Below are 57671 nucleotides of genomic sequence, written 5' to 3'. Positions count from 1 at the left end.
TATGGAAGCCCATCAAATAATCGTGATAAGGCCCAATCCATTCTGTGGCATCAATCACCCCTCTTTCCAGATTGGTATATAATTCCCCTCCTGCAATGGATATAGGAGCTCCTCCAGCTTTGGCAAACACATCTCCTCCCATTCCCGGAATTCGCATTTTTAGTCCTTTTATATCCTCTATGGAATTAATTTCCTTATTGAACCACCCTCCCATTTGCACGCCTGTATTGCCACTGGGAAATGGCTCCAGGTCAAATTTATGATAAAGCTCCTGCCAAAGCTCCATTCCGCCTCCATGAAGTAACCAGGCATTTATTTGCTGGGCAGTCATTCCAAATGGAATAGTGGCAAAAAACACTGCTGAGGGTAATTTTCCGGCCCAATAATACGCTGCTCCATGAGCCATTTGTACAGCACCCTGAGTAACTGCATCAAAACACTCCATTGCAGGCACCAATTCTCCACCACCATAAACTTTAATTTTCAATCTCCCACTTGACATGACTTCAAGGTCCTTTGCCATATTCACCACAGCTTCTCCCAAAACAGGGAAATTGGGAGGCCAGGTGGTAACACATCGCCATTCAAATTTTTGATTTGAATTAATATTAAAGGCATCCCCAACACTAGCATTTTCTGTTTTTTCCTTACTGCAAGAGGCCAATCCTCCGGCAGCCACAGCTCCGCCAATTATTTTGGTACTTTTATTTAAAAAATTTCTTCGGCTAGTTTTCTGGTTCTCCATAAGGACTTGTGAAAAGAATTGAAATTAAAGGCTAAAACTAATAGGTTTAGCATTAATTTCATAAACATCCCCATTGCTTAATGCATAAGTAATCACAAATTCCTGATCAGGATAAGCAGGTGTTTGCTTGAGTAAAAGGGTAAACTCCTTAAGGGCTCCTGGCTTTACTAAAAGGAAATCCGACAAGTTTTCCTTGGATGCCAGATTATTTCGATTTTCAGGTTGGAAAGGATATATATCAAAAAATTCATTCAATAAAGCACCCTTGGTTTTGGAGTCGTCAAAATCATTTTTGCTGGTCACATTTATACTTACAATTTCCTGTTTTGTACCTTTCCAGCCAGGCCCTGACAAAGTACAGGCATTTGCGTTGGGGAAAAAACTGAGCCCTGAGCTCCCTGCTTTATTTTCCAGTGCTGCTACAAAATCGTATTCCATTTCCACATAAATCCCAAACCTGTCTGGTTTCACCGGATCCTTGGCGTTCTGGGTGGGTCGCCAGACATCATCACTATCAAAATATCCATTTAAAGTAGACCTTTGATCAGTTATTTCATAATAAGGTTTCTCATCTTCCAACTCTCCACATTCACAGGCCGCACTATTACAAGGATCATTTTCACAACTTTGCCATATAGTAGCAAAAAGGAAAGTAGCTAAATAGATGATTAGTACTTTTATTTTCATAGCATAAGAAATTTATTTTTTACAAATCCCGCCCAATTGGCTTTTCTGGACGGTTATGTTTCGGAAAAAGAAACAAAATTAATTCATTTATGGAATATTCTCCTCAAATAGAAATCCTTATTAAGCACCCGTGCTATTATTTTCGAGGAATAATAATCTCTCTATCAGTCTTTTATAGCAAAATAATACACAATTAATTTTGAATTACTTCTTAAAAGCAAAAGGTTTTGCCAGAAAATTTGACAAAACCCTTTAAATAATTGGTTCAAAATTAATTTACCACCTGATCAACGCACTGGCCCAGGTAAAACCACTACCAAAAGCTGCCAGACATACCAGATCACCATCCTTAATTTTCCCGGCCTCCAGGGCTTCGCTCAGGCCTATTGGAATAGAAGCGGCCGTAGTATTGCCATATTTCATGATTGTATTATGGATTTTCTCCTCCGGCAACCTGAATTTTTTCTGGATGAATTGTGATATTCTAAGATTCGCCTGATGAGGAATTAGCATATCCAGATCATCTACAGTATAATTATTTGTTTCTAATGCTTCCTTAATTACCTCCTCAAACCGAACAACGGCATTTTTAAATACAAATTGGCCATTCATTACCGGATAAAAACTGCCACCTGGTTTTACCATTTCCGGCTGAAATCGTGGAACTTTACTAAACCCCGGATCAATTACAGCCAATTGCTCGGCATGTTCCCCTTCACTATGCAAATGGGTAGAAAGCACTCCTTTTCCTTCTCCTTCAGCTGGCTGAATGACAGCCGCCCCGGCACCATCTCCAAAAATTACGGAAATATGCCGGCCATGATCAGAATAATCTAAACCTGAAGAATGAATTTCCGAGCCTACCAACAGAATATTTTTATATGTACCAGTTTTAATGTATTGCTCAGCAATAGACAATCCATATACGAACCCTGAACACTGGGCTCTTACATCAATCGCCCCTATATTTTTGCATCCTAATTCTCTTTGCAATAATACTCCGGAACCGGGGAAAATATAATCAGCACTTAAAGTCGCATATACAATTAAATCAATTTCTTCAGCGGTAGTATTAGCCATTTCCATTGCCTTTCGGCTGGCTTTTGCTCCCATTATATAATTTTTATCCACCTCCACATTGGCATATCGCCTTTCCTTTATTCCCGTTCTTTCTACAATCCACTCATCTGTGGTATTCATTTTTTTGGACAGATCGTCATTAGTAACCACGTTATCAGGCACATAAACCCCGATACCGGCAATTTTCGCATTTTTCATCATCATGTGTTAAATATTTATTTTTTAAAGAATAAGGTCACTTTTTTCATTTAAATTTTCGGTTTCCAAACATTTCGGTTACCGCAAAATATTTAATCAGGCAGTTGGGTTTATTTTTTATCCATTAACCTGGTTACCAACCTGGGTGACTCAGTTTTTTTGTTGGTGTCATAACCAATTTAGTCCCCTTGTTTATACCTGAAAAAGCCCAAATATACTATTATCTGAATTAAAGTAACAGACAGCTTCCAAGAAAGCGGGTAATCTTTTAATCTCCTGCTGTCCTTTCAATCAAGTGAATTTCAAGGGGCTGCCTGTCTCCAAAAAGAAAAGCTTCAATAATCCAATTAATTCATTTGAAAATACAATTAATATTTATATTTGTATTATCCTTGGATGTTGAAGATTTATCAATGGGCAGATTTCATTTTTTAATTTTAATTTTTTTCTTCTCAACTACAGCTGTTCTTGCCAATTTCGAACTTGATAGCTTAAAGGCTGAACTCGAAAGGGCAAAAGGTCTGGAAAGAATTGATATTCTCAACCAAATCTCCACCCTATATTTCAATACCAATAGTGAAAGGGCTCTGCATTTTGCCAATGAAGCCCTACGATATGCCAAAGAAGAAAATGATAAAAAACGCCTGGCACAATCCTACCTAAATGTTGGAATTGTGAGAAGAAATATTGGCCAGTCTGAAGAAGCATTAAAATTATTCAATGAAGTCCTTAAGCTTTCGGAGGAATTAAATGACCCTTCTTTAAAAGCAGATGTTTTGCACAAAACCGGAGTCACTTATTTACTGGTGAATGATTTCAACACAGCACTGGATTATGCAGAACAGGAACTGCTGATCTGGCGGGAAATAAAAAATAACGCAGGTCTTGGAGACGCCTTGAATCTGATTGGCCTGATTTATATCAACCTTGAAAAACTGGAAACCGCCCGTGAATACCTGGAAGAATCGTATAAAGTAGGAAGCCTTCTTGACAATAAATCTCAGGTCTATAAGCCTCTGGTTAATTTGGGTGATTTGTCTATCAAACTAAAAGAACCTGAAAAGGCCATAGCCTATATTGATGAAAGCCAGAAAATTTGCGAAGAAACCAATAACAAATTTGGACTGGCAGTGGGTTTCCTAAAATATGGTAGCGCATTCCACCTGAAAAAAGATTATAAAAATGCAATTACCCAAATAAGCAAAGGGCTTAAGCTTGCTGAGGAATTGAACTCACTTTCTCTGGTGAGAAATTGCTACAGAGAACTTGCAGAGGTATACGAAGATGAAAGTGACTTTAAAGCTGCTTTACTTTACAATCGCCTTTATATTGCTTCTGAAGATAGCATGATCAATGAAATCACTAAACGGAAAATTGCCGAAATAGAATTGCAGTATGAACTTGAGAAAAAAGAAATTGACCTGGCCCGATTAACCAGAGAAGCTGAATTCCAAAAATTTAAATTACTTTCAATTTCAGGGCTGGTTATTCTTGGATTGGTGTTGGTTTATCTGATTTTTAGAAGGAATCAGGTAAAAAAACTGAGTTTACAGAAACTGGATTTGGCTAATAAAGAGATAGAAGAAAAAAATCAGATTATCGATTATTCATTTGAATATGCCAAAAAAGTACAGGATGCCCTGCTAACTGGTTCTCCGGGGTTTTTAAATATTTTCTCTAATAAATTTCAGATGAACAAGCCGAAGGAACCTGTAGGAGGTGATTTTTGCTGGTTCGACCATAAAGGAGATAACATTGTAATTGTAGTAGCCGATTGCCTTGGAATTGGTGTGCCAGGGGCTTTTAATACCGTAATAGCCTCTTCATTACTTTCCCAGATTATAAATGAAAATCCATATCAGCCCCCAGCTGATATTCTCACCAAAGCCAACCGTGCTTTTATTGATTTAATGACTACCGGAGAAGAAAGTGTGGTAAATGATGGAGTGGAAATGGCGGTTTTAATGATTAACATCAACACTAAAAGACTGGTTTATGCAGGGGCCAGAATGCCTGTATATATCATTCAAAACCAAAGTTTACAAATTATCCCACCTGACAATGTACCTATTGGAGGTTCAAACTATGCCACTAACCGAATCTATGCCAATAAGACAGTGAGCCTTGGTAAACATGACCAGATTCTGGTTTTTACTGATGGCTACCAAAGCCAGCTTTCCGAAAAATCTCAGGAGCCCTTTGCTGAAAAAAATCTTCGGAATATTCTGAATGACATCAGCTCAGCACCTTTTTCCAAAAAGCCTCAGCTCCTTATGGAAGCTTTAGAAAAATGGAAAGGAGATCTGGAACAAACAGATGATATATTGGTTTTTGGACTGGAAATTTAAAATCCCATTTCTTCCTTTAAATTCATTCCTGCATTTCTCTGACACTTCTTGCAGAAAACCGATCCACTCCTCCAAAACTTTAAACATTTCAATTGCTCTCCAGAGTGGTTTGTCCTGAAAAAAACAGTTTGCTTTTATCCCATTCTAAAGTCCAGTATTTATCTCATTTTCACCATTTTTTTAGCAGCCTTGTCAAAATAAATTTTATTATGCATGCAGCATATTTATTTGTAATATTTTTATAGAAAATATCATTTTATTGCTACTTTACTAATAAAAAACTGGTTTTGTTGAACAAAATGATATTTTTCAAATTTAATTTAAATTAAAAAAAATCAGCAAAAAATTGAAATTTTACAGAAATTGAATAAATTGCTCTGCTAATAACACATAAACAAAGTAAATGGGAATATCACTTTAAAAAGTTCTCATTTGGAAATTTAGATTAATCAATAGGTAAATATGAAAATTATGAGAAAAACTACTATTTGCGCAATAGTTGTATTTATGGTCTCTCTATTGGCATTTGGGTTTACCAGCCTGGCCCAATCCACCATTTCGGGGACAGTAAAGGATGAAAATACAGGCGAACCGTTGATAGGGGCCAATATCGTTATAAAAGGAAAATTAGTGGGGACCACCACCAACCTGGATGGTCAATTTAATTTACAAAGTTCTGTAGCCCCCCCATTTACCCTCGTCTTTTCCGTAGTTGGCTATTCTCCAAAAGAAGTTGATGTAACCCAGGATGGTCAGAATCTTGAAGTAGCCCTGGAAGAAGCAGTAGTTTTCGGACAGGAAATAGTCGTTTCTGCCTCTCGTGTGGAAGAAAGCATACTGGAGTCTCCGGTATCAATTGAAAAATTAGATATAATTGCTATTCGTGAAGCCCCTACCGCTTCTTTTTACGATGCATTAGTAAATCTGAAGGGGGTGGATATGAGTACTCAAAGTATGACATTTAAATCTATTGCCACCAGAGGTTTTAATTCAAATGGTAATTTGAGGATGGTGCAATTGATTGATGGAATGGACAACCAGGCCCCAGGACTTAACTTTTCGGTAGGAAATATTGTAGGTATTTCAGAACTTGATTTGGAAAGTGTAGAACTACTTCCAGGGGCATCTTCTGCTCTCTATGGTCCGAATGCTATTAATGGTATATTATTAATGAACAGTAAAAACCCATTTCAATATCAGGGATTAAGTGCCAGTGTAAAGGCTGGAATCAATCAGCCCCAGGAAGGTTCCGGAGCAGAGTTTAAGCCCTTTTATGAAGCAGGTATCCGATACGCCAAAGCCTTTAACGACAAATGGGCATTTAAAGTAAATGCATCCTATTTCTCTGCGGAAGACTGGCACGCACAGGATTTCAGGGATAGGACTCAGGATGGAGGAACGAGAATAAATAATCCTGAATATGATGGCGTAAATACTTATGGAGATGAAGCCATTTCTTCATCTAACATGAAATCAACAGCCCAGGCAATGATTGATGCAGGTGTGCTACCTCCTGGTTCAGACGCACTTGTTCCAGACCAGGTGGTTACCAGAACTGGCTACGAAGAAGCAGATTTGGTAAACTACGATGCAGAAAGTGTTAAATTGACTGGTGCGCTGCACTATAGGTTCAATGATAACCTAGAAGGAATTTTACAAGCCAATTATGGAGCAGGGACAACAGTTTATACCGGACTTGACCGATATTCTATTGCCAACTTTAACCTAAGCCAAATAAAACTGGAACTAAAAGGCTCTAACTTTTTTGTGAGAGGATACACCACGCAGGAAAGAGCGGGTGATGCTTATGCTTCAGGAACCTTGGGAGTATTAATGAATGAAGCTTATAAACCAAGTCAACAGTGGCATCCTGAATATGTAGGTGCTTACCTCCAGGCAATTGGTGCAGGAGCATCGAACATGGCTGCCCATAACGCAGCAAGAGCATTTGCCGACCAGGGGCGTTATGAGCCGGGAACCCCAGAATTCGAAGCTGCAAAAAGCCGAATTATTTCTACGCCAATCCCTGCAGGAGCCCAATTTTTAGATAAAACCAATTTATATCATGCAGAAGGGATGTACAATTTCAGCAATCAGATTGATTTTATGGAAGTGATTGTAGGTGCCAATTTCAGAATGTATGACTTAAACTCTGAAAAAACACTATTTGAATTGGATGAAAACGGTGAGGAGTACAATATCAATGAATATGGCGGTTATGTACAGCTTTCCGATCGTTTCCTTAATGAGCAACTGAAAGTTTCTGCTTCCATTAGATACGATAAAAATGAAAATTTCAAAGGACAATTCACTCCCAGGGCTTCTGCAGTTTATACACTGGCACAAAATCACAATTTTAGAGCTTCCTATCAAACAGGCTTTAGGATCCCCACCAACCAGGACCAATACATCAACCTGGAAACTCCTCAGGCAAGGCTTGTAGGAGGACTTGATTTGTTTAAACAAAAATACAACATGTATAATAATCCTGTTTATACCCCAGCAAATCTTGAAGTATTTGGAGCAGCCTTTCAGGGAGCACTTCTTCCCTCAACTGTTAGAGCCACTAATGAGGTGACTCAGGAAGTAATGGATGGAACAATTGCCCCGGAAGATGCAGAGGCAGAAGTCCAAAGGAGGACTATCCAATATTCCCTGGAAGCTTCTGTTGGGGAATTAGATCCTGTTGATCATAAAGAATTTAAACCTGAAAAGGTCTATTCATTTGAATTTGGGTACAAGGGATTAATAGGACAAAAACTATTGATTGATGCATATTATTATTCCAATCAATATAAGGATTATATTGCCGCAAACCCAGTAGTCCAGTCAGCCCCGGTTGAGGGCCCTTCTAATCCATTAGCTTTAATCGGATTAGCTGGAGACCGTCAGGTTTATTCTTACCCGGTTAATGTAGATGAAGATATTTATACTTTTGGATGGGCTATTGGACTTGACTATTCACTTCCAAAAGGCTTTACAATTGGAGGAAATTTCTCCTACAACAAATTAAAAGATGCACAAAAATTTAAAGACCAGGGATTACTGGTGCAATTCAATACACCAGAAACGAAATATAATATCAGTTTTGGTAATAGAAATCTGGTCGAAAACTTAGGATTTAACCTTACTTACAGGTGGCAGGATGAGTTTCTTTGGGAGTCGTCATTTGCGAGTTTTGGAACCAATATTTCTACTACAGTTCCCTCCTATAGTACATTAGATGCTCAGCTTAACTATAAAATATCAAGTATTAAATCGATTGTAAAAATTGGAGCATCCAATTTGTTTAACAATCGATACCGACAGGCATTTGGTAACCCCACCGCAGGAGGTATGTATTATGTTTCATTAGTGTTTGATCAGTTTTTAAATTAAATTCCACAATCAATATTTCAAAAATTAGAGGGGAGCTTTTGCTCCCTTTTTTTATTGCCGGGGCTCGCCATATTAAATAAATTTGGCTTAATGAATCTTAATTTTATTATATTTTTCAGCTTATTTCTCTTAGTTTTGCAACTATTATATTCAAAATATTACATTTTAAGTTATGAACATTAAGCAAAAAAAGGAGATGTATCATTTCTTCGAAGAAATGGAGAAAAAGCAGGAAGCCAAAAGAAGAAAATTCAGGCATTTAAATAAGCAAAGACAGGAAAGAAATCAGTTGAAAATTGAAAGCTCATCCAACTAATTCCAATAGGATTAAAGAAGTTCCGACCTTCCTTTTTCCAGAAAATACCATAACTGAAAATTTTACAGCAGCATGATTTTTTCAGTGATCCAGTCAAGCCAGCCGAACATTTTAAATATAGACAGTAGAATCATAGCAATAAGAATTTTCCTAACCCAGGTGTTTGCGTTAGTCGATTTTACTGCAAATTTGCTGGCTCCATACGAACCAATTGCCTGCCCAACTGCCACCCACAAACCGTAAACCCATTCTACCTGTCCATTGTATAGAAAAATAAACAGGACGGGAAATGAAAACAACATCACGGCAAGTAATTTCGCCCCATTAGCCTGAACTAAATTGAAGTCAGCCGCAAGGTGAAGGGCTACCAGAAGAAAAATCCCAATTCCAGCCTGAATAAAACCTCCATAAAATCCAATAGCGAGGAAAACTAAAAAATTTAAAACCATTCCTCTCCTGCTCTTGGAATTTTCCTGAAGTAGTTTTTTTTGAGGTTTGAAAATGGTAATTACAAGTAGCACAACCATTATCCAGCCTATAACCAGCCTAAGCAATTCTTCATCCATATCTACAGCAACCATGGCCCCAATTAAGGCACCCAGAAATGTAGGAATCAGAAACTTTTTGCTTTCGGCAATATTTAGTTTGCCTCCTTTATAAAAAGTATAGGTGCTAATTAAACTTTGGATGGTCACCCCTACCCGATTGGTGCCATTGGCCATATTTGCAGGAAGCCCCAGAAAAATAAAAACTGAAAGGGTAAATACAGAACCACTACCCGCAAGGGTATTCACAATGCCTGCTAAAACTCCGGCCGACAACATTAAAATGTAATGATACCATTGAATTTCCATGTTGCGAATTTAACCACCAATGATTTATTGTGGAAAAAGATTGTACTTTCTGGTTGGGATTTATGCAAATAGATTAAAGATTTAAATTTTAAACAAGCCTCCAACTTTTAGGAATTACAAGCATAAATTTATAAAATGCTAAAAATAATAGACGAATAATGGACAGGACTTCATCTTATCAACAAGTATTCACCAGATTATCTGACATGCATATTGCCGTAATTGGTGATTTTGCCGTAGACATCTACTACAATTTAGCGAAGGAAACAGGAGAAATTTCAATTGAAACAGGAAAACCCGTACACCGAGGATCATCCATAAGAACTTCTTTGGGTGCTGCAGGAAATTTGGTCAATAATTTAAAAGCGCTTGGAGTAGGAAAAGTTTCAGTTTTTGGGATAGTAAAAAATGATATTTATGGAAGAGAATTAAAATATTTACTTCAAAAGTTAGGTACAGATACTACAAATTTATTACACCAGGAAGATTGGGACAGCTGTGCGTACATCAAACCTATGTTGGCGAATGAAGAGGATTTCAGGCTGGATTTTGGAGCGTTAAACAAACCATCCGATGAAATAATGGAAAAAATTCATTTTAGATTAAAGGAAAAAGCCAATAATCTAAATGTTGTTTTTATCAACCAACAATTCCCCAAACCCTTGCTTCATGCAGGAAATTCTACTTTTTTTAACCAACTAAAAAGAGATAATCCCCATTGTGAATTTATTGCTGACATGCGGCATTTTGGGGATAACCTGAGAGGAATCATATTAAAAGTAAATACAGATGAACTTGCAAGAAGACTAAATGTTGCACCATTTCCCAGTCACGATAAAGAAGCCTGCATCACACATGGAAATGCTTTAATGAAAAAGGTAGAAGCTCCCATTTTACTAACCAGAGGGGAGGATGGAATGATGTATTTCACCCACCGGGAAATATATGCTGTAGATGCCATTCCTCTTTCCAGTAAACTAGATACAGTAGGTGCTGGAGATACTGCAGGAAGTGTTTTTTCCGTATGTTATGCCGCTTCAAAAGACCCTCAACTCGCCCTTGAAATCGCCAATTTAGCTGCGGCTGTTTCGGTTCAAAAGTTATTTCAAACCGGTACGGCTTCTCCTAAAGAAATTATTGAATTATACCAAAGTACTATTCATTCAAAGGTCTCTGATTAATTGATTTTAATCCATAAAAAATCCTTCTGTAGCGTGGCTGTAAAAGGATTTTTGCCTTTTCTTGCGAAAATACGACTACTTCAAATATTCCCGTTTGTGATTAAGAAATTCCCATATAAGGCGTTTAGACCGGCCGGACATCTGGTGAAACTGGACTTATAAAGATTTTGAGCCTGGCCTTTCAACTAAACATGTAAGAGTAACAATAGAAAAAGATTTTCCTTATTTAATGTGATTTATTTCAAAGCATCCAAGATTTCTACCAGAAATTCATTAAAGTCCATATTGTTCGAAATTCCCAATCTCACCACTACCATTTCGTGCGAAGGAATAATAAAGACCCTTTGCCCCTGAAAACCATCACAGAAATAAACATCTTTGGGCACATCGGGTAATTTACTGCCTGCATTTAGCCAAAACTGGGCGCCATATTCCTTTCCTGAATTATTTACCGGAGATTTTGTGAATTCAACCCAACCCTCCGGTAAAATTCTTTCGTCCATCCAAACGCCATCATTTAGGTATAACATTCCAAATTTTGCCCAATCACGGGGGGTAGCATAGCAATAGGAAGAACCTATAAAAGTTCCTGATGGATCTGGCTCCATTACAGCACTATACATTCCAATTTTATGGAAAAGTGAATCGTAGTGGAAATGCCAATAAGCCTGAGTGTTTGGAAATTGGTTTTTGATTAAGCCGGAAATTATATTGGTGGTTCCCGAAGAATAATACCACTCTTCTCCGGGGTGGATTCCGCCAATTAATTTGTTTCCAATGGCATAATTATATTGATCTCCTTCTAAATACAACATTCTTGTGGCATTGGAAATATCATTGTAGTTTTCTTCCCAATCCAGTCCGCTACTCATTTGGAGGAGATTTTTTAAATTAATAAAGGATCGGTCGTCATTACTCCATTCTTTTATTGGAACAGATCCTTCAAGCGTTAACTTTCCATTTTTCACCATAATCCCGGTAAGGGCATTAATAATACTCTTGGTCATCGACCATCCTAATTGAGGAGTATTTTCATCAAACCCTTCGGCATATTTTTCTGCTACCAATTTATCTTTATATACCACTACCACTGCCCTTGTTTTTTTATCAGGAGAGTCAAACGCTTTCTGAACAGCTCTATTTAATTTATCAGAATCAATTGATTTTGGCAGGGAAGAATTTAACAAATTTCCAACAGGCCAGGAAATCGTATCTAAATGGCTTTTAGTCGGTTTACTCAACAAAAGGCTTGATTTTCTGAGTTCCTCTTCATTGGTATCATCCGTAATTAATGTACAACCCAGCCCCTCTCTGAAAACTGCAGTTTCTTTCGCCAAACCCAATACGGTTGCAGTAGCAGTTTTCCTTTTCTCATCTACATTTACCTTTGCATACTGCACAAGAAAAAAGTTTAAATCTTCCTGCTCCACCATTGCCGCTTCGCGATCGGCTACAAAAACACACGAACACATATTCTTTGCTGCATAGCCAGTAATTATAGGCAACCTGGAATATATGGCACTCATAATATAAAAGAGAAGGCCAACCGCAAAAAGCCAGTAAATCGTTTTTTTAAAAAATTTCATGGGAAAGTTTTTATCATATTTATTGAAGCCGGAAAGGTAATGGTTTTCTGTTATAAAAGGCTTGAAGCAAGTATCCCGGATTAATAAAAAAGTAGAATTTATCAATTAAGCCAAATTTAAGCCCCCCAATATGACAAAAATCAGTTTATCTCTTTCTTTTTTACTTTATATTAATTGACAACTTAATCAGCTGGCTATCGTTAATCATTTAATAAAATAAACCAAAATCTTACATCCTGCCTCAATTTCTTTATGTTTAAAATTGGAATAGTTCAATAATTAGCTTTTCCGGGTTACCATTAACCCTTATTTACATAAAGTTTATAGTCATTAACAAAGAAAGTTGGTTTTTTCATGTAAGAAACATGTACTTTTGAACCAATAAAACAATAAAAATTGCTTTCTAACCACAAACCAAATTTTTTTATTACTTAAATTTTGAAACTATGAAATCAGTTATTTTTGCAACTTTAATGATTTTCTTCGGTTTCAGTGCATTTTCTCAGGTAATTGAGAATTCAAGCATAAAAGGAGAAATAAACCAAATTCCATCAAATATAAATGTAACACCAGAGGATATTTCAATTCTGGGAATAAGCTTTGTTCGGCAGGAGTTAGTAACTGAAGTATTTTTTGAAGTTACTGATGTTGTCTTAAACTTTAGCCATACAAACAATTATTTGATACAGTATAACAAAGAATCTGACATGATAGAATTCGGATGTCTTGTTCCGTCCTATACATCAAAGGAAAAGGGTGTTTTCAGGCTGAATGAAAAATTTGAATTGCCTATAGAAAGAAGAAGTGAAGCTATGGAAATGGCTGCAGAGGGTCTTTCAAGAGCAGAATAAATAAAAGATTATTACAATAAAAATTAAAAAGCCGGGCTAATGAAAAAATAGCCGGGCTTTTTTTGCTTTTCAATCAGGAGTATAATTTTCCCACAAATGCTCCATATCCATTATACTTCAAAGTAGGAATTGTTTCTCCATCAGGTATCATTTTTTCATAAGCCTGTGACCATCTCGGGTGGGGAACTACGGGATCAACATTAGAAATAAAGGGGTATTCTGAAGGCTGAATTTTATGCCAAAACGTTTCAGGTTGATTTTTTAAAAATTCCATTTTCACAATGGATTTAATATTCTTGTATCCATATTTCCATGGAACCACCAGCCTCATAGGCGCTCCATTTTGCTTAGGTAAAGGCTTTCCATAAATACCCGTGGCGATGAAGGCTAATTCATTCATTGCCTCATCCATCCTTAATCCCTCCACATAAGGCCACGGATACCAGGTTTGATTTTTAACGCCAGGCATTTCATTAGGATTAGCATAAGTTACCATTCGGATAAACCTGGCATCATTTTCTGGTTCAAAAATCTTTATCAGACTTGAAAGGGGAAAACCTGTCCAGGGCACAGCCATTGACCATCTTTCCACACATCTGAATCTATACAACCTTTCCTCCAGTCCGATTTTTTTAATAATATCTTCCAGTAAATATTTCCCTTTATTTTTTACCTTCCCGCTAACTTTAATGGTCCAGTCTCTATTATCAAAATCCTCTATATACTTATATACATTATAAATATTTTTATCATCGGGATGAATAAATTCATAAAAATTATTGTGATGGGTGGCATCATATTCTTCGGTTAATTCCCGATCCAGTTTGTATTTTTCATTTCTGGCAGCAGGGTATAAATCCATCATTCCCTCAAATGAGAAATGATTATCTTCTACATTTTTCAAAGCCTTAATCGATTTGCCTTCCTCCTTCAAACTTTCATTCTTTGCATTTTGGCAGGAATTATTTATCCCTAAAGGGCTCATGATTATTCCCGAAGAAACAAGGCCAAGCTTTTTAATAGTTTCCCTACGGTTTGCATATACTTTTTCATCTGTTACCTTTAGATTTTTATCTTCCCAGGGTTTTGAAATCTTAATATTTGCCATAATAAATCAATGAATTTGTGGGGTAGTAGGGTAATCATAGAACAATAGCTGTCATGCATAAAATTCCCTGAGCCATATAGATGTATAGCACAGGGAATAAAGACTACTTACTGTTTTACTTTTTATTTGCTCCTCTCACCATTTGTTCTATGGTATCCCACATCTCATTAGGAATGAGTTCCAGATGATTAAACTCACCAGCCCCCTTCAGCCATTCTCCTCCATCTATGGTTATTACTTCTCCATTCACATAAGCTGAAAAATCGGACACTAAATAGGCGGCAAGGTTAGCCAGTTCCTGGTGCTCCCCTACTCTTCCAACAGGAACCTTGTTTTTTACATCAAACTTCTTCCTCAGGTTTTCGGGAAAAAGTCTGTCCCAGGCACCTTTTGTGGGGAATGGTCCGGGAGCAATTGCATTTGATCGGATTCCATATTTTGCCCATTCAACAGCCAAAGATCTGGTCATTGCCAACACCCCGGCTTTAGCAGCTGCGGAGGGCACTACATACCCGGAGCCTGTCCAGGAATAAGTAGTGACAATATTTAGAATTGTTCCACCAGTCTTTTTTTCAATCCAGTTTTTCCCTAATCCCAAAGTGAAATTATAGGTACCTTGTAATACGATTCCAATAATCGTATCGAATGCCTTTGGGGAAAGTCGCTCAGTTGGACTAATGAAATTTCCGGCAGCATTATTTACCAGAATATCTATCTTTCCAAATTTTTCAATCCCTGCCTGAATGGTTTTATCTACATCCAGATGATTCCTTACATCGCAGGCCAGCGGAAGCACCTCCTTTCCTGTAGCTTCTGAGAGTTCTTTAGCCGTTTTTTCCAAAACCTCCAGTTTTCTACTGGCTATTATGGCATTGGCTCCAAGTTCCAAAAAATATTTGGTCATAGCTTTACCAAGACCTGTACCTCCTCCTGTTACTAAAATGGTTTTGCCTTCCAAAGCATCTTCCCGCAACATCGGTTTATTATACATAATTGTTGTTTATTTGATTAAAGATTTTTGCTGTTGAAGTTAATTACTTGACAATAGAAATCAAAAAATTGTTTGAGAAAGAGAGAGCATGTATTTTTGACAAAAAATCTATTTACGTGTTACATTTAAAGTTACCTACTGATCCCAGATGGGCCAATATTGCCGAAAAAAACATCGAAGAAATTCTCATTGATCACGCTTATTGTGAGCAAAAAGCTGCTTCTACCTGTATTTCATTAATCGTTCAATACCCGGATAAAGAAGAATTGGTGGAGGTACTTACTCCTATTGTAGCCGAAGAATGGGGACATTTTAAGGCCGTTTTAGAAAAAATGAAAGCCAGAAATATAAAACTGGGAAAAATGAGAAAGGATGAGTATGTAAATCAATTGGCAAAAAAATTAAAGAAGGGGGGCAGCAGAGAACACCAATTAGTTGAAAAACTTCTGATGAGCGCGTTGATAGAAGCCAGAAGTTGCGAAAGGTTTAAAAACCTTTGGGAACAATTAGAAGATAAAGAACTAAGTCAGTTTTATTATGACTTAATGGCCTCCGAAGCAGGACATTATACCACTTTTATTACCCTTGCACGGACCTATCGCCCACGAAAAGAAGTGGACGAAAGATGGGAAGAATTACTCAAAGATGAAAAGATTATTATAGAATCCCTGGAACCCAGGTCAGACCGAATTCATTAATCTACCATGCTACATTTAAACTAGTCCAATCGAACTAAACCCTGAATTCCAAAACATTTCATATTGCAGATGCTCTTGCCTTTAAGCTAAAAGCAAATCTTTGGGCTCAATCTTTTAATTGCCTGACTTTTCTTGAGCATAATGATTATAAATATCCATTTAATCCTTTTGAAAACCTGTTAGCTGTTGGAATTCATAAATGCTGTAGGGTTGAAATTAATGAAGATAATTCTTTTGAAAAGCTGGAGAAGTTTCAGTTTGAAAACAAGAAGCAGTGGATGTTTGGCTTTTTTACTTATGATCTTAAAAATGAACTGGAAGCCCTTACCAGCCGAAACCCGGATTATTTGAATTTCCCCAAACTATTTTTTTATATTCCAAAACACCTACTCAAATTCAATAATGACAAAATAGAAATACTGTCTGTAAACGATCCTCAAACAATTTTTGAAGATATCCAGCAGACCTCTATTATTAATAAAAACCAGCATAAAATACTTACCCATTCTAAATTTCATCCCAGAGTTGAAAAAGCAACTTACCTGGAAAATGTAAAAGCCATCCAAAACCATATCCTGGAGGGAGATGTCTACGAATTAAATTATTGTACAGAGTTTTTTGGAAATGATATAGAAATTGACCCTTTGGAAACATACATCAAGTTAAATGGTACTTCCCCAATGCCATTTTCAGCTTTTCAAAAGCTGGACGATAAATTTTTGCTTTGTGCTTCTCCAGAACGCTTTTTAAAAAAAACAGATCAAAATCTTATTTCACAACCTATAAAAGGGACCATTAGACGAGGGCAAAATGAACTTGAAGACGAAAAACTAAAACAAGAGTTATCTTCAAGCGAAAAAGAGCGTGCAGAGAATATGATGATTGTAGACCTTGTGAGGAACGATTTGGCTAAAAGTGCAATCACCGGGACAGTAAAGGTTCAGGAGATATTTGGAATATATAGTTTTCCAAGGGTTCATCAGATGATTTCCACCATCCAGGCCAAGCTAAAGGAGGATGCCACTTGTGTGGAGGCCATTAAAAATGCTTTTCCTATGGGTAGCATGACAGGAGCGCCAAAAATTGAAGCCATGAAACTAATTGACAAATATGAAAACTCAAGAAGAGGGCTATTTTCAGGTGCAATTGGTTATTTTGATCCCAAGCAAAATTTTGATTTCAACGTAATTATAAGAAGTATTTTCTATAACCAGACAAAAAAATACTTATCTTATAAGGTAGGAAGTGCAATAACCTATGATGCAATAGCAGAAAATGAATTCGAGGAATGTAAACTAAAAGCAGCGGTAATCACTCAAATTCTTACCGGAGCATAAAGTATTTAAATTTTCTTCAATGATTTTAATCTTGCCTTCTGGCTTAGAATATCCTTGTTCAAAAGCCTCACTTTTTGTTCCTTAGTCAGGTCAGGATTTATAGAAAAAAACAAAACTGGAGAAAGGTAAAATAAAAATTTGTACACTATATATTTCAAAAATCTCATTGCGCTGGTTTTTAAAAGTTGCAAAGGTAGTAAAAAAGTAAGATTAATCAGCTAGGATATTTACGGGAATTTCCCATAAATGTTGCTTTGTGAGTATAAGGAAAGGTAAGTAAGGAATTGGTTTTTTTCAGTATTAATCTTACATACGATTTATACTTCTAAAACTATTCCAAAGGTATTAAATTTCTGATATATAGTTACTTGATAACCCATAAATTTTTGATATGAAGATAATTTTTTCCAAAATCGAAAAAGCTTGTATATTTGGGACAACAGAGCAATAAGCCTTGATTTTATTCAACAATCATATCATTAAAACTTATGAATTTTCCTGAAGAGTTAAAATATACAAAAGACCACGAATGGGTAAAAATTGATGGAGATATCGCCACAATTGGTATTACAGAGTTTGCCCAGGGAGAACTTGGCGATATTGTTTATGTAGATATTCCTACTGAAGGTGAAGAGGTAGAAGCCGGAGAAGTTTTTGGTTCTGTAGAGGCTGTAAAAACGGTTTCGGATTTATTTATGCCAATAACCGGAGAAGTAATCGAAATTAATGAAGCACTAGAAGGAGAACCTGAATTGGTAAACTCTGATCCATATGAAGCGGGATGGATGATAAAAATAAAAATTTCTGATCCATCTTCTATTAGTGATCTTTTAAGTAGCGAGGCATATGCAGAATTAGTAGGATAAAATAAAACATTTTTGTCTACAAAAAGCTTCTATTCCGGGAAGCTTTTTTTGTTTCTGCATAGTATGTTTTAAATATTAAGTTTAAAAAAATTAAATACTGTCATTTTTGCCAAAACTATTGGTTTTTTGGATGAAAACATTTGAAAAAAGTAGTTCTGGTGATTAATTATTATAAAATGAGTAATAAAATAGGGGTTTTACTGGTGAATTTAGGTACACCTGACGATCCAAGTACTGGAAAAGTAAGAAGTTATCTATCTCAATTTTTAAATGACCCCAGAGTAATTGACATTCCCTGGCTTTTGAGAAAGTTTTTAGTCAACTTCATTATAGTTCCCTTTAGAGCACCCAAATCAGCCAAAATTTATCAAAAACTGTGGACTAAAGATGGTTCTCCACTACTCTTTTATTCCCAAAAAGCCCAGCAATTATTACAGGAAAAACTTGGAGAAAATTACCATGTGGAATTAGCGATGAGGTATAAAAATCCAAGTATGGAAACAGTGTTGGAAAAAATGAGAAAAATGAATTTTTCTCAAATAATTATTGTCCCCATGTTTCCCCAATATGCATCTTCTACCACTGGTTCAGCACACCAAAGGGCCATGGAAATTATAAGTAAATGGTATGTCATTCCTGAAATTAGTTTTATCAGTCAGTATTACGATAATGAGGATTTTCTTGAGGCATTTGTAGAAAAAGGGAAAAAGTATAACCATGAGGATTTTGATCATGTTATGTTCAGTTTTCACGGGCTACCTGAAAGACAGGTTGACAAAGTTTATGAAGAAGGACTCTGCTCAGATCGCGATTGTGAAAATGAAATTACTGATGAAAATAAATTTTGCTATAAAGCTACCTGCTACGCCACCACGAGATACCTGGCTTCCAGACTGAACATCCCCGAAGAGAAATATACCGTTGCCTTTCAATCCAGACTTGGGAAGGACCCTTGGCTGGAACCCTATGCTGATTTTGTAGTAGAAGAGCAGGCAAAAAAGGGAAATAAAAAATTATTGGTTTTCAGCCCGGCTTTTACCGCTGATTGCCTTGAAACCATAATTGAAATAGGAGATGAATACCAGGAAATTTTTGAAGAACACGGTGGAGAAAAAGTGCAGTTGGTAGAAAGCCTGAATGATTCCCCTCTTTGGATTGACACCCTGAAAAATTTGGTTGAAGAACGCTCCCAAATAAAAAACGCCTTGAAAAATTAATTCAAGGCGTTTTTCTAATCTTAAGGTTTAGTAATATTAAATTTCGATCCTTTCTTTTCGCTTATTGAGGAAAATATATTCATTTATTCCTAAAGAAGAATCTTTTACCAGGTTTACCCACTGATGATATTTGAGCAACCAGTTAATTCTTTTTGAGAATAACCCTTGAGTAAAATATGCATGCAAATAAGGATGCAAAACAATGGTTATTTTTTTCTCATTCTGTTTCGAGACAATGTATTCCAAATCACTTTGCAACTGATCTGAAATAGTGATAGAAGCAGCAATTTTACCAGAACCTTTGCAAGTAGGACAAGTCTCCTTAGTTACAATATTTAATTCAGGCCTTACTCTTTGTCGGGTTATTTGCATCAACCCAAACTTGGTAAGTGGTAAGATTGTATATTTCGACCGATCGTCCTTCATAACCGTTTTCATCTGGTCATAAATTTTCTTTCGGTTTTCTGCTTTTTTCATATCGATGAAATCAACTACAATGATTCCACCCATATCTCTCAACCTTAGTTGTCTTGCCACTTCAGCTGCAGCCTCCGCATTTACATTAAAAGCAGTGGTTTCCTGATCTGTTTCAGAGTTAGACTTATTTCCACTGTTTACGTCAATGACATGAAGCGCTTCTGTATGCTCAATTACAAGATAACCTCCATTCGGTAAACTTACCGTTTGTCCAAACAGCGTTTTTAGCTGTTTTTCAATTCCGTAATTCTCAAAAATTTTGGCATTACCGTTATAATGCTTTACTATTTTTTCTTTTTCTGGTGCAATGGTTTTAATATACCCTTTAATATCCTCAAAAGCAGTAGCATCATCTACTGTGATACTATCAAAGCTTTCATTAAGAATATCCCTCAACATAGAGGCAGCCCTATTCATTTCACCAATCACTTTTTGTCTTGGTTTTGCTTTTGCAAGGGCTTTGCATCCCAGTTCCCATTTTTTTACCAGGTCCCTGAGATCCCTGTCCAGTTCAGCAACTTCCTTTTTCTCAGCTACTGTCCGGATTATTACACCAAAATTGTCTGGTTTAATAGAAGATATTAATCTTAGAAGTCGTTTGCGTTCTGCTTGATCTGTAATTTTTTTCGATACATTAATTGCACTGGAGAATGGTACTAATACCAAGTATCGTCCGGCAATTGAAAGCTCACAAGATAGTCTTGGCCCCTTTGTAGAAATAGGCTCCTTTACTACCTGAACCATTATTTTTTGATTCTGCTTAAATACCTCATTAATTTTTCCGAGTTTATCAATCTCAGCTTCCATCCTAAACTCTCCTAGTTTATGATTTGGCTCCTTTTTCGTAGATTGAATGTATCGGATAAACTTAATTAAAGATTTTACATTTGGACCAAGATCAAGATAATGTAAAAATGCATCTTTCTCATATCCAATATCAATGAATGCAGCATTTAAGCCAGGTACAACTTTCTTTACAGTACCAAGATAAATATCTCCTACAGAAAACTTGGTTTCTTCATTCTCATAATGAAGTTCAACCAGACTTTTGTTTTTTAGTAAAGCTATACGGCCACCATCCTGAGAAGAATTGATTACTAATTCATTACTCATTATAAGGTTTGTATAACTAAAATTAAATTAAAGGATGAATTATTAATCACCAGGGCCTATTTCAGCTTTTTTATGCTGTTGGAACAAAAAAGAAATATCAGGTTATAAAATGTGTGACAGATGCTCCAATAGTATAAGCCAGGGTTTAATAACTATCATCCAGAATGAAAATTCTTCGGCTCTTTAAAATTTTATATTTTAAAAAGCCGAAGATAGAATTACCTGGTTCCAAATCAGGCAATCAATAAAGATTCAGACTAGCTATTCTTTTTTTTGTGTCTGTTTTTTCTTAGTCTTTTTTTCCTTTTATGAGTAGCAATCTTATGTCTCTTTCTCTTTTTTCCGCACGGCATAATCGTATTCTTTTAAGTTTAAAATATTTAATTTCTTATATAATATATAGTATATCGGGAGTAAAACCCGAAAATGATTTTATTGATCTAATTCTGACAACACCTTATCTACCATAGACAAAACATCAGGATTACTCTCCTGAGATTTCACAAGATTCAACACCTCCCTTGCCTTTTCATTTTCGCCTAACTCTTTATAGCAAACTCCTAGATAAAATCTAGCCTGCATATCCTGTGGGTTTAGCTCAATTAACTTTTGAAACCTTGCAAGCGCTTTATCGTACTGACCCGATTGCATAGCCAAGAAACCCATATTGGAGATAGCCAGTTCATTATCAGGGTCCTGCTCTAAAACCTCTCTAATCATCATAATTCCCTGCATAGGGCTTTCAGATGACATATAGGTTAAACCTATTTTAGTTTTTAAGTCTAATAGTTCTGGATTATTGTCCAGGACTCTCTGAAAAAGTTCTCTTGCTTTAAGTGCCAGTCTTTCCTTTTTTTCTGAATCAAATGCAAAGGTAAACGCTTCGAAATAAATCTCCCCTGCTTTTTGGAAATTATTATCTTCTGGGAATTCAATTGCAAAGTATTCGGCATATACAGCAGCACTATCATACCGGTTAATTGCTTTGAATTCATTAATTATTTCATCAAGCAGGCCCTCTTTATCTGCCTTAGATTCCGATCCATGGAATGCTTTTATGGTTGGCAATATGCTTTCATAATCTTCAGCAGGAATACCTTCCTCATGGTCATGCCCGCTGTGATCCTCCCCCGATACCTTTTCCTCTGAAAGAACTTTATCATTATCTACCACTACTCTGGGTAATAGTGCCAGACCAATTATTAAAATAATGGCAACTGAGATAACAATATATTGAGATTTATACATTAAATGAAGGTTATCACTGATTAGCGAGTTTTACTTTATCGCTTAATTTTATTTTCTCCACAAAAGATTTAGATGGCTTAAAGCTTGGAACGTAATGCTCACCGATAACAATAGCAGTATTTTTTGATATATTTCTTCCAACTTTACTTGCTCTTTTTTTGTTTACAAAACTTCCAAAACCCCTCACGTAAATATTTTCTCCCTCCGACATCTTATTTTTCACTACTTTAAAAAAAGCTTCTATGGAGGCGGTCACGTCCCCTTTATCAATTCCAGTTTGCGTTGAAATTTCTGCGATTACTTCTGCTTTTGTCACGTCTTTAAATTTTAAAATAAGTTTATAATACTCTAATTATCAATACCTTTGGAAGGCTGCAAATTTATATTTATAAATATTAATTAGCAAATACCCAAAGAGATTAAAAAATTGAGATTTTGATTTTATTTTCAGATTTTCCCATTTCAGCTTAAAAGGATATTAAGCTAAAAATCAAATTTCCCATGTATTGATGAAATACAACCCGCAAACTTATAAAAAAATCTACGGTTTTGACTATGCTCCTTCACAAAAAATATCTCAATTGTTAACAGCCAATCCAATTCTTTCGAATTACATTTTGAATGTTTACCAGAAAAAAACAAGTTTGTGTAGAGGATGAACCTTATAATGCATAAATTAGTTGTGTTGTAAATAGTTGCTAAGGTTGAGAAAAATTCTTTTTTGATTCAGATAAAAATCATCATAAGCAATTGATTATCAACCAAAAACACACCTAAATATTCAATATTTTGCGCAACTCAAATAAATTTTTATTTAGTATAATTCTTTTATTTTTACTTGAAATTTCATTAACAAAATATATATGCTAGGTTTTAGGTTTTCAGATTTTACCCCACAGTCGGATCAACAAAAAAGTCAATTTGATAACTTGCTGGATATTTTCACCCAATTGCTTACCATTACTTCAGGAAATGTATCGGAAGCTCTGAGTTGGTTAACCAACCTGGATAAGCAATACAACCTGACCAATGGGCAATACGGGATTGGGGATTTTATTGAGGATTTAAAGGATAAAGGATATATACAGGAAAATGAAAATGAAGGAGGGCAATTTATAATATCTGCCAAGAGTGAACAAAAAATCAGAAAAAGTGCCCTTGAAGAAATTTTTGGTAAATTAAAAAAAGCAAACAAAGGTGATCATAACACCACTTATTCCGGAAATAGCGGAGACGAATTAAGTGCTGATTTAAGAGAATATCAATTTGGAGATACCCTGGACCAAATCTCACTTACTGATTCTATAAGGAATGCGCAAATTAATCATGGTATGGGCAAATTTATGCTTACCGAAAATGACCTTGAGGTAGTTGAAAAAGAGTATAAGGCTCAAACCTCAACGGTGTTGATGATTGATATTAGCCATTCTATGATTTTGTATGGAGAGGACAGAATTACTCCGGCTAAAAAAGTGGCCATGGCCCTTGCCGAATTAATCACCACAAAGTATAAAAAAGACACGCTTGATATTATTGTTTTTGGAAACGATGCCTGGCAAATAAAAATTAAAGATTTGCCATATTTACAGGTAGGACCATACCATACCAATACAGTGGCAGGTTTAGAATTAGCCATGGATCTTTTAAGGCGAAGGAAAAACAGGAATAAACAAATATTCATGATTACCGATGGCAAACCCACCTGCATTAAAGAGGGTATCAAATATTACAAAAACAGTTTCGGGCTTGATAATAAAATATTGAATAAAACCCTAACCCTGGCTGCCCAATGCAGAAGACTCAAAATTCCGATTACTACATTTATGATTGCATCTGACCCTTATTTGAAGGAGTTTGTGAAGGAGTTTACAAAAGTAAATAACGGCAATGCCTATTACAGTAGCCTGAAGGGTTTAGGAAATTTAATATTCGAAGACTACAGAAGAAACCGGAGAAAAAATCTTCGTTGATATTGGCCTATTTCTCCTAAAATGGGGAATTTTTAGCTGTTTCATTTTTTGAAATCGCAAAAAGTAAAGGTTCATTTTTTTTCCTTAAACAATTTATTATATAATTTGGAGAAAAAATATAACCATACAAAGCGCAGAATGAACCACGCCAAAAGAAAACCTACATTAATTGAAGCTCTAATTCCCATCATTTTTCTGGTTATTTTCCTGTTTGTAAATGTCAAATTTATTTTTGGGGATGCTGGATTAGATGGTTCCAATCAAATTATTTTGCTTTTTTCTGCTGCAGTAGCGGCTATTGTGGCTTCCCGACTGGGATTCACTTGGGAGGAATTATTGAATGGAGCCGTAGATAGTATTCAATCCGCCATGCCTGCCATGCTTATTTTATTGTTAATTGGCTCATTAACAGGCACCTGGCTGCTTAGCGGAATAGTACCCGCTTTAATTTATTATGGGCTTCAAATATTAAACCCTACAATTTTTCTATTCGCTGCCTGTATTATTTGTGCAATTGTTTCCTTGGGTTCCGGAAGTTCATGGACGACCATTGCGACCATTGGAATTGCTTTGCTTGGGATAGGAAAAGCCTTGGGAATAGAGGATGGCCTGATTGCCGGAGCAATTATCTCAGGAGCTTATTTTGGGGATAAAATGTCCCCATTATCGGATACCACTAATCTGGCTCCGGCTGTTGCGGGAACGGACCTGTTTACCCACATCCGTTATATGGCTTTTACAACAATTCCTTCTATCTCTGTCACATTAATCATTTTTCTAATTCTTGGTTTCTTTGTGGCAGATGACAGTGCCCCAACAGATATTTCAGCGATGCTGGAAGCAATTGACAGTGCTTTTAATATTACTCCAATTCTTTTTATAGTTCCTGTAATTGTTTTTATTCTCATCATAAAAAAGGTTTCAGCAATTCCTGCGCTATTGGCAGGGACAATTTTAGGTGGCATATTCGCTATCGTCTTCCAGCAGGATGTTTTAGTTCAGGTGGCTGAAGCTGAAAGTTTAAATTGGATAGCTATTTACAAGGGAGTAATGCTTTCCATTTATGGAGATATTTCTATCATTACAGATAGTGCAGAAGTCAATGATCTATTGTCCTCGGGAGGAATGGCAGGAATGTTAGGAACTATCTGGTTAATCATGTGTGCCATGATTTTTGGTGGCATTATGGAAAAAAGTGGGTTATTGAGTAGAATTACAGAAGTCATTATTTCTTTGGCAAACTCCACAGGTTCTTTAATTGCCTCTACTGCAGTCACTTGTGGTTTTTTCAATGTCACGGCTTCAGATCAATACCTCGCTATTGTAGTACCAGGCCGGATGTTTGCCAAAACGTATAAAGATAGAGGGTTAATGCCTGAAAATTTAAGCAGAACTCTTGAAGATTCAGGTACTGTGACTTCCGTGCTTGTGCCCTGGAATACTTGTGGAGCAGCTCAATCATCCGTATTAGGGGTGGCCACAGCCGTTTATGCCCCATTTTGTTTTTTCTGTATTATTAGTCCTTTAATGACTATTTTATTTGCCTATCTCAATATTAAAATCAGAAAAATTCCTACAGAGCAGCAGGAAATAGCAGTAGAAGCATAAATAAAAATCAAAAGGAGTGAAGAAAAAATTAATACGCTCCTTTCACTTTTCTTAAGACCCATTCCAAGGTGGCTAAGGCCAAAAGTAACACGATCAACCATTTGACATTAAGAATTTCCTTGAATTCTTCCTGTGTATGAATAATATCAGGGATTTCTTTCTCCAGCAATCTGGCCTCCAGCTGGTCGATCTCCTGAGCATTGTAAAAATCACCATTGGTCTGGCTGGCCAGGTTTTTCAGCAGATTGAAATTTGCCGTAGTATTGATGGCCTCAATTTCCATCTTCTTCACAGTAAATTCTCCGCTACTAACTTCTGTTTTACCCTCAAGCACTGTAGAAGCCCTGTATTTATAAATTCCCTGACTCAGGTTATTAACAGCATATCGAAAGCTTGTATTATTATTCACATAATTATAATTCATGGTCTCTCCTTCCTCATTAGTAATCTGAAGATCAACCTTTTGTCCATAAATTTTTTCATAAATGTTATTATACACTTCGGTTTCAAAAAATACAGTCTCCGAATCAAAAAATTCATCTGATGATGGATAAACTCTGAATTTTCTCTTATCCTCTTTGGTTGATAAGTACTGAATGAGTTTACTTACCATATCATCAAAGGCTTCATTATTATTGTTATTAGCAAATTCCTGTAACTTCCATTGCCATATACCTTCCCCCAACAAAACGGCACTTTTTAATCCTTCCTGCTCCTTCACCACAAGCATAGGTTTGTTGGTCACGATACTTCCCACTTTTTGATAAAGAATCACTTCACTGGTACCCGATAATTCAAAATTGCCAAAAGGAACAGTTACCGGAGGTGATTTTGCCAAAACAGCTTTTTTCTCATTATCAAAAGTGAATTTATTAAACCCATTATTATAATCCGGAGTTACTTTATCGGTTTGTCTGCCTGAAGTTATGATACTCACCACCTGATTATTACTGTTAAAAAAGTTAATATCAGTCTGATTTCCCACAATAAACCATGTAGCTACTCTACGTTTTTTAAATTCCTGCAACAAATTATTTCCTACCCTTCTGAGGTTAGGAACCTGATGAAAAATTACCAGATCATACTTTTCATCAATTTTAAAACTATTATCTGTATTTGGGGTTAATCCCGGAATATATATTTGGAAATCATAATTTTTATTCTTTTCCACAATACTTCTGATTGCCTTAATATCCGGATGAGGGGCTGCTGCTAAAAGCAATATTTTTTCCTTGCTATCCAGCACATCTATGTAGACATTTTTCACATTATTTTCATTGGTAAACTCCCCCTCCAATGGAATTACCCTCACCACATAATGTTGCATGCCTTCTTCCTTTGCTTCCACCAGAAAATCTACATTTTGAATGCCATTATCGCTGGAAAACTCAATCACTTTTCTTTCCAGTTCCTTGCCTTTCTGCTGAAGAATGACCACTGCTTTTTTCCCTCCAAAACCAGTATTCAAAACTTCGGCAATTAAAGGGAATTTGTTTCCCAAATAGGCGATTTTATTAGAATAAACAGTTTTTAGATTTACATCTATCTGGGGCATTGTATCTCCTATCCCAATAGTTGAAATATTCATATTATAGGGAGAGAATTCAGGAGAAATCCCCTGATTGTAAATTCCATCAGAAAAAAGAATAACCTCTGCCAGGTTTTTATTTTCGTATTGTGTCTGAATATTTTTGAGCAAACGGCTTAAGTCTGTATTTCTGCTGTTAAATTCAATTTCCCCAAATTGTGCTATTTCTTCCGTATTATTTAAGGTTAAAATCTCCACTTCATATTCCTTTTCCCTCAACTTAGAAGCAAGATTATTCAATTTATTAAAACTCTCTTCAATGATTGTGGAATCTGAAACAAGGGGAATAGACTGGGAATTATCCATTGCAAAAACAAAAGCCGGTTTTTCGTAATAATTGATGACCTGCTTTGTATATGGCCCAAGTAGGAGGATACAAATTAATGCCACAAAGAAAAACCTCACACCAAACAAAAACCAGTTTACTCTTTTACTCCAAGGAGATTTTTTCTGATAAAGTAAAAAAGCATAACCCAGACCAACAATCAGGCAAATTATGATGTACCAGGAAGAATATTCTGTAAGGATATTGTTCATTATAAAGCAAAAAAATTTCTCCCGAAATGTAAGCTAAAAACTATGAAAATTTGAGGAGTTTGTTATAAATCTTCTTTTCAAGTATGTAACCGGGAAAGCAATTATTTGTCCGGCAAAAAATTATTGACAATCAGTTGTTTTGGTTTTTTGGATTGCCAATGATCAAATCATTCAACTGACAACAAATTTATTAAAAATAAGTTAAGTCCAAAGCCTATTTTGTAGGAGAATTATCTGACTACAATTCCGATCTGGTATACCAGAACCGAAAAACTTCAAATCCCACACCACAGTACACTTTCTTAATCCACTTTCCACTGAGGTTCAATGCACCCGTACCATTCTCTCCTATTTTATTATGCCCCATTACCTGGCTAACCCTGTTATAATAATTTAAAGATTAAAAAAGTATTTTAAATATTCTCCGTTAAAACTCAATATTAGAACAAGATTAAACTTTTTTATTTCTGAGTTTATAAAAGAATTTTTTCAGCCTAAAGGAATTGCTGTTCAAAATTAGATTAATCCAACTTGGTGCTAATCAATTTTTTAGACGCAACTAACAGCTCTAGAGTTAATTCAAGCAGGCATTTAAGGTTAATAATTATGGATTTCCTCCCGAAGAATACTTCAATAATTTTTAAAAGAAGCATTTTTGCTTTTGGTCTCTTAAGTATAGGCTGGGTGATAAACCTAATTTGGTATAAACCTTTTTCAATTGATCATTTCTTTGAAAAAATGTTTGTACAGTATAGTCTGCGCCATCCGGAGTTTTTAACCGAAACCCAGTTTTTGGAAGGTTTTGGTTTTTATGCTCATAATGCTTCCCTCAACAATATTTCAAGTGCAAAATTTGCTGAAGACATGGAGGAGGTGAAAAAAGCCTTCGAATTACTGAGAAGTTACAAAAGATCGAAACAAACACCACAACAATTGCTTACTTCCGATATTCTTGACTACTATTTAGAAAAAAGAATATTCAGTCAGCAATTTCCCCACTACGAATTTCCCATTGACCATATCAATGGGGTTCAGGTACAATTGCCTCTGTTTCTTCATCAGGCTCATCAAATAAATAATTTGCGGGACGCAGAAAATTACCTCAATCGCCTTGCCGGGATAAGGACCAAAATTGATCAGACTATTGAAGATATCATGATCAAAGAAATATTTGAGGCTGTTCCTCCCAAGTTTATGCTGGATTGTATGATCACACAAATAGATTTATTCCTCTCAGATTCCATCCAAAACAATTTTATTTATAAGGATTTTACCAATAAAATATCTGAAAATGAGGCATTAACTCCAGATGCCAAAAATGAACTACTTTATGAAGCAAAAGTTGAAATTGAGGAAAATGTTTATCGTGCCTTCCACGATCTTAAAATTAAGCTTGAAGTTCTGAAAGACAACGCCAATAAGGACGTAGGAGTTTGGAAAAATAGCGATGGAGATACTTATTATTACAATCAAACTGGCGAACATATGACGCTCGATACCCCCCTTTTTATCATTCAGGATTGGGCTACAGAAGAAATTAATCTCCTTCAGGATGAGGCTAAACAACTGATCACCGAGTCGGGATATTCCTTTCATCCTGATTCCTCCTTTTGCCATATCATGAAAAAAGTTGGGGCCAATTTTAAGTTCAAAGCAAAAAATAAGGAAAAACTAAAAAAAGAGATACTATCAAAATTTGAGGACCTTAATTTGGTATTCCAGAAAAAACAAAAACAATTATTCGAATCTCAATTTGATATTAGCTGTCAAGTGGAGTTTATGGATAGGATTTTCGAAAAGTTTTGGGGGCTTTCTTATTATTATCCGGGTAGTTTAACTGATAAGCGGAAGGCAACCTTATTTTTAAATCTGGAATTGTTCAGGGAATCTCCAAGTTACCTTTTGCCTGTAATTGGAATAATCGAAATTTTTCCCGGCTATCATTTTCAAAGATCGATTTCCAATGCTCAGGAAGACTTACCCAAATTCAGAAAGTTTATGGAATTCAGTTCTTTTAAGGAAGGATGGCAAAATTATGCAATGGATTTGGCACTTAAAAACGATCTGGTAGAGGATCCGATGGTACAACTGGGACTGATTCAATGGAAATTACTTTATGCAGCTAAAGCCATAATAGATATTGACATTCACACCAATCAATTCACAAGGGAACAGGCAATTGGATTTGTAAAACAGGTTACCGGGCTGCCCACACCCATTGTAAAGGCGGAAGTTGATAAATGTCTGGCCTATCCAGGAAAAGCACCTGCCTTTCTGCCCGGGAAAAAGCGAATTCAAGAATTTTGCCTCCAAAACAGGGAAAGAGAACAACATCCCGGAGAAGCTGAAATCGCTTTATTGAAACAAGGGAATATTCCATTAAGGATTCTTGATAAATACCAGTCATTCAAATAAAAAAAAGACCAGACTAACTGAATATAGTCTGGTCTTATACCAAATTTTTCTGGAATTAGTTTCCTTATGCAGCCTGTACCTGCAAAGCATCCAATAAAGTCTTAAACTCTTTTTTACAAACAGGATATTCTACAATTATCTCGGATACCTGGTTTGGATTATTCTGATTATTAATGTCAGTTTCTATCCCATTAATTTTTTCCAGATTATAACTTAATCTGTTCCTAAACTGGAAAATAATTTTATTTAGACGATCATCAAGGCTTTGAGAGGACAAATAAGTTAGTTTATCGATAAAATACCGATACTCTTCTCTTATAAAATCCAGCTTTTGAAGCCATTCTTTGTTTTTTTGTATTGGGTTGTTATTTCGCATAGCTAGCTAGTCGTGATAATTAACAATAGTTACTTTCTTAATCATAGCATCCTCAAAAAAGTTTCATTTGAACTTAAAATATTACAAAAACGTAACCAAGGAGCTCTTGTTTTGTTTTAATAACAATATTTTTTGTTAAAATAATTTTATTTCTACCTAAACAGGGGATTTTCATGCTGGAGCCAATTTTTCCCTCTTCTCAAAAAGCACACTTATTTAATTGCAGAAAATATTTTCATTCAGGTAATTTTTAAAGGGCTATTTCCCCTTTTTCCGGGCTGCTTCAGTAATTGATTTAAATTTTTCATCAATATGTTGGTTAAACCATTCATCCACAATTGACCTCCGAAAGCGCCATTCTTTACCCAACTTAGCAGCAGGAATTTTACCATTTTGTGCCCAGGTATATATCGTTTGAGGTTTTAGTTTCAGGTAATTGGCCACCTCTTCCAATGTCATTATGTCACCATCCATTTGTCTTATTCCTTAATTTAAAACAGAATCTTTCATGAATTCAATCCATCTGCAATAGTAAAAGAATTAAAGTTTTCAGTAAAAAATTGATTATTGGATATTCTTCTGAATTGAACTATCCCCTTTTTCTATTACCACCGGGCTCATCGAATCGTTTAAATGCTGATCATAAAAAGATGAATCCGTATTTAATTCATTGGGCATCCTTTTTTGAATCTGATTATGGTCACCCCTGCTTTTCTTTTCCCCAATTACCAAATCTCTTGTAGCATGAATAATTGCGGTATAAAAATTTCCATCCTGGTCTCTTACAAATTCAAAAGGCCTGTCGTGGTCTCCTAAAAATGGCCTTAAATTCCAGGCTAATTGTATGCCTACAAAGGCCAGGACCACTATCCATACCCTGAAAATGGTCACACCTGTTTTTGGATAAATATTTTCTTTTTCGCATGAATATTTCAATGCTTCCACTATGATTCTCATTCCGAATACCCCCGAAAAAATAAAGATACCCACATGCAAAAGTTTGAGAAAACTGTAATTATTTCCGGTAATCATAAAAAAAACAGCAATCGGGGAAAACGACAGCATGATGGAGGAAGTCATTACAAATCCACTAAGAATAATCACAATTACCTGTTTGAGTTTTATTTGAGAACCCAATATCAGTTGGATTACATAGAAAGATGGGAAGCAGATTAAAATACTTGAGAAAAATAATATCCACAGCTTTAATCCGGCAGAGAGGCCCTGGAAAAAGCTGTGATAAATTCCCATTACAAATCCATAGACGAAAATAAACAGGCTAATAGTTAAAAATTGTCCTAATATCCATTTTCCAGGTTTTTCAAGCTTACTAATAGTTTGAAAGTAGTCTTCATGGTTTTTAAAAACCTTCAAAGAATCCAAAATGCTAATTGAAGTTTCAGTTTTCATAAAGCAGGCATTTTATTATCGAATACTGCAATATAACACTGTTTTGTATTTAATAATAATTTTTATTACTGTTTTTTATTGTTTATTACTATTTTAAAACAAAAAACCCAGCTTAAAAAGCCGGGTTTTTATTAAAAATAAGAAATTCAACCAGCGATTCGGAATTTCATTATTTTATTTGAACAAGGTTAATCTTATATTTCTTTATGCTTGAAAAACTATAAAAAAAGGTCCTCAGAGCACTATATTACTATCTTTTTTTATTTCACGTCATAAATAAAGCATTTAGGTATTATTCAGAAATCCTTTTAGAAGGAAAAACCTGAGGCCTAAACAAAATTAAATTGCCAAATTGAATTCATGTAAGTCTTAAAGAATAATTAAACCAGATGAGTTTTAAGAACAAAAACCAGAAGAGAATGTATTATTTCCAGGAGTAAATTAACGAAATATCGAATCCTGTTTTTTCATCTGTACCTAAAATTAGGTAAGAATGATTTGAAGAATAATAAGCCATTCGGCTTAAAAATTACTATCTCAAGTTTTTTGGTCAATTAAAACTTTGCCTATTGGTTGTAGAAGCAGGTTGGTTTGTTTAGTCGAAAAAGTTTAGAAAAGCTCAAGGAGCTTGTTAATTAAATTACAAACGCATGTAAGATATTAAATGTTGTTTGTACTTATCGATTTAAAACAGATTAATTTCCATGAATTTCGTCCACCTCTATTTTTACCACAATACCCCAGTTAACTTTTGGTATTCCCGCATAATAGGTTAAGGTTTCTTTCTGATTATAATCCATCAATTTTTCAGTATATTCCGGAAATTCATCCAGTGCTTTCCTCACTGCAGGAAAACTAAACCCCGGAGTGTTGTTAAGACTTACAGGATACCTATCAAATTGCATTTGCTTTAGTGGAGTAAGTATTTTCATATCTCCATTGACCTTCCCACATACCACAATCTCTCCTGTTTTTCCCAGTCCGTTCCCCTTATCCTCTGTGATCTCTGAAATATAATCTAAAATATTTATCACAATAATAGCACTTACCGGAAGTCCATCTGACCCCTTAAATGGAGGAGAAATAACATACATCTCTTCATCATTTCTTGAGGTAATATAATTGCAGGAAGCCACCACACCATGAGGCCTTTTATAAACAAACTTGGATTTGGTTTCCCCTGGTAAATATTTGCCCTTTTCATTTGAGTTGAAAATGATAGCTCCATTTTCATCTGCCAATACAATTTCCTTGTATTTGTAACTTTCCTGGACAGGTAAAAAAATCCGTTGCAAATCCTTATAATGATGCTGATACGCTTTCGCATCGTGACTATGCGGCCTTACATTTATGTAATGATCATAATGCTGGCTTTCTTTATTAAAAAAGGGAATACCCTGAATTACAAGAGGAGAACTCTTTAAGTAATTCAGGTTTGTCTCCATCTGCTCAAAACTTCTTTCAATCTGATCCTTCTTAAACTTCCCCACCAGTTCTAATACCTGTTTATATCTTTCTTCCTCTCCATCCACCATATTTTTATATCCTAGCCAAGAAACAATGGCAATACCTACAGAAAGTAAACAGGCTATGGAAACAATGACAGAAAAAGCATTTTGCTGTTTTTTTGCCTTTCCTTTTTGCTTATTAATATATTTTTTACTGGCTTCAATATAACTTTCCTGCAATGGAGTAGGATATGGTTCTTTTACCTCTTTTGCAGCCAGCAAAAGCCAGTTTTCAGCCACACCACACTCAACTTCCCCCAAAAGGAATTCACTATTTTTCTGATGCCATTCCCACTCAAAAGCCTTCTTAGAATACTTGGTATGCAAATGCACATAATCCCTGTCGGTATCAATAGTTCTTAGCAACTCACTAAAACTCGATTGAAAATCTCTTGCTCCATGTCTGAATTCTATCCATTGCACCTGTGATAACTCATTGGGAAGATCATTGATATTTACCGAAGCATATTTTACGGTAATTATCCTTTTATTTAAACTGGCAGCATAGGCAACTTCCTCGGCACAATAAGGCGAATTAATGCTTTTGGGAGAAATGACAAATAAGAAATTTTCCGATTCTTCAATCCCTTTATAGATTTCTTTCTTAAAGTCAGTCCCTGCTGATATACACTCCTGATCGAACCAGGTAGTTTTTCCATTTTGCTGAAGTTTTTCGTTAAGCTTTCTGGCAAAGTCTGAATCACTTCTGGAATAGGAAACAAATACATCTACAGTCAGGGAAACACTTTTGTTTTCACTTTCCACAATAAAATCTCTGTGAAGATTTGTGGGGGGAAAATTTCCCTTATTTTCACTTTCTTTAAGCCAGCTTTTGGCAATTTCCAAATTATGTCCTCTTAGTAAGATACTCAGGTTGGCATTTTGATCTCTCCACTTCAAAGCCCTCACCAATAGCATTTTGTGCCTTTCAATGTAGTCCTTATCCTGATCCAGTGCCCCAACCAATTGGTCCATTGCATTTTGAAACAATTCCTTATCCTGAGAAGTACCAGAAAAATCAAGGAATTGAATCCTACTGATAAAATCAGGAATTTCATGCAAGGACGTTTCCTCTACCATTACCGAAATAATTCTTTTATTAAGGTTATCCGCATATTCAAGTTCCTGAAGACAATATTCAGATTTTACTGAATTGGGGGAAACCAAATACAAAATGTTACTGGCCCCTTCAATCCCGGCATTAATTTCCTGCTTAAACTTTACCCCTGTTTTAATATCTGTCTTACTGGTCCAAACTGTATAGCTGTTTCTCATAAGGCTTTTTTTTACTTTTTCCATAAAAGCCTCATCTTCATGAGAGTAAGAAATAAACACCTCAGTCATCAGGTTGAAAGCATTCTTTTCGCTTTCACAGATAAATTCACAATGTAAATCTGAAGGCTCACAGGGTGCCTGACCTTCAAAATCCTTTTGTCTTAACCAGTCTTCAGCTTCCAGCCTTTCCTCACCCACCAACAGGTAATTATTATGCTTCTTTTTTTCCACCCATTTCAGGGCATTCAGCAAAATATTGGTATGTAGATTTACATATTCTTTTTCTTTATTGATCGCATTTTTCAAGGATAAAAATGCTTTCTCGAAGGTATTTTTTTCGCCATCAAAATATAGCCAGTTCAACCTTCTTAAAGGTTCTGGAAGGTATTTATTGGTCAATTCATCACCTGGAAAATCCAACAATAGAGGAATAATTCTTTTCCCAAACTTTAATGCTGTATTTATTTCTTTTTGGCAATATTTGGATTGAACGGAATCCTTTGAAATGATGAAAAGAAAGCAATTGGCACTGGCAATTCCCATTTCAATTTCCCTTATAAAATCAACTGCTTCCGGAATATCATTTTGATCGAACCATGCCTCTATATTTTCCAGATTTAATCTGTTTACTAACTTGGTTGCAAATTCGAGGTCCTTTCTGGAATAGGAAATGAAAACTTCATCCCGGGCAATGCTTTTAAATTGAAAATCCTTTTGATGTGGAGAAATTTTAGCCTCTGACATTTAATAAAAATTGTGGTGTTAAAAATCTGCAAACAATGCCTTGTTATATTTACCATTCAGCGTTAGCATTATTTTTAACTGCAAAGGACTAAAATTAGTCTGTTAACTATCAGATGATTAAGCCTTAATTCTTTGATATTTTACTTTCTGGGAAAATTGTTGCGTACATTAGCTAAAATAGATGTAGCAGGAAGCTTTTCGGAGTGAAATTTACTTTCTTTTGAGATGTCTGTTGTATTTGTACCGGGTTTGTATCTGAATATTAATTTTGGCCCCAATTATAAAATAAACATCATTTCTTGGATCCGGATCATTTTTACTTTCAAACCCGTCAAAAAAATCAGTTTTGGTGATTCTGGTCCCCCCTTCAATACTCATACTAAGGCTTTCGTGAAAATAATATTTAAAACCAAAGCCAATAGGGAAAATAATAGAAGTGTTAGAATGACTGATAGTTGCAGTATCACCCTCTTCTATAAGCAATGATTCATCCCCATCAATGGTTTTCGGGTCAAAATATACTCCGCCAATACCCCCATAAACATAAGGAGAAAATCGTCTGTAATAACTTTCAATACTTTTTTTGGGAATAATATCATGAACTATTGCCCCATAAAACTCAATATTATTGGATTTAAAAGCCTTGTCAGGATCATTTAAATTTGTAGCTTTTAGGGAAAAGAATGAGGATTCGGCACGAATACTAACAAAGTGGGTCAATCTATATTCTAGCCCCAAATTTAATTGGGGATTAAGGTGATTATTCTGTCCGGCAAAATCTGGTGGGGTACTTATTTCTCCTCCATAAGCAGCAATTCCAATTCCGGCATTAAAAGAAAAAGAGCTTAAAATTGGATGGGAATATAATTTAAAATAAAAAGCATCTTTCAAATTTAATCCCTCAATACCAAGCGTATCTGTAGGATCATGGGCATAGGATTTCCCACTTATTCCAATTTGAAAAAAATAAAACAGGCTTATGATCAAGGTTAGTTTTCTACAATCCATATTTACAATTTAGCGTCAGCACTATTTTTTTGAGAGGTTTAAAGCTCTTTACCAAATACCAATCATGAATAAACGATTTCAAAACTGTTGTAATTTTGCAATTCTTTCTTTTCCGTTTGAACAGATGCCACTTTGGCCAGCAGAGGCCCCTTCTTACACCATTCTACAAATTCATTTAAAATTGTTTCCTCTCCTTCGGCTTCAATATAAACTGAACCATCCTCCTGATTTTTTACCGTTCCTTTTATTCCAAGTGCATTTGCTTTTTTCTGAGTGGTTGCCCTGTAAAATACACCCTGAACTTTCCCTTCTACTTTAATTCCAATGTGAATAACCATAAGTTTCAGTTCAATTATTAGTTTTAAAAATAATTTTATTCAGGGATAACTGAAATTTTAATGTGTTCAAATTCCACTAAATCTCCAGCTCTAACCTTTAGTCTTTTCCTGTTTTCTACTTCTCCATTCACTTTTACCAGTCCTTCATCCACCACCATCTTCGCTTCTCCCCCTGTTTCACAGGTATTCGTGGCTTTCAATAATTTAATGAGTTCAATGTATTCTCCTTTCAGTTTAAATTCCATCATCTGTGGTTATTTTGTAATATTTCACTCCTGCTCAACACAACATAATCTCCATTAAGGCCCGTTAATTCCAACCCCGGAATAATTAGGTTCTTTTTCCAAAAATAAACTAAAATCTTTACATTAAGATTAAGCTTTGTTAATGATCGTTCAAGCATTCGCAAATACTTTTCTTGGGAACTTATAGTTCTACAAATCAGCTTTCAGGCAAACCATTATTATGGCCTGCTCACGAAATATTAATTACTGAAACTTATTAAAAATTACCAATAACTATTAACACTGTTGTTAAATAATTCAAAAAGTTAAAAAAAACACATGTACCCGATTTTTAACCGGTTTCACTTCATTACAATCATACTTCTGGCTTTAACAATTAATATTTTTGGACAAACGGAAAAAACTACTAAGGCTGTCAGGATTAATAATTCACCCAAAATTGATGGTATTTTAAATGAACTGGAATGGAGCCAGGCTCCTCAGGCTTCAGGATTTGTTCAAAAATCACCAATTCCAGGAGCCAAGGCATCCCTTGATACAAAAGTTACCATTTTATATGATAATACTTCCATTTATGTGGGAGCTATTTTGGAAGACGTTTCAAAAGATAGCATATTAAGAGAGATTACCAGAAGGGATAGCTGGGGAAATGCAGACGCTTTTGGAATTTACCTGGACACCTATAATAATGACCAGACAGCTTTTCAGTTCACGGTAACAGCAGCCGGAGTTCAATTAGATGCGACTATTTCCCCAATTAGAAATAGTTATAACTGGAATGCCGCATGGAAAAGTGCAGTATCTATAGATGATAATAACTGGTACGTGGAAATGGAAATTCCACTTTCAGCCATCAGATTTCCCAAAACCGACATTCAGGATTGGGGAATAAACTTCTACCGATCAATCCGCAGAAAGAATGAAACCCATTTCTGGAATGAAGTAGATCCTGAAATAAACGGATTTGTCAACCAGTTTGGATCTCTTTATGGCGTAACAGATTTGAAACCCCCTGTGAGATTACAGGTTTCTCCCTACGTTTCAACCTATGTGAATAAAACAAGTGGAGAACTTGGTCAACCAGCTACTTATTCGCAATCTTTCAACTATGGCCTTGATTTAAAATATGGCATTTCTGATGCTTTTACACTGGATATGATTTTAATACCTGATTTCGGGCAAGTACGATCTGATAATCAGGTATTAAACCTTTCTCCATTTGAGGTGAAATTTAGTGAAAACCGGCAGTTTTTCACCGAAGGAACAGAGTTATTTAATAAAGGAGGTATCTTTTATTCACGAAGAGTGGGAGGAACCCCAATTTTCAATGGAGATGTAGAAGACCAGCTTCAGGAAGGGGAAGAAATTGTTTCCAACCCTAATGAAAGTTCCTTATTAAATGCTACTAAAATTTCAGGCAGAACTTCTAAAGGATTAGGCTTGGGCATTTTCAATGCAGTTACTAATGAGATGTATGCTGAAGTGAGAAATGAAGGTGGAGAAACAAGAAAAATCATCACTTCTCCACTGGTGAATTATAATGTGATAGCTGTTGACCAGAGTTTAAAGAACAATTCTTATGTGTCTCTTGTAAATACCAATGTTACCCGAAGTGGTAATACCTATAACGCCAATGTAACGGCTACTGATTTTAATCTGGTGGACAAAACCAATACATTTGCAATTGGAGGAACTGGTGCGGTAAGCAATAAATTTGGAGGAAAGGAATTTGAAAAATCCGAACTCGGATTTAAATCCTCCCTCACCCTGGCCAAGGTGGGCGGTAATTTTAGATACAGCTATACCAACTATATAGAATCAGACACTTACGATCCGAATGACCTGGGCTATATGAGGGCCAATAATGAAGTAAGGCACTCAGGAAGAATAAGTTATAATATTTATAAACCGTTTGGAAAATTTCAGAGATTCTCAAGTAGTTTGAGATTAAATTATTCCCAGCTTTACAAACCAAATGTGTTTACCAGCTTCAATATAAGTGGAAGCCTTTCTGCTACCTTTAAAAATTTTATGAGCGCAGGATTTAGTGTAAGTGTTTTACCTGTAGAATCCTATGATTACTTTGAGCCAAGAGTTGAAGGGAAATATTTTACGAGACCTACACATAAAGGTTTAGGATCCTGGATGTCCACGGATTCAAGAAAAAGGGTAGCCTTTTCCGGAAACCTGAGTTATTACGAATATGATTTTATGGACCAATACTATGTGGGATTTGGTCTTTCCCCAAGATTTAGGGTAAACAACAAACTTTCCTTTTCGACTGGATTAAGTGCCAATACCAGATATCATAATGTTGGATATGTGTCCAAAAATGATGAGGAGGATCTGGTTAATTTTGGACTTCGGGATATTAATACACTCACGAATACAGTAACTACAAAATATACTTTTAACAACAGAATGGACCTTTTCTTTAATATGAGGCATTACTGGTCCACAGCAGAATATAAAGATTTCTTTGAATTGGGAGACCAGGGAAAATTATTAGAAAGTGACTATAACGAAATTCACGACAGGAATTTCAATGCTTTCAATATTGATATGGTTTATACCTGGTCGTTTGCCCCTGCAAGTGAGATTAGCGTAGTTTGGAAAAAAGCTATTCTAAACGATGAAGAGGCTATCATGGAAGGATATGGGAATAACCTTCAAAATACTTTTAATTCCCCGCAAAATGATAGCATTTCCATAAGAGTATTGTATTTATTAGATTATTCCATGCTGAAAAAGGCTAGGAAATCTAATCCTAACTTTAATAGTCCTATACTAGCAAGATTCAACGGATAGAATTACAGATAACTAAATTTTAAAGCCATGAATAAAAAATTAATTCATGGCTTTTTTGTTGAATAATATATATCCAAAATTTACAAGAAAACCGAATTGGTAATTTGGGTCATCATAATAATTAAGACTTACACTTAATGGACCTAACATACTGTTGAAAATTAAAGATGCTGCAGTCGCCCCATGAAAGTTATCCCAGTTACCTGTTTTAACGGCAGTTTGATTTTCCCCTTCCATCATGATGTTTTTGGCTACAAATCCGTAACCTTCCAATCGCATTTCAATATTGCGGAATATGGGTATAATACCAATCAGGCCGGATGCCGCATAGTTATAACCTCTAAAATTTTCCAGGAAAATAGTTTTACTATCAATTAATGGATTGAAGGAAGGTGCATTAATTAACGAAGACTGATAATTTACAAAAGTAGGCTGATTGGAAATTAATCCTTCCAAATGATACCCCAACCTGAATTTATTCCCAAAATATTGTTGTCTTCTGATTTTCAGAGCCACCCATTCCCGATCGTGTTGGGATAAACCTTCTCTTAATGAAGTTGTTCCCGGTTCATGGGTTTCAATTCCGGTAAAATATTTTAATGAAATATCAAACATTTTACCCTTTGAAGGAAATTGCTTGCGGTTTAAAGTATTGTTCTTAAAAACAGCAGACAGGACTACAGATTGGAATTGTGTTTCATCCAGTTCATCTGAGTTGGTAATTTCCCCACCATTAAAGTACTCATCATGATTATTAGTCACTCCTGCACCAATTACTACATTATTGCTATTAAATGTTGATCCAATATTCCCACCTATGTAATTATCTTTTCTAATGATAAAAGCACTTTCATTTCTGTTTTTTAGCACCAACTCTTTTACATCCGTATATTCCCATTTATTAATGATGCCTTCCAGTTCCAAATAAAATGGCAAGTTAGATGGGTAATGCGTTTTTATACTCGCTCTTCCGGAGGTATAGAATCGCCCTGCATAGGCATTGGCACTAAAATTATACAATGCACGGCCAAGAAAATCATAATCTAAACCAGCATAAATAGCACTTATACTTCGGGTAGACAAGTTTCCCCCAACTGAAAGTTTAACTTGCTTTTTAGGATTTACTTTTAAGTTGAAATTATATGAATCCAAAGTATCGTAAACAAATTCAGGATAAATTTCCCTGAAATATTCATTGGAAATCAATCGGTAATAACCTTTTCTTAACTGGTTAACACTTTGTTTTTCATTTTTAGGTTTCAATACACTTCGCACATATCCTTTCTGCCTGTTTTTCAGGCCTTCGATATCAATATAATTAATATTTTTTACCTCAAAATTCTCCAAATCACCAATTGAGAACCCTCCTAAATTGGATTTCCCTTGCACAACTGCTTTTACCAGCTTTCCATGTTGGATTTTAGTAGCAAAATAACCCAGTTCAATCATTTGGGCAGGTTTGGAAAAATCGAATGGAGAATATTCATCAAGCTGGGGTTCAATAAATACATCTCCCTCATTCAATAAGGATTGATCTGTATTATCAAGCAAAAAATATTTTAATGAATTGCTGATTAATTCTTCGTCATTTTCAAAAGGATATTCCTCAAAAGCTTTTGAAGATACATTTACCCCGATAATAATATCGGGATCAAACTCTTCCCGCATTACATCCACGGGAAAATTGTTATAAATTCCTCCATCATATAAATATTTCCCTTCAATTTTAATAGGTCTGAAAAATAGAGGAACTGTCATGGAAGCACGAACTGCATCATTCAAATTTCCTTTTTTCAAAACGATAGACTTTTGTGTGAAAATATCAGCAGCAATACAACGGAAAGGGATTGGCAAGTGATCAAAATCATAATTGGCAACTCTGGAAACCTGGTACAACCTTTCTGCAAGCGCAAAGTTTAAAGGGCTATCCTCAATTAGATTTGATTTTACAGAGGCCTGAAAATTAGAATCCAGGTTCAGGAAAAACGAAAACATTTCGGCTGAAGCCTTATCATCAACAAAGTAGGCATCTTTTACAATTTTACCGGATGACCAGGTTTGGAAATCTTCTGACAATACTATTTCTTCTATCTTTTTCGCTGAATATCCGGCTGCATAAAATCCTCCCACAATTGCACCCATAGATGTGCCGGTAATATAATCTACCTGAATATTATTTTCCTCCAGATATTTCAATACTCCAACATGGGCAATTCCTTTTGCGCCACCTCCACTTAATACCAAACCTACAGTTTTTCTTGGGGATTGAGCATTTATTGAAAAATATGATAAGAACTGGAATATCACCAAAATGGCGAAGAATAGTTTCATGCGTTTGGAGATGAAATGAATTCACCTTTCAAATGGTTATTTTAAAATTATCTATCTTAAAAGAATTAAGTCTGTAAATTGGAGATTCCAAAAATGAGCGCTAAAAAACAATTAACTTAAAACACTATAATTCAACAAGTTAAACACTACACCAATTTAAATTAGACCTTTCAATATTAAAATGAAAACGATTTTGATATTTTAAAGGTTTACCAAATGACAAATGAAATCTTAAGCTATGTCAAAAATTAACATTTTGATAACAGGAGGAACCGGCCTCATCGGTTCAAGACTAACCGAACTTCTTTTGGAAAAAGGCCATGGGGTCAGCTACCTTTCCCGCTCTAAAAAGCAGGGAGATGGATCGATAAATTATTACCATTGGGATCCATCGAAAGGCGAAATCGATCAGGAAGCTATTGATTCCGCTGATTATATTATTCATTTAGCAGGAGCAAGTGTAGCTGATAGCCGCTGGACGGATTCAAGGAAAAAGGTAATTCTAAAAAGCCGTCAGGAAACTGCCAGATTACTCTTTGATGGTATAAAAAACTCGGATAAGCAATTAAAAGGGTTTATATCTGCCTCCGGAATAGGCTACTATGGGTATACTGGAGATCAACTTATTGATGAAAGTGCTTCATTAGGGAATGACTTCCTGGCTAAGGTTTGTGAAAAATGGGAAGAAGAAAGCCTGCAAATCAAATCTCTTGGAATTAGGACAACTATCATAAGAATTGGTGTAGTACTGAGTGAAAAAGGAGGGGCTTTAAAAGAACTGATGACACCTGTTAAATTTTTTGTAGGAAGCCCTCTGGGTTCAGGGGAGCAATATATGTCGTGGATACATATCGATGATCTTTGCAAAATTTTTCTAAAGGCAGTGGAAGATGAAAGTATGGAAGGAGTTTATAATGGCGTGGCCCCATCCCCGGTTACCAATGAAGAAATGGTAGCCTCAATTGCCAAAACCCTGAAACGTCCGGTTTTTCCAATTAATGTTCCCGGAATAGCCCTGAAAATATTGTTGGGGGAAATGAGTGAGATTGTGCTAAAGGGTAGTAAAGTTTCCAGTAAAAAAATTGAAGCAGCTGGGTTCACTTTCGGTTATCCAAGTTTAAACGGAGCACTTAGTGACCTGCTCAATTAAGAAAGGATAAAAAATTAATCATCTGTTTTCTATAAGTGTTTTTTCAACTTTACTACCTTTAATTTTGCTAAATTTTAATGTTTAAAAATCATTAACTTTGAAAGATGAGGAGGAATTAACCATTTAATCAACATTTTCAAATAATGCCCAAAAATCCTTTAGTTTTTTTTCAGGAAAATATTGTCAGTTTTCAGAAAACAGCCCAGGAAAAGCAATCTGCCTTTAATCTTTTTTCCACGATAAGAACGATTTTCTTTATTCTCGCTTTGGTGCTTATAGTTTACCTTGCCAATGAAAGAGAAGCATTTCTAGTATTTACTACCCTGGTTGTTTCAGGGTTTTCTTTTGCCTTATTAATTAAAAAACATAATCAGATAAGGTTTGAGCGGGATTATTTCCAAAATTTGGTGCAGATAAATAAGGAAGAAATCCACAGGCTTGAAGGAAATTTTTCGAAAATTGAAAATGATGGTGCGGAATTCCAAAATCAACAACACAATTACTCTGGTGACCTGGATATTTTTGGTCATAATTCCCTCTTCCAGTTAATTAACAGGACTTCCACCAGTCCTGGAACTGAGGAATTAGCTAAATGGTTAAAATCCAAAAGTGAAATAAATGATATTTATGCAAGGCAGGAAAGTGTTAAAGAACTTGCGGATCAACCAGAATTGAGGCAGGATTTTCAAGCCAAAGGGGTATTTGGCATAAGAGATGGAAAAGAATTGGAGAAACTAATTGCATGGGTGAATGAAAAACCCCACTTTTCTAATAACCAACTGCTGGTTGTAGCCTCCTATTTTTTGCCGGTAATTACGGTAGCCTTAATAACTTTATACTTTTTACTGGATGATGCCCCTGAAATCTTATGGATTGGTCCACTTCTGGTCAACTTCTCTATTTTAGGTAAAATCCGAAAGGGAGTTTCTGCGCTTTGTGAGGAGACTGTGAAAAGTGCTAAAACTCTGAAAACTTTTGTAAAGCTGATTGAAGTAATTGAGGATAATGAATTTAAGTCAGGAAAATTAAAAAACCTACAGCATTTGCTTTCCCTGGAGAAATATAAAACATCTGATTTAATCAAAAAATTAAGCCGGGTTTTAACCAATCTGGAAGCCAGGGAAAACGCTTATTTTTATGTAACTGTAAATGTGGTTTTACTTTTTGAACTTTTCTGGGCGATAAGACTGGAGAGATGGAGATCCTATAACCAGGAAAATCTAAAAGTCTGGATGGAGGCAATTGCCGAATTTGATGCACTGAGCAGCCTTGCTGGTTTTGCCTATGCCAATCCTGAATACGTAATGCCGCTTATCAGCAGTGAGGAATATGCTTATAAAGCAGAATACCTTGGTCATCCTTTAATTCCCAAAAAAGAGCGGGTTTCCAATGATTTTCGCCTGACAGGACAAGGGAAAATCATTATGATTACCGGCTCAAATATGTCGGGGAAAAGTACATTTTTAAGGACATTGGGTGTAAATGCAGTTTTGGCATTTGCCGGAGCCCCTGTTGCTGCAAAAAAACTGGAATTATCATTATTTAATGTATTTACCAGCATGAGAACCCAGGATTCACTCGAAGAGCATACTTCGGGGTTTTATGCAGAGCTGAAGCGAATAAAAATGCTACTCTCGGAAATCGCCACAGGAGAAAATGTCTTCTATTTAATGGATGAAGTTTTAAAAGGCACCAATTCTCATGACAGGCATTATGGGGTAAAAACCATTATCAAAAAACTGGTGGAACAGAACTGCTTTGGGCTTTTATCCACACACGATTTGTCGCTTAGTGAACTTTCAAATGAATATCCGGAACAAATTATCAATAAGAGTTTTAACTGCAGTATAAAGGATAATAAGCTATCTTTTGATCACAAACTTCATGATGGTGTTTGCCAAAGTTTTAGTGCAAGCAAATTAATGGAAGGATTGGGAATTGTTTGAAAAATTCTGAATGTAACAATTGCAGTGATCCTATAATACAAATTAATAGGGCTCAGCATGATCTTTCATCTGGAAATTGCTTGTCATGGGAACTATGCACCGCAATCCGTTTTAACCAGGAAAATTTTTATCATCTAATTCCTCCGGTATGAATGGCAATTATAGTCTCACCTGATTTGAAAAATCCTTTCTTTATTAAATCATAAATACCAAACATCATTTTCCCGGTATAAATAAACTCCAGAGGGATTTTGTTATGCTTTTCAAACTTTTTCATAAACTCCTGTAGATCAGAGCCAGATTTGGCATAACCACCAAAATGGTAATCCATATTGATATCCCAATTCTTGTATATAGTTTGATTATACAGAAGTATTAAATTACTTACCTCGTCTTTCAAAAAGCCAGCCCCTTTCAAAGCGGCAAAGCCCAAAGCTTTTTTCTGATGATGAAGCCCTGCAATTATTCCCGCCAAAGTACCACCTGTGCCACAGGCGCAACAAATGTAATCGAAATCCTGATCGATATCAGCCACAATTTCTGCACAGCCTTTTACCGCCAGCGCATTGGAGCCTCCTTCGGGAATGAGATAAAATTTACCAAACCTTTCTTTTAATTCTCCAATCACTGAAGCCAGATTTTTTTGCCGGTATTTCTCCCGGTCCATATAGTGAAGGCGCATTCCACAGGATTTGGCAAAACTAAGAGTATCATTAAGTGGTTCATGTGGTTCACCCCTGATTACACCAATGGATTTGATATCGAATAATTTCCCGGCTGAAGCAGTTGCATAGATGTGATTAGAATAAGCCCCACCATAAGTGAGAATTTGATCAAACCCTTCTTTCCTGGCCTGTTCCAGGTTATATTTTAACTTTCTCCACTTATTCCCTGAAACTGTCGGGTGGATAAGGTCCTCCCTTTTGACATATAGATTTACTCCAAAATCCGCAATCTCAGGATCTTCGACTTTCTGGAGAGGTGTGTGGCTTATTGCTAATTTCAATGTGTTTATAGTTAAACTGGTGATAGAAATCAATTCTGATTCAAAAATAGTTTAAAACCCTTAAAAGCTGTAAAAGGAAAAATTTATAAGAATTTACGATTTTTATTATTTTTTCTGAAATAATTGTCCTTTTAAATCCAACAAATTAATTTGAATAATATCAATCCCTTAAAATTTTATGCTCCATCCCTTTCTAAAAAAGTTACAAGTTTTATTCGAAAATCATACAAATACGGAAAAAGCCGTTTTTCAAAAAAAATATCTTAAGAATCAGTTTGAATTTTATGGATTAACCGCTCCGGAAAGGAAATCAATAATAAAAATTTACCTGAAAGCAGAAGGTTTACCTCCTTTTAATCAAATGAAAGATATCATCAGAAATGCCTACCAACAGCCTCAGCGGGAATTCCATTATTTTGCCATCGAATTTATGGAGAAATACCAAAAGCATCTTTTACCTGAACACCTGGCTCTTTGCAAATTCTTGATCACTACGCATTCCTGGTGGGATACAGTAGATTTTATTGCCTCCCACCTGGTCGGTGGATTGGCTAAAAAACACCCGGCTATTTCTTCAGAAATGAACAATTGGATTGAGGATGAAAATATGTGGATCAATCGAACTGCTCTTTTATTCCAATTAAAATTTAAGAAAAACACAGATAAGCAAAAGCTTTTTTCCTATTGCCATATCCAATCTGATTCCAATGAATTCTTCATAAAAAAAGCTATTGGATGGGCTTTAAGGGAATATTCAAAGACTGACCCTGAATCTGTGATTCAATTTATTGAAACCCATGAATTAAAACCTTTAAGCATGAAAGAAGGGCTCAAATGGCTAAATAAAAAAGGGGATTTGGAGCAATAAAAATCACCATTTAATTTTTCCTTACATTAAAAAAATGTCGCTTAACCGGAATTATCTTTTAACTTTTTACGGTTTTATTACTTTACAATTTCCACTCAGTAATTTTCCTCACATATGATTTAAAGTATTTGTGCTTTTAGTTACCAAACTAACAAAACAGACAAATACTTCATGAAATTTTTTAAACCTGCATTTAAAATCTTAATGGTTTTATTTTGTGCTTTTTCCAGTACAATATTAACCGCCCAAAACAAAGGTAAAGTTGAAATAAACATTGCCCCAAATAATATCCAAACCATCCCTGTGCCTGTGGATAGCTTCGGAATCATCATTGTTCAGGAAAATAGGGAACTGAAAAATGCCAAGGAAAGAGAACTGATTATCAATCGGTTTGATAAGCATTTTGCCAAACGGTGGACATCTTCCATTTTTATCAATAAGAAATTTGAACTTGCCCAGTACAAATTCGATGGAGAGGAATTATTTATGGTTTATTCCACCGTTGGGGAAAAACAGTTTGATGTCATAAAAGTGACTCCGGGAAATGGCAAAGTGAAACAAACTACTTTTTTCACTTTGCCAAATGTCATGTTTTATGATATGGAAGTTTTACAGGGAAAGGTATTTTTAGTTGGTGCCCAATATAGAAAATCTGTGTTATTTCAACTCGACCTTGAAACAAAAGGAAGCAAATTGCTTAACACCAACCTGGGTAGAAGTGGAAGCATCATAAAAAGTCTGGCTGTGCATCAATCTACCCATACGGTACATGCTACTTTAGCACACATACATCCTAAAAAAACAGAAATGACCATACGTTCTTTTGATGCAAAAGGTAAGGGTTTAGCAGATGAGTTGATAATTCCCCAACACAAGCATAAGTTTCTGGAGGCGGAATTTGTGGAATTACAAAACAATCGTAAAATAATTGTAGGTACTTATACCGGAAAGAATTCTACCAAAGCACTTGGTTATTTTTATCATCATCTCGATGGAAACGAAACAAAATATTACCCCTTTCAGGATAAAGAACAATTGAAAAACTACACCTCCATCAACCGTGTCTTTACTATCAGGAATAAAATCATGATTATTACCGAAAACTATGATTTTGTTTATTCGAAAGGCTTACCTCAAACTCCCCGGATTTACTCCGATCCAAATTACAGTTTTAATAATGTTTGGGCCATTAATAACTTAAGTTATACACAAACCCGAATGGATGTTTTTACAGAAAGGCTGATGGAAATTGGGGGTTATCAAATTAAAAAATTAAACATTACCAGCATTTCAGAAGATGGAGCAGTTAATTGGGAGAAAAGCCTAATCCCAGAAAGCGAAGAGGTTTCTAAAAAATTTAAAAGGTACCATGTTTTTAATCAGGGAGAATCGATGGCATTTTTAAATAACCTGAATGGCAATATTCACCGGTTAAATTTAAATAATCATTCTCTGGACTTTGAAAATTACAATTTACATACAGATAAAGATGGCAACCTTGCCATCCCAACTGGTTTAGTAAGTGCCACTTACTGGTATGGCAATTATTTCCTGAATATAGTGGTTAAAGGAGATAATCCTTTCAACAGTAAAAAATTACAAGAAACAACCTTATTACTCTCCAAGGTAAAAGGTTAATGCATTTTCAAACCTCAAAAAGCCGGCATTTCATCAGAATGCCGGCTTTTTTTGTTGATAAATTTCTGCATTTAATTGATATAAAAGGAAGTCCCACTTTAGTCAGTTCTCACTTCATTGAAATTTCACTCCTGTTTGTAGAAAATATTTCCCGATCTGCCAATACCGTCTTTCCTTAGCCATATCAGAAATTAAATAATCAACAACTAAAACTATATTTTAAGTTATGAAAAATGCATTGAAAAGGAAGAGTATCGGAATAGGCTTATTTTTTATTATGCTTATCTCTGTAGCCGCTTCAGTAGCCCAAAAACAATTCGACCGAAAAGCATTAAAAGAAGAGTTGAAAGCCTATTTCGAGGAAAACATCAAACCTGTACTCCAAGAAAAAAGGGCACAATTGGAGGTTGAACTCTCTGCGGCTGAGAAGGACCAAATTGAAAACATCCGTTCCCAAATGGAATCGGATAAAGAAAAGATTAGAGAAATGAGAGCAAAACGATCATCTGACGAGCTTTCTGATGCAGAATTATTAGAACGGAGAGAAATGCTGAAGGAACACCGGAAGTTTATGGATAAAGCCTGGGTCATTGTGGATAATCATGAAGGCACTTTCGATAAAATAATGGTTGATCTGGCACAAAATAGAAAAACCTGGCAGGAAGATATCCATGCCATTTTGGAAAAATACAAAGAAGACATGGATGAAATCGAAGAAAGGAGAAAAGACGGGAGAGGAAATGGTAGTGATCATCGTGGAGAAGGCCGTAAAGGAGGGAAAAGATTTGGTGGCAGGAATGCAGGAATGCCTCATAAAATGATGATGCTGGAAAAGTCGGATGTAATGTTTTTGCTGTGGGACGGAGAAAGTGATTTTTTTGGTGGTAGAGGAGATAGAGACCGGGCAAACCAGAATATTTTAATTTTCCCAAACCCCGGAACCGATAATACTCAAATTGAATATGCAATTGAAACAGCGGGGAATGTCACAATCACTATTCATAACAAGCAGGGAGAGCTTGTAAAATCAGTAATAAATGAAGAAAAACAGGCCGGAACATATACCCAGGATTTAGATATTAGTGATCTTGAAAATGGTCTTTATTTCTATAAAATCATTTCCACAGACGGAACTGTCACCAAAAGGTTTATCAAGAAATAATTAGCAAAATCAAATAAATTATTCTGACCCAAAAAAAGTCCTGGCAATATTTGCCAGGACTTTTTTATATTTTTTCTTCAAAAATCAAGAACTTTTTTTCCGAATATTTTTAGCCACCAATGTGGGCATTTCTATATGGAGTAATAAATTTCTGGTTACACTTTCGTCCAGATTTCCCACAAATTCCCGATTATCCGGGTGAACAATTAATAAATCTGCATTTTCAGCCTGAATAAATTCTTTTATTCCCGCCTCAACGCTATCATTAGCACGAACCTGAAAATTAAGTTGTTCAATGGTGCTGAACCAATAATAATTCTCCAGAAGTTTTTGATTCTGGCCTGCTCTTTTTTGCTCGGTAGCATCCGTAGAGGTGATTTGTACACATACCAGTGAGGCTTCAATTTTCTCGGAAAAAGCCAGCATTTCATCAATTACCGGAATATCATCTTTATCGAAAACTGTAGCATAAACCACCTTATCGTAGGGCTTAAAAGTACTTTCCAAAGGAATCACCAGCACCGGGGTTTCTACCTGGCTGGTCACATTGGTGGTAATACTTCCCCAACTCTGTTCATCAGAGCCTCTTTCCCCCTGAGTTCCCATAATGATCAAATTGAATTGGTCACCTTCACTCAGGGTTTTAATACTATCTGAAGGCAATCCCTCCCCCATCGAAGTATTTATTTCCACTGGTTTACCGGTTTGCTCGTAGGTATATTCGGCAAATTGCAAAGCCACTCTGGAAAGCTTACTATGCAAATCTGATTTCCTTTCCCGCAATATATCATTTGCCATACCAGAATCCATTTCACTAACCGATACATAAAGGCTATGGTAAAGTGTTATGGTAGAATTAAATTTCTGAGCAAAATTTACCGCATATTTTACTGCATTTAATGATGTTTTGGAAAAATCGATGGGAACAAGAATTGAAAACATAGCTTTTACTTTTTATTTCTTTCCTAAGTTACAAATTTTTTATTGCTTCAAACACCCCAAATACCTGATCTTTACTTTTCACTACCAAAACCGGAGCATCGGTTTGCAATCTTATTAATCGCTCAGCAAAGCTTCCTAAAAATAGAGATGAAGTATAAGACATTCCTTTGGCCCCTAATACAATGAGGTTAGCCTGTAAACTTTCCGCTGTTTTATTTATCAATTTTGCAGGCTGCTCATTTTTATCCAGGGTGTAGAGCGGAATTACCTGAGCCTTAATATCGGGAAATTTTTCCAGAAATTCACTATGCCTTTTCTTGGAATGATTTTTCATTATCCCGGCAATGGTATCGAATGACTTCCCCGATTTATGATAACCGGTAGGAACAGCATAAATATGCTGGCTGTAGATCGTTACACCAGGCACCAGGTTGGCCATATTTAAAATACGTTCGAAAGCCAGCTCTGAGTTATTAGAGTAGTCGTTACATAGTAAAATATTTTCCAGATTCAATTCTGCTTTTTGTGGCACAATTAATACAGAGCATCTCGACCTTCGGGTAAATCTGGTTAAAAACACCCCACTTATTTTTTCTTTCTTTCTTCCTAAAATAAAAAGATCAGTTTCTTTAATTTTAGACCAATGCAAAGCCTGGCCCAACCTAGAACCTTCCGCCACCAGATATTCTATTTCAAAATTTTCATAAGAACTGAAATGTTCTTTCACGGAAGAAATCATTTCCTCTCTTAGGATTTCATCAAAAGGCTGGGAATTGTCGTAAATTTCCTGCTTTACTTCATCCGGAATATCCAGACTCTGCTGAAAGTGAATGAAATAAATTTTTTCAGGTTCCACCAACTTGCTGATAAACTCAGTATATTTAATTACTGTTTTATCAATTTCTGTAAAGTCCAGCCCAACCATTATCCTTTTAAGCTTCGCCATATCGCATTTATTTTGTAAAGAAGAGCCTCAAGACTGGAGGTCGGTTTCCACCTGTGTTGTCAACTCTTTTCAAACAGTTATTTAATTGTTTCTGTAAAAATTCAACAAGAATTTAATCTTTAATAATAATTAAAATTCTTGAGTGCAAAGTTAACTTTAATTTCATGAAATTATCATACCTTTGCGCTCCTTTTCAAAAGGAGTAACCAAAATTATTTAAACAACTGATTACAAGTGAATTAACATGCTTAATTTAAAAGAAATATTTTCCGTTTCAATAATTTTATTTTCGGTGATTGATATAGTAGGATCTATACCAATTATCATTGATTTAAGAAACAAATCAGGAAAAATTGAGTCCTTTAAAGCGACTCTTGTTGCGGGTGTGATTATGGTGGTTTTCCTGTATCTGGGAAAATCAATTCTCAATCTCTTCGGGCTGGATGTGGAATCTTTTGCCCTTGCAGGAGCTCTTATTATTTTTTTATTGGGAATGGAAATGGTATTAGGAAAGGATTTATTTAAAACAGAAGCCAATCCTAAAACCACCTCTATTGTTCCTTTGGCATTTCCGCTTATTGCCGGTGCAGGAACCATGACAACCATCCTCACCTTAAGGTCGGAATATCATCATTTCAATGTACTTATAGGGATATTAATCAACCTCCTTTTGGTATTTCTGGTGTTAAAGACTTCTACCTGGATTGAGAAAAAACTGGGTAGAGCAGGAACAGATATTTTAAGAAAAGTATTTGGAATTATTTTGCTGGCCATTGCCATTAAAATATTCAAGTCAAACCTTCAGTTTTAGGGTTAATATTGATGATGAAAATCATTTAAAAACCACTGGTTTGGTCATGGAAATTGGATAAAAAGTGGGGTAATATAAGGTATGAAATCAGAAGATAAAACGGATTTCATATTAACCTTAAAATTCATTTACCATGACTACCTTTTTAAATACACTCGGCTTTCCCGGAGTTATCATAGGTCTGATACTAATGGTAATTGGGATGATATACCTGTTAAAATACTTAATTCATAGACAGGAAAAACAACTCCTGAAGTACCACCCTGAAAGCAACACCTTAAGCAAAAAATATCCTGGTGTAGACTTGGAAAATTATAGAGGATTGATTTTTAAACTTGGTTTAATTCTTTCTCTGGCATTTGTTTTGGCAGTTTTCGAATACCCTACTTTTGAAGAGGATACTCTTGTAGAATTGCAGGGAGAAAGAGCTGAGTACGATGAAATGCAGGAAATTCCTCCCACAGAACACAAGCCTCCTCCACCCCCCAAAATCATGCACCCGGAAATCGTAGAAGTACCTAATGAAGAGGAAATAGAACAGGAAATTGAAATTGACCTGGATGTAGAAGCGGATGAAGAAGCTGTGGTAGAAGAAGTTCAGGAAATTTTAGTAGAGGAAGATGTTGATGAAGAGGAGGAGTTTGAAGAAATTTTTCAAATTGTGGAAGATCCTGCTGAACCTATTGGGGGTTATAAAGCTTTTTATGCCTTTGTTGGGGAAAACCTGAAATATCCAAGGAAAGCCCTTGACCTCAGTGTGGAAGGTAGAGTCTATATCAAGTTTGTTGTGGACAAAGATGGTTCGTTAACCAACCTGCAAATTGCCAGGGGAATCGGTGCTGGCTGTGATGAAGAAGCCCTGAGAGTGATGAGCAAAGCACCTAAATGGAAACCTGGCAAGCAAAGAGGTAGAGCCGTGAGACAACAGATGGTTATTCCAATAGTATTTAAATTAATCGCTATGTAAAAGGTGATAAATTGTGTGTTTTATAATTATGGTTAAGGACAAAAAGCCCCGTGGTGGGGCTTTTTTTATAACATTATCCAAAAAACAACCCCCAGAATCAACCTCAAAATGAAGCAATTCCCGGGGGTTATAATAACTTTTCTAATTGGACTATTCCTCCGGCATCACTGGAGCTTTGTTTCCTCCGAAGTTTAAAGGTAAATGCAAACCAAAATATGGCATTACATAATTACCCACATCAAAAGAGCCATCTTCCTGTTTTGAAAAAGTCCAGTAATAATCAATACCAGCAGCAATAAATTTATTCACTTTATAAACTGCTCTCACTTTTGCCAATGATCTGTTGTCAAGCGTGAAAGCATCATTTAAGTTAATTAAATCACCTTTTATATAAGAACCATCCAGGGTTAATTTATCAAATAAATCAACGGCCTGGGCCCTTAAGGTCACAGTAGCAGGGTTTCCTTCCCCCAGTTCATCTGGTAATACCAAACTTCCGCTCAACCTGATTTTATTTACTAAAGTAGCAGTAAGTGAACCGTAAATTCCCTTCATGGCCCTTGCCTGTGTAAGACTTAATAATTTATCATTTTTATTGATTTCATAAATGGCATCAAAAAACTGAGGCATGAAGTAATCTGAATACCAAAGCCTGTCAATTCTGGCATCCATGTTAAATACCTGCCCAATGAAATTTACCTTGGCATTTAATCCCACACTAAGTCCATCTCCTGTCTTGTAATTTTGCTGGAAAGCATCCCCGTTTAAGGCCAGGTAATTGGTTAGGGAATCAGATGTATTTTTCAGTAATTTGGCATACTGCACAGAACCAAAAACTGAAATGAAAGGAATTTTCAAAAAAGTGACACCCATATCTGCACTCCAGGTTTTTACGCCATCCTTAATAAATTCATTTCCTCCCTCAATTTTGTTGTCTCCTTCTTCATATAAAACCTGAGTAGTTTGGTCGAAATCAGTGATATAACTTCCCCCCATTTCCATAGATCTCAGTACTGGAATAGGCATTTTGGCAAAAGGACGGATGTATGGACGAAGTGCCAAAAGATTCCTTGAACTGAAATCAAAATCACTATACAAACCTTCTAAACCAAATAATTTAGATGGACGGATATCGAAACTACCCCCAATTTTCCTTCTTTCGTAACTGGTGCTGTTAGTATAGTTGTTCAATAAAATTCCATAACCGATGTAAGAATTGGTTAAAGTTCCCGCTCTCAAATAAACCGGATCTCTTTCTTTTACTCCGTACCTAAAATACTGGATCATTCTTAAAATTCCCGTTCCGTTTTTAAATTCTTCCGTCCTGAATGAGTAATCATCCATATTAAAGAATACAGGGATATCAAGTCCTGCTCCAATTTTCCCAATAGCAATTTCAGGCTGCAGTCTGGTTCCCACAAATCTTTGGTCACCGATTTGGGTAATTCCAAAATTGGCTCTAAACACATTCATACTATCCATCATGTTTAAAGCATCCCCTGAGAAATCCTCTCTTTGAGTATTTGAATCCTTATTTTTCTTTGGCTTTTCATCATCCGAGAAGTAGCTGGATGCATAATCCGTAGTTTCTTCATCCTGCCCAAACAATGATAATGACATCACGGAAAGAAGGGAAAACAGAAAAAGAATTTTTTTTGATAATAATCTTTTCATAGAAATAAGTGCTAGGTTATTGTAAACTGGCTTCAATTGGAATAGAGTTATAAAACCCTATCCTAAATTGTTTTTATAATTAATTTTTTAGCTGGTCAGGTTTATAGACCTGGCCTTAAAAACGAGGGATTAACACTAGCATTTTAATTTCCGTCCTGAAATGGATTTTTTGTAAAGGAGAAACAGAATGGAGAAATGTATTTTCTGGAAGAAAATGATAGAAAAATGATTAATATTGAACGAATTAAATAAAATATGGGAACTGGTAAATTTTCCCTTAAAAAAATAAACTACTGATATTTAAAACCTAAAGCTTCAAAAGCACTATAATGAACTACCGTATAAAATTTCTCTTCATTTTTATTTTATTCCTTTCAATTAGCGCCAAAAGAGGGAATTCCATCCTGGTAAGTGATGTAAGATTAGTGTATTCAACGGTATTGGGCAAGCATTCTGATTTTAAGGAAATTACCCTTTCGAACAACAATACTAAGGAATTTGAAATCCTTTCCTTCCAGATTAGCGGTACAAATGCTTCTTCATTTAAACTTAGGGAACCAGAAACGAAAATACTTTCAAGGAATAATAAGGCTAAAATTGCGGTGCAGTTCACCCCTTCAAAAATTGGGATAGAAGAAGCCAGGCTAACCATCGAAATACAAGGTGAAAAACCAATTGAAATCACTTTAATGGGACTTGGAACCAAAGGACTGGAAGGAAAAAATGAACCTCCTCTTGCCGATGCTCTCAAAGTTCTTGGATTTAAAATAGATATTGGCTGGACTTCACTTGGAAACCATACCAATCCGGAGCTTATCGGGGAAGAGATTTCTGCCCAGCAATTTAAAAAAGCTAAAAAAGGACCAGTAAGCATTATACCTGTTGCCCGATACTCTCCTGATTTTATTTTACCCTTTGGTTATTACCTCAATAATGAAGAAAATATGCCCGAACTAAAAGAAATCGGGATTTTAGCCAAAGCCGATGAAGACGGACATGAGCATCAAATCCTTTACCCCAGATTAGAAAAAGGAAACCAATCATTTGATCCGGGAAAAACCATTTTTGGAATATATACCACAAGCCCTTCCCATACTGCCTACACTGAGGATTATTGGAATGAAAAGCTCTTCCCTACTCATGCTATCCATGCAGTGAGGACCTATCCACTAAAAGATGAGGCTGGCAAGGTAATTAAAAATGCATATCTGATTTGTTTTGAAGAAGCCAAAAACGGGGATTATCAGGATTATGTGTTCGCTATATACAATATTGTTCCTGTGGAGAAATAAGAAAGGTGAATAAAAAAACTCAGCTTTTGAGGGCTGAGTTTTTTAAAATTACTTTCCACTTTTATTCATAAAACAATGTTCCTCAATGGCTGCTTTGGCCTCCTCCGAACCCATCTCCTGAGCCTTTTTAAAATCCCTGCATGCATCAAAATTATCCTTAAGGCTTAATTTAAGCAGTCCCCTTCTATAGTAAACTTCCGGGTCCTGAGCATACAAATCAATCGAATTACTGTAATCTTCCACAGCCCCCATATAATCCATCAGCTGAGTTTTAGCATATGCTCTGTTATCGTAATAAGTCGCATTTTGATTATTAATTTCAATAGCTTTGGTAAACTTGACAACTGCCACGTCATAAATATCCTGCTTTAAATAGGTTAAACCCAGATTATTATACAATCCTGCATTATTTTCATCAAGGGTAAGTGCCTTTTTATAAGCATTTCCCGAGGCTTTGTAATCTGTTAAGTAATAATAAGCATCGCCCATGTTTTCAAATTTTACTGGGTCAAGTGTATCCAGACTGGTTGCAACCTTAAAATCCTTAAGGGCAAGCTCCATACTATCCATACTGTAGTAGGGTGTACGAAAAACATCCCAATTATGCCGCCATTTTTCCATATTTTGCGATTTGGATAACCTGATTCCATTTTGCACTTTTCTTAGTTATTCTTAATTTCAGGATAGCCTGAGCCCCTTTTTTTGACCATCTTTGTCCTGACAGTTTCAGCCTTTTTTGGATGACCTCTTTATGGGCTGATTCTATGGCACCACTGCCTATCAATAATTTTTTATCTTTATAAAAACCATAATACATGCGCTCCTGATT

The 57671-nt window shown here is 35.7% G+C and carries 45 protein-coding genes and 1 pseudogene (1 of these 46 running past the window's edge); 21 read left to right on the top strand and 25 right to left on the bottom strand.

What is annotated here, in order from left to right; genetic code table 11:
* The 3 genes from A3EM_RS0120900 to A3EM_RS0120890 all read right to left on the bottom strand — a co-directional run.
* Nucleotides 1-745, bottom strand: the 5' portion of a protein-coding gene (locus A3EM_RS0120900; protein WP_020530201.1) for a TRAP transporter substrate-binding protein. The gene continues 392 nt to the left of window position 1, outside the view; the window shows 745 of its 1137 coding nt (coding positions 1-745); it begins with the start codon at nucleotides 743-745; its stop codon lies beyond the left edge, outside the window.
* A gap of 24 nt (nucleotides 746-769) precedes the next feature.
* Nucleotides 770-1432, bottom strand: coding sequence for a hypothetical protein (locus A3EM_RS0120895; RefSeq protein ID WP_020530200.1), 663 nt, complete (start codon nucleotides 1430-1432; stop codon nucleotides 770-772).
* A gap of 276 nt (nucleotides 1433-1708) precedes the next feature.
* The gene (locus A3EM_RS0120890) at nucleotides 1709-2710 is read right to left on the bottom strand and encodes a 3-oxoacyl-ACP synthase III family protein (RefSeq protein WP_026210467.1); all 1002 of its coding nucleotides are present in this window, start codon (nucleotides 2708-2710) and stop codon (nucleotides 1709-1711) included.
* Nucleotides 2711-3123: 413 nt separating this feature from the next.
* On the opposite strand from A3EM_RS0120890, the gene A3EM_RS0120885 reads away from it, so the two are divergent.
* The 3 genes from A3EM_RS0120885 (at nucleotide 3124) to A3EM_RS47680 (ending at nucleotide 8752) form a co-directional block, all read left to right on the top strand.
* Complete coding sequence (locus A3EM_RS0120885) at nucleotides 3124-5058, top strand: tetratricopeptide repeat protein (RefSeq protein WP_020530198.1); 1935 nt, start codon at nucleotides 3124-3126, stop codon at nucleotides 5056-5058.
* Nucleotides 5059-5529: 471 nt separating this feature from the next.
* On the top strand, nucleotides 5530-8436 hold the full coding sequence (locus A3EM_RS0120880; protein ID WP_026210466.1) for a TonB-dependent receptor: 2907 nt from the start codon (nucleotides 5530-5532) through the stop codon (nucleotides 8434-8436).
* A 172-nt stretch (nucleotides 8437-8608) separates the two neighbouring features.
* Nucleotides 8609-8752: a hypothetical protein gene (locus A3EM_RS47680; protein ID WP_020530196.1), complete on the top strand. Its 144-nt coding sequence runs from the start codon at nucleotides 8609-8611 to the stop codon at nucleotides 8750-8752.
* A 62-nt stretch (nucleotides 8753-8814) separates the two neighbouring features.
* On the opposite strand, the gene A3EM_RS43155 is transcribed toward A3EM_RS47680, so the two are convergent.
* The gene (locus A3EM_RS43155) at nucleotides 8815-9606 is read right to left on the bottom strand and encodes a sulfite exporter TauE/SafE family protein (protein WP_020530195.1); all 792 of its coding nucleotides are present in this window, start codon (nucleotides 9604-9606) and stop codon (nucleotides 8815-8817) included.
* A gap of 158 nt (nucleotides 9607-9764) precedes the next feature.
* Between A3EM_RS43155 and A3EM_RS0120865 the strand changes: the two genes are divergently transcribed.
* The gene (locus A3EM_RS0120865; protein WP_020530194.1) at nucleotides 9765-10787 is read left to right on the top strand and encodes a bifunctional heptose 7-phosphate kinase/heptose 1-phosphate adenyltransferase; all 1023 of its coding nucleotides are present in this window, start codon (nucleotides 9765-9767) and stop codon (nucleotides 10785-10787) included.
* A 236-nt stretch (nucleotides 10788-11023) separates the two neighbouring features.
* On the opposite strand, the gene A3EM_RS0120860 is transcribed toward A3EM_RS0120865, so the two are convergent.
* Nucleotides 11024-12373, bottom strand: a complete 1350-nt coding sequence (locus tag A3EM_RS0120860) for a serine hydrolase domain-containing protein (RefSeq protein WP_026210464.1) — start codon at nucleotides 12371-12373, stop codon at nucleotides 11024-11026.
* 446 nt (nucleotides 12374-12819) lie between these two features.
* Between A3EM_RS0120860 and A3EM_RS0120855 the strand changes: the two genes are divergently transcribed.
* Nucleotides 12820-13224 (top strand): hypothetical protein, encoded by a 405-nt coding sequence (locus A3EM_RS0120855; RefSeq protein WP_020530192.1) that lies wholly within the window; start codon nucleotides 12820-12822, stop codon nucleotides 13222-13224.
* 73 nt (nucleotides 13225-13297) lie between these two features.
* Here A3EM_RS0120855 and msrP read toward each other — a convergent pair whose 3' ends face one another.
* Nucleotides 13298-14332: a protein-methionine-sulfoxide reductase catalytic subunit MsrP gene (msrP, locus tag A3EM_RS0120850; protein ID WP_020530191.1), complete on the bottom strand. Its 1035-nt coding sequence runs from the start codon at nucleotides 14330-14332 to the stop codon at nucleotides 13298-13300.
* Nucleotides 14333-14447: 115 nt separating this feature from the next.
* Entirely contained in the window at nucleotides 14448-15323 is an 876-nt protein-coding gene (locus A3EM_RS0120845; RefSeq protein WP_044239263.1) for an SDR family oxidoreductase, read from the bottom strand.
* Between the two features lie 68 nt (nucleotides 15324-15391).
* On the opposite strand from A3EM_RS0120845, the gene A3EM_RS0120840 reads away from it, so the two are divergent.
* The 4 genes from A3EM_RS0120840 (at nucleotide 15392) to hemH (ending at nucleotide 19441) form a co-directional block, all read left to right on the top strand.
* The gene (locus A3EM_RS0120840) at nucleotides 15392-16021 is read left to right on the top strand and encodes a MiaE family protein (RefSeq protein ID WP_245576527.1); all 630 of its coding nucleotides are present in this window, start codon (nucleotides 15392-15394) and stop codon (nucleotides 16019-16021) included.
* 278 nt (nucleotides 16022-16299) lie between these two features.
* Nucleotides 16300-17358, top strand: coding sequence for an anthranilate synthase component I family protein (locus tag A3EM_RS0120835; protein WP_020530188.1), 1059 nt, complete (start codon nucleotides 16300-16302; stop codon nucleotides 17356-17358).
* A gap of 488 nt (nucleotides 17359-17846) precedes the next feature.
* Nucleotides 17847-18224: a glycine cleavage system protein GcvH gene (gcvH, locus tag A3EM_RS0120825; RefSeq protein WP_020530186.1), complete on the top strand. Its 378-nt coding sequence runs from the start codon at nucleotides 17847-17849 to the stop codon at nucleotides 18222-18224.
* Between the two features lie 176 nt (nucleotides 18225-18400).
* On the top strand, nucleotides 18401-19441 hold the full coding sequence (gene hemH / locus A3EM_RS0120820) for a ferrochelatase (protein WP_044239287.1): 1041 nt from the start codon (nucleotides 18401-18403) through the stop codon (nucleotides 19439-19441).
* A gap of 36 nt (nucleotides 19442-19477) precedes the next feature.
* Here the strand turns inward: hemH and A3EM_RS0120815 are convergent, their stop codons facing one another.
* The 3 genes from A3EM_RS0120815 to A3EM_RS0120805 all read right to left on the bottom strand — a co-directional run bounded on the left by A3EM_RS0120815 (nucleotide 19478) and on the right by A3EM_RS0120805 (nucleotide 22613).
* A complete protein-coding gene (locus tag A3EM_RS0120815; RefSeq protein ID WP_020530184.1) occupies nucleotides 19478-21031 on the bottom strand; it encodes an Rne/Rng family ribonuclease in 1554 nt (517 codons plus the stop codon).
* Between the two features lie 432 nt (nucleotides 21032-21463).
* On the bottom strand, nucleotides 21464-22279 hold the full coding sequence (locus A3EM_RS0120810; protein ID WP_020530183.1) for a tetratricopeptide repeat protein: 816 nt from the start codon (nucleotides 22277-22279) through the stop codon (nucleotides 21464-21466).
* A gap of 13 nt (nucleotides 22280-22292) precedes the next feature.
* A complete protein-coding gene (locus tag A3EM_RS0120805; RefSeq protein ID WP_169513393.1) occupies nucleotides 22293-22613 on the bottom strand; it encodes an HU family DNA-binding protein in 321 nt (106 codons plus the stop codon).
* Between the two features lie 529 nt (nucleotides 22614-23142).
* On the opposite strand from A3EM_RS0120805, the gene A3EM_RS0120800 reads away from it, so the two are divergent.
* A complete protein-coding gene (locus tag A3EM_RS0120800; protein WP_020530181.1) occupies nucleotides 23143-24249 on the top strand; it encodes a vWA domain-containing protein in 1107 nt (368 codons plus the stop codon).
* Between the two features lie 138 nt (nucleotides 24250-24387).
* Nucleotides 24388-25857 (top strand): Na+/H+ antiporter NhaC, encoded by a 1470-nt coding sequence (gene nhaC / locus A3EM_RS0120795; protein WP_026210460.1) that lies wholly within the window; start codon nucleotides 24388-24390, stop codon nucleotides 25855-25857.
* Between the two features lie 28 nt (nucleotides 25858-25885).
* On the opposite strand, the gene A3EM_RS0120790 is transcribed toward nhaC, so the two are convergent.
* Complete coding sequence (locus tag A3EM_RS0120790; RefSeq protein ID WP_020530179.1) at nucleotides 25886-27982, bottom strand: hypothetical protein; 2097 nt, start codon at nucleotides 27980-27982, stop codon at nucleotides 25886-25888.
* A 738-nt stretch (nucleotides 27983-28720) separates the two neighbouring features.
* Between A3EM_RS0120790 and A3EM_RS0120780 the strand changes: the two genes are divergently transcribed.
* A complete protein-coding gene (locus tag A3EM_RS0120780; RefSeq protein WP_157638002.1) occupies nucleotides 28721-30397 on the top strand; it encodes a DUF885 family protein in 1677 nt (558 codons plus the stop codon).
* 64 nt (nucleotides 30398-30461) lie between these two features.
* Here A3EM_RS0120780 and A3EM_RS0120775 read toward each other — a convergent pair whose 3' ends face one another.
* The 7 genes from A3EM_RS0120775 to A3EM_RS0120745 form a co-directional block, all read right to left on the bottom strand.
* Complete coding sequence (locus A3EM_RS0120775; RefSeq protein WP_020530176.1) at nucleotides 30462-30773, bottom strand: hypothetical protein; 312 nt, start codon at nucleotides 30771-30773, stop codon at nucleotides 30462-30464.
* A gap of 258 nt (nucleotides 30774-31031) precedes the next feature.
* Nucleotides 31032-31247, bottom strand: a complete 216-nt coding sequence (locus A3EM_RS43150) for a helix-turn-helix domain-containing protein (protein ID WP_020530175.1) — start codon at nucleotides 31245-31247, stop codon at nucleotides 31032-31034.
* 90 nt (nucleotides 31248-31337) lie between these two features.
* Nucleotides 31338-32183, bottom strand: a complete 846-nt coding sequence (locus tag A3EM_RS46070; protein WP_020530174.1) for a hypothetical protein — start codon at nucleotides 32181-32183, stop codon at nucleotides 31338-31340.
* Between the two features lie 695 nt (nucleotides 32184-32878).
* Nucleotides 32879-35710 (bottom strand): TIR domain-containing protein, encoded by a 2832-nt coding sequence (locus A3EM_RS46065; protein WP_020530172.1) that lies wholly within the window; start codon nucleotides 35708-35710, stop codon nucleotides 32879-32881.
* Between the two features lie 210 nt (nucleotides 35711-35920).
* On the bottom strand, nucleotides 35921-36718 hold the full coding sequence (locus A3EM_RS0120755) for an outer membrane beta-barrel protein (protein ID WP_020530171.1): 798 nt from the start codon (nucleotides 36716-36718) through the stop codon (nucleotides 35921-35923).
* A 62-nt stretch (nucleotides 36719-36780) separates the two neighbouring features.
* On the bottom strand, nucleotides 36781-37056 hold the full coding sequence (locus A3EM_RS0120750) for an acylphosphatase (protein WP_020530170.1): 276 nt from the start codon (nucleotides 37054-37056) through the stop codon (nucleotides 36781-36783).
* A 35-nt stretch (nucleotides 37057-37091) separates the two neighbouring features.
* On the bottom strand, nucleotides 37092-37304 hold the full coding sequence (locus A3EM_RS0120745; protein ID WP_020530169.1) for an RNA-binding S4 domain-containing protein: 213 nt from the start codon (nucleotides 37302-37304) through the stop codon (nucleotides 37092-37094).
* A 315-nt stretch (nucleotides 37305-37619) separates the two neighbouring features.
* On the opposite strand from A3EM_RS0120745, the gene A3EM_RS43135 reads away from it, so the two are divergent.
* Nucleotides 37620-40109 (top strand): DUF5916 domain-containing protein, encoded by a 2490-nt coding sequence (locus tag A3EM_RS43135; RefSeq protein ID WP_020530167.1) that lies wholly within the window; start codon nucleotides 37620-37622, stop codon nucleotides 40107-40109.
* 39 nt (nucleotides 40110-40148) lie between these two features.
* On the opposite strand, the gene A3EM_RS0120730 is transcribed toward A3EM_RS43135, so the two are convergent.
* Entirely contained in the window at nucleotides 40149-42440 is a 2292-nt protein-coding gene (locus tag A3EM_RS0120730; RefSeq protein ID WP_020530166.1) for a patatin-like phospholipase family protein, read from the bottom strand.
* A 238-nt stretch (nucleotides 42441-42678) separates the two neighbouring features.
* Between A3EM_RS0120730 and A3EM_RS0120725 the strand changes: the two genes are divergently transcribed.
* On the top strand, nucleotides 42679-43590 hold the full coding sequence (locus A3EM_RS0120725) for a TIGR01777 family oxidoreductase (protein WP_020530165.1): 912 nt from the start codon (nucleotides 42679-42681) through the stop codon (nucleotides 43588-43590).
* Nucleotides 43591-43733: 143 nt separating this feature from the next.
* On the top strand, nucleotides 43734-45536 hold the full coding sequence (locus A3EM_RS0120720; RefSeq protein ID WP_020530164.1) for a MutS-related protein: 1803 nt from the start codon (nucleotides 43734-43736) through the stop codon (nucleotides 45534-45536).
* Nucleotides 45537-45666: 130 nt separating this feature from the next.
* Here the strand turns inward: A3EM_RS0120720 and A3EM_RS0120715 are convergent, their stop codons facing one another.
* Nucleotides 45667-46542 carry a 1-aminocyclopropane-1-carboxylate deaminase/D-cysteine desulfhydrase gene (locus tag A3EM_RS0120715; protein ID WP_245576526.1) on the bottom strand — a complete coding sequence of 292 codons (876 nt, stop codon included), beginning with the start codon at nucleotides 46540-46542 and terminating at the stop codon, nucleotides 45667-45669.
* Between the two features lie 178 nt (nucleotides 46543-46720).
* Between A3EM_RS0120715 and A3EM_RS0120710 the strand changes: the two genes are divergently transcribed.
* The 3 genes from A3EM_RS0120710 to A3EM_RS0120695 all read left to right on the top strand — a co-directional run bounded on the left by A3EM_RS0120710 (nucleotide 46721) and on the right by A3EM_RS0120695 (nucleotide 50210).
* Entirely contained in the window at nucleotides 46721-47410 is a 690-nt protein-coding gene (locus A3EM_RS0120710) for a DNA alkylation repair protein (RefSeq protein ID WP_020530162.1), read from the top strand.
* A gap of 171 nt (nucleotides 47411-47581) precedes the next feature.
* Complete coding sequence (locus A3EM_RS0120705; protein ID WP_020530161.1) at nucleotides 47582-49048, top strand: hypothetical protein; 1467 nt, start codon at nucleotides 47582-47584, stop codon at nucleotides 49046-49048.
* 226 nt (nucleotides 49049-49274) lie between these two features.
* Entirely contained in the window at nucleotides 49275-50210 is a 936-nt protein-coding gene (locus tag A3EM_RS0120695; protein WP_020530159.1) for a T9SS type A sorting domain-containing protein, read from the top strand.
* 84 nt (nucleotides 50211-50294) lie between these two features.
* Here the strand turns inward: A3EM_RS0120695 and A3EM_RS0120690 are convergent, their stop codons facing one another.
* Together A3EM_RS0120690 and A3EM_RS0120685 are read right to left on the bottom strand one after the other, a co-directional pair.
* Nucleotides 50295-51152, bottom strand: coding sequence for a universal stress protein (locus tag A3EM_RS0120690; RefSeq protein ID WP_020530158.1), 858 nt, complete (start codon nucleotides 51150-51152; stop codon nucleotides 50295-50297).
* A gap of 28 nt (nucleotides 51153-51180) precedes the next feature.
* On the bottom strand, nucleotides 51181-52098 hold the full coding sequence (locus A3EM_RS0120685) for a universal stress protein (RefSeq protein WP_020530157.1): 918 nt from the start codon (nucleotides 52096-52098) through the stop codon (nucleotides 51181-51183).
* 244 nt (nucleotides 52099-52342) lie between these two features.
* Here A3EM_RS0120685 and A3EM_RS0120680 point away from each other — a divergent pair, with 244 nt between their 5' ends.
* Together A3EM_RS0120680 and A3EM_RS0120675 are read left to right on the top strand one after the other, a co-directional pair.
* Nucleotides 52343-52909: a MarC family protein gene (locus tag A3EM_RS0120680; RefSeq protein ID WP_020530156.1), complete on the top strand. Its 567-nt coding sequence runs from the start codon at nucleotides 52343-52345 to the stop codon at nucleotides 52907-52909.
* Between the two features lie 133 nt (nucleotides 52910-53042).
* Nucleotides 53043-53876 (top strand): energy transducer TonB, encoded by an 834-nt coding sequence (locus A3EM_RS0120675; RefSeq protein ID WP_020530155.1) that lies wholly within the window; start codon nucleotides 53043-53045, stop codon nucleotides 53874-53876.
* Between the two features lie 150 nt (nucleotides 53877-54026).
* On the opposite strand, the gene A3EM_RS0120670 is transcribed toward A3EM_RS0120675, so the two are convergent.
* Nucleotides 54027-55550, bottom strand: coding sequence for a hypothetical protein (locus A3EM_RS0120670; RefSeq protein WP_020530154.1), 1524 nt, complete (start codon nucleotides 55548-55550; stop codon nucleotides 54027-54029).
* Nucleotides 55551-55879: 329 nt separating this feature from the next.
* On the opposite strand from A3EM_RS0120670, the gene A3EM_RS0120665 reads away from it, so the two are divergent.
* The gene (locus tag A3EM_RS0120665) at nucleotides 55880-56842 is read left to right on the top strand and encodes a hypothetical protein (protein ID WP_020530153.1); all 963 of its coding nucleotides are present in this window, start codon (nucleotides 55880-55882) and stop codon (nucleotides 56840-56842) included.
* 48 nt (nucleotides 56843-56890) lie between these two features.
* On the opposite strand, the gene A3EM_RS0120660 is transcribed toward A3EM_RS0120665, so the two are convergent.
* Both A3EM_RS0120660 and A3EM_RS43130 read right to left on the bottom strand, forming a co-directional pair.
* The gene (locus A3EM_RS0120660) at nucleotides 56891-57463 is read right to left on the bottom strand and encodes a tetratricopeptide repeat protein (RefSeq protein WP_083925284.1); all 573 of its coding nucleotides are present in this window, start codon (nucleotides 57461-57463) and stop codon (nucleotides 56891-56893) included.
* Nucleotides 57444-57671 (bottom strand): annotated as a pseudogene (locus tag A3EM_RS43130) (hypothetical protein); the annotation flags it as partial. The gene A3EM_RS0120660 and the pseudogene A3EM_RS43130, both read right to left, overlap by 20 nt.

Source organism: Flexithrix dorotheae DSM 6795 (assembly GCF_000379765.1).
Lineage (GTDB): Bacteria > Bacteroidota > Bacteroidia > Cytophagales > Flammeovirgaceae > Flexithrix > Flexithrix dorotheae.
The sequence above is the reverse complement of the archived record's forward strand: the minus strand, read 5'-3'. Positions and strand labels throughout refer to the sequence as shown.

Bases quoted from the DNA above. Each gene is read 5' to 3' on its own strand.
- A3EM_RS0120895 (WP_020530200.1), bottom strand. From the start codon at position 1,432: ATGAAAATAAAAGTACTAATCATCTATTTAGCTACTTTCCTTTTTGCT.
- A3EM_RS0120890 (WP_026210467.1), bottom strand. From the start codon at position 2,710: ATGAAAAATGCGAAAATTGCCGGTATCGGGGTTTATGTGCCTGATAAC.
- A3EM_RS0120885 (WP_020530198.1), top strand. From the start codon at position 3,124: ATGGGCAGATTTCATTTTTTAATTTTAATTTTTTTCTTCTCAACTACA.
- A3EM_RS0120880 (WP_026210466.1), top strand. From the start codon at position 5,530: ATGAGAAAAACTACTATTTGCGCAATAGTTGTATTTATGGTCTCTCTA.
- A3EM_RS47680 (WP_020530196.1), top strand. From the start codon at position 8,609: ATGAACATTAAGCAAAAAAAGGAGATGTATCATTTCTTCGAAGAAATG.
- A3EM_RS43155 (WP_020530195.1), bottom strand. From the start codon at position 9,606: ATGGAAATTCAATGGTATCATTACATTTTAATGTTGTCGGCCGGAGTT.
- A3EM_RS0120865 (WP_020530194.1), top strand. From the start codon at position 9,765: ATGGACAGGACTTCATCTTATCAACAAGTATTCACCAGATTATCTGAC.
- A3EM_RS0120860 (WP_026210464.1), bottom strand. From the start codon at position 12,373: ATGAAATTTTTTAAAAAAACGATTTACTGGCTTTTTGCGGTTGGCCTT.
- A3EM_RS0120855 (WP_020530192.1), top strand. From the start codon at position 12,820: ATGAAATCAGTTATTTTTGCAACTTTAATGATTTTCTTCGGTTTCAGT.
- msrP (WP_020530191.1), bottom strand. From the start codon at position 14,332: ATGGCAAATATTAAGATTTCAAAACCCTGGGAAGATAAAAATCTAAAG.
- A3EM_RS0120845 (WP_044239263.1), bottom strand. From the start codon at position 15,323: ATGTATAATAAACCGATGTTGCGGGAAGATGCTTTGGAAGGCAAAACC.
- A3EM_RS0120835 (WP_020530188.1), top strand. From the start codon at position 16,300: ATGTTTGGCTTTTTTACTTATGATCTTAAAAATGAACTGGAAGCCCTT.
- gcvH (WP_020530186.1), top strand. From the start codon at position 17,847: ATGAATTTTCCTGAAGAGTTAAAATATACAAAAGACCACGAATGGGTA.
- hemH (WP_044239287.1), top strand. From the start codon at position 18,401: ATGAGTAATAAAATAGGGGTTTTACTGGTGAATTTAGGTACACCTGAC.
- A3EM_RS0120815 (WP_020530184.1), bottom strand. From the start codon at position 21,031: ATGAGTAATGAATTAGTAATCAATTCTTCTCAGGATGGTGGCCGTATA.
- A3EM_RS0120810 (WP_020530183.1), bottom strand. From the start codon at position 22,279: ATGTATAAATCTCAATATATTGTTATCTCAGTTGCCATTATTTTAATA.
- A3EM_RS0120800 (WP_020530181.1), top strand. From the start codon at position 23,143: ATGCTAGGTTTTAGGTTTTCAGATTTTACCCCACAGTCGGATCAACAA.
- nhaC (WP_026210460.1), top strand. From the start codon at position 24,388: ATGAACCACGCCAAAAGAAAACCTACATTAATTGAAGCTCTAATTCCC.
- A3EM_RS0120790 (WP_020530179.1), bottom strand. From the start codon at position 27,982: ATGAACAATATCCTTACAGAATATTCTTCCTGGTACATCATAATTTGC.
- A3EM_RS0120780 (WP_157638002.1), top strand. From the start codon at position 28,721: ATGTTTGTACAGTATAGTCTGCGCCATCCGGAGTTTTTAACCGAAACC.
- A3EM_RS0120775 (WP_020530176.1), bottom strand. From the start codon at position 30,773: ATGCGAAATAACAACCCAATACAAAAAAACAAAGAATGGCTTCAAAAG.
- A3EM_RS43150 (WP_020530175.1), bottom strand. From the start codon at position 31,247: ATGGATGGTGACATAATGACATTGGAAGAGGTGGCCAATTACCTGAAA.
- A3EM_RS46070 (WP_020530174.1), bottom strand. From the start codon at position 32,183: ATGAAAACTGAAACTTCAATTAGCATTTTGGATTCTTTGAAGGTTTTT.
- A3EM_RS46065 (WP_020530172.1), bottom strand. From the start codon at position 35,710: ATGTCAGAGGCTAAAATTTCTCCACATCAAAAGGATTTTCAATTTAAA.
- A3EM_RS0120755 (WP_020530171.1), bottom strand. From the start codon at position 36,718: ATGGATTGTAGAAAACTAACCTTGATCATAAGCCTGTTTTATTTTTTT.
- A3EM_RS0120750 (WP_020530170.1), bottom strand. From the start codon at position 37,056: ATGGTTATTCACATTGGAATTAAAGTAGAAGGGAAAGTTCAGGGTGTA.
- A3EM_RS0120745 (WP_020530169.1), bottom strand. From the start codon at position 37,304: ATGATGGAATTTAAACTGAAAGGAGAATACATTGAACTCATTAAATTA.
- A3EM_RS43135 (WP_020530167.1), top strand. From the start codon at position 37,620: ATGTACCCGATTTTTAACCGGTTTCACTTCATTACAATCATACTTCTG.
- A3EM_RS0120730 (WP_020530166.1), bottom strand. From the start codon at position 42,440: ATGAAACTATTCTTCGCCATTTTGGTGATATTCCAGTTCTTATCATAT.
- A3EM_RS0120725 (WP_020530165.1), top strand. From the start codon at position 42,679: ATGTCAAAAATTAACATTTTGATAACAGGAGGAACCGGCCTCATCGGT.
- A3EM_RS0120720 (WP_020530164.1), top strand. From the start codon at position 43,734: ATGCCCAAAAATCCTTTAGTTTTTTTTCAGGAAAATATTGTCAGTTTT.
- A3EM_RS0120710 (WP_020530162.1), top strand. From the start codon at position 46,721: ATGCTCCATCCCTTTCTAAAAAAGTTACAAGTTTTATTCGAAAATCAT.
- A3EM_RS0120705 (WP_020530161.1), top strand. From the start codon at position 47,582: ATGAAATTTTTTAAACCTGCATTTAAAATCTTAATGGTTTTATTTTGT.
- A3EM_RS0120695 (WP_020530159.1), top strand. From the start codon at position 49,275: ATGAAAAATGCATTGAAAAGGAAGAGTATCGGAATAGGCTTATTTTTT.
- A3EM_RS0120690 (WP_020530158.1), bottom strand. From the start codon at position 51,152: ATGTTTTCAATTCTTGTTCCCATCGATTTTTCCAAAACATCATTAAAT.
- A3EM_RS0120685 (WP_020530157.1), bottom strand. From the start codon at position 52,098: ATGGCGAAGCTTAAAAGGATAATGGTTGGGCTGGACTTTACAGAAATT.
- A3EM_RS0120680 (WP_020530156.1), top strand. From the start codon at position 52,343: ATGCTTAATTTAAAAGAAATATTTTCCGTTTCAATAATTTTATTTTCG.
- A3EM_RS0120675 (WP_020530155.1), top strand. From the start codon at position 53,043: ATGACTACCTTTTTAAATACACTCGGCTTTCCCGGAGTTATCATAGGT.
- A3EM_RS0120670 (WP_020530154.1), bottom strand. From the start codon at position 55,550: ATGAAAAGATTATTATCAAAAAAAATTCTTTTTCTGTTTTCCCTTCTT.
- A3EM_RS0120665 (WP_020530153.1), top strand. From the start codon at position 55,880: ATGAACTACCGTATAAAATTTCTCTTCATTTTTATTTTATTCCTTTCA.
- A3EM_RS0120660 (WP_083925284.1), bottom strand. From the start codon at position 57,463: ATGGAAAAATGGCGGCATAATTGGGATGTTTTTCGTACACCCTACTAC.